We start from the raw sequence: 56012 nt of genomic DNA, 5'->3' as shown, positions 1-56012 counted from the left end.
GAGTGCCTTCATCACCGCGCCGCGCAGGCGGGCGCCGTCGATGTGCCCCATGTTGTTGACGACCTCGGGCGGGATGGTCGGCGCGTACTGCTTCGGCACGCCGGGAGCGGCCGTCTCCCTGAGGCTGAACCGCTCGTCCTCCAGCACCTTTTTGGCCAGCGGATAACTGCTCACCAGCCAGGCGCTGTCCCCGGTGAGCGTGCGTACCCGGGCCACCGGCTGCTGCTCGCGAAGCCAGGAACACTCTTCGGGAAGTACGTCGCCCCGCCGCGAGAGAGGAAAATCAAGCAGCTTGTCGGTCATCGTCCGCAGTCCTTCCGTAGGCTTCGGGTTTTTCGACGGCGTATGCCTGATCGCGCGCGGCGCGCAGACGCTTGAATTCCCTGGCGTCACTGTGGGCATGGCTGCCCTCGGAACAGATGACGCGGCATCGGGGGGTATAGGGCTGAAACGTGAATGCGTCAGTCGTGAGGTCCACTGAAGAACGCCCTTGGTGCCGCTAGTCCCGGGGAGCCCTGTGCTCCTGGTGTGGCGGCGACGCCATGAAGTTATCGCCCGGCGGCAGAGAGTGACGAAGTGGCCCCTGGTATTGGCCGGAACTGTGCACTCCGGGGCGGAAAATGCACTGTTCCCGCGCGGAAAAGGTTTTACGGAGAAGTACTTCCCTCCGGGCGCCTGCCGGGGCCGGTGGCCGGGCCGATAATCTGTGCGGGTTCTGATCAGTACCAGAAGGGGTGGATCCAGTGGCGGACATCGAGTCGGCGCGCAAGGCTTTCGAGCGGTACGACATCAACGGGGACGGGACGATCTCGGCGGTCGAGTACAAGAGCGTCATGGCGCAGCTCGGTGACCCCTACGTCACCGAGACGGTGGCCCAGGCCGTGATCAACTCCCACGACAGCAACGGTGACGGCAAGCTCACCTTCGACGAGTTCTGGGCGTCCCAGAACAAGGGCTGACCGCCGTACGGTACGGGCCCGGAATCCACTCAGGCCGTGGAATCCGGGCCCGTACGCGCATCCGTGCCGGTGCTCATGCCGGTGCCCATGTCCGCGAGCTCCGCCCGCGCCGCTTCGAGCCAGCCGACCCAGAAGTTCTCCAGGTCGATCCCCGCGCGCAGGACGAGATGCCGCAGCCGGTCGCCCTCGCTGTCCCTGTCGTCGCCGAAGTCCCGCTCCTCGATCGCGCGGTACTCCGCCAACTGCGCCCGGTGAAGCCCCAGATGGCGTCGCACCTCCGCCTCCAGGCCCTGCGTACCCACGACTCCTGCCGCGCGCAGGCGCAGCAGGAGTGCGTCACGGATGGGCTTCGGATCCTCGATCTTCGCCACCCATGCGGCCAGTTCGCCCCGGCCGGCCGGCAGGACCTCGTACTCCTTCTTCTGTCCCCGCGTCGGCTGCCGCGGCCCGGGCAGGGCCCGGATCGCGCCGGACTCCTCCAGCTTGCCCAGCTCGCGGTAGATCTGCTGGTGCGTGGCGGACCAGAAGTAGCCGATGGACTTGTCGAACCTGCGGGTCAGCTCCAGCCCGGACGACGGCTTTTCGAGCAGTGCGGTGAGGATGGCGTACGGGAGGGACATGAGCGCATCCTAGGCAGGTCCACGTCACAGGGTGGCCGCGAGTTCCGTTCCCTGCCGGATCGCGCGCTTGGCGTCCAGTTCGGCCGCGACGTCCGCGCCGCCGATGAGGTGAACGGGCAGTCCGGCGGCGAGCAGGGTGTCGTACAGCTCGCGGCGCGGCTCCTGTCCGGTGCACAGCACGACCGTGTCGACGGGTATGAGCCGCTGCTCGCCGTCGACCGTCAGGTGCAGTCCTTGGTCGTCGATGCGGTCGTACGTCGCGCCCGCGACCATCGTGACGCCGCGGTGCTTGAGCTCGGTGCGGTGGATCCAGCCGGTGGTCTTGCCGAGTCCGGCGCCGACCTTGGTGGCCTTGCGCTGGATGAGGTGGACGGTGCGGGTCTGCGGGGCGCGGACCGGGGCCTGGAGGCCGCCGCGTGAGCCGTACTCCATGTCGACGCCCCACTGGGCGAAGAAGACCTCGGGGCTGAGGCTCGCCGCGTCGTCCGCGTCCGTGGACGTGTCGGTGAGGAATTCGGCCACGTCGAAGCCGATGCCGCCCGCGCCGATGACCGCGACGCGGTCGCCCGCCTTCGCGTCGTCGCGCAGGAGGTCGAGGTAGCTGATGACGCTGGGGTGGTCGATGCCCTCGATCTGCGGGACGCGCGGGGTGACGCCGGTGGCGAGGACGATCTCGTCGAAGCCGGCGGCGGTGAGGGATTCGGCGGTGGCGCGGGTGCCGAGGCGGAGCTCGACGCCGAGCTCGTCGAGCCGGCTGCGGAAGTACCGCAGCGTCTCGTTGAACTCCTCCTTGCCAGGCACCTTGCGCGCGATGTTGAGCTGGCCGCCGATCACGTCGGAGGCGTCGTACAGCGTCACGGCGTGGCCGCGCTCGGCCGCCGTCACCGCGCAGGCGAGCCCGGCGGGCCCGGCGCCGACGACGGCGACGCGCTTGGCGCGGCGGGTGGGGGACAGGACCAGCTCGGTCTCGTGGCAGGCGCGGGGGTTGACCAGGCAGGAGGTGATGAGCCCGCTGAAGGTGTGGTCGAGGCAGGCCTGGTTGCAGCCGATGCAGGTGTTGATGGCGTCGGAGCGGCCGGCCTTGGCCTTGGCGACGAAGTCGGGGTCGGCGAGGAAGGGGCGGGCGAGCGACACCATGTCGGCGCAGCCGTCGGCGAGCAGCTCCTCGGCCTTCTCGGGGGTGTTGATGCGGTTGGTCGTCACCAGCGGGATCTTCACCGAGCCCATGACCCGCTTCGTCACCCAGGCGTACGCGCCGCGCGGCACGGAGGTCGCGATGGTGGGGATGCGGGCCTCGTGCCAGCCGATGCCGGTGTTGATGATGGTCGCGCCGGCCGCCTCGACCGCGCGGGCGAGCGTGATGACCTCGTCGAGGGAGGAACCGCCGGGGACGAGGTCGAGCATCGACAGCCGGTAGATGAGGATGAAGTCCGGGCCGACGTGCTCGCGCACCCGGCGGACGATCTCCACGGGGAAGCGCATGCGGTTCTCGTACGAGCCGCCCCACCGGTCGTCGCGGTGGTTGGTGTGCGCGGCGATGAACTCGTTGATCAGGTAGCCCTCGGACCCCATGATCTCCACGCCGTCGTAACCCGCCGCCTTGGCGAGGCCCGCCGCACGGACGAAGTCCTCGATGGTCTCCTCGACCTCGGCGTCGGTCAGGGCGTTCGGCGTGTACGGGCTGATGGGGGCCTGGATCGCGCTGGGGGCGACGAGGTCGGGGTGGTAGGCGTACCGCCCGAAGTGCAGGATCTGCATCGCGATCCTGCCGCCCTCGCGGTGCACGGCGTCCGTCACCTGCCGGTGCTGCGCCGCCTCCTCGGGCGTGGTCAGCTTGGCGCCGCCGGGATAGGGGCGGCCGCGGTCATTGGGGGCGATGCCACCGGTGACCATGAGGCCGACGCCGCCGCGGGCGCGGGTCGCGTAGAACTCGGCCATCCGCTCGAAGCCGCGCTCGGCCTCTTCGAGTCCGACGTGCATGGAACCCATCAGCACGCGGTTGGGCAGGGTCGTGAAGCCCAGGTCGAGGGGGCTCAGCAGGTGCGGGTACGCAGTCGTCGGACTCATGCCGCAATGTGTAGTCGACGCGGGGAGGGTTGTGCAACAAGTTGCATAAAGAATGCCCGTGTTAGTTCGACGACACTCGCGCGCTGCGTCACGTCACCCAGGAACGTACCGACTGGTCGGACTGGTGGGAAGGTGCCGCGCACGGCGAACCGGGCTGTCCGGGCCGGACGCGCCGGCGCGGACAGCCCCGAGGTGGCGTATCAGATGTTGACGCCGAAGTCCGTCGCGATACCGCGCAGGCCCGAGGCGTACCCCTGGCCGACGGCGCGGAACTTCCACTCCGCGCCGTTGCGGTACAGCTCGCCGAAGACCATGGCGGTCTCGGTCGAGGCGTCCTCGGAGAGGTCGTAACGGGCGAGCTCGTTGTTGTCCGCCTGGTTGACGACCCGGATGAAGGCGTTGCGGACCTGGCCGAAGCTCTGGCCGCGGCTCTCGCCCTCGTGGATCGACACCGGGAAGACGATCTTGTCGACCTCGGCGGGCACCGTGGAGAGGCCCACCTTGATCTGCTCGTCGTCGCCCTCGCCCTCACCGGTGAGGTTGTCACCGGTGTGCTCGACCGAGCCGTCGGGGCTCTTGAGGTTGTTGAAGAAGACGAAGTGCTGGTCCGACACGACCTTGTTGTTGACATCGAGCAGCAGGGCGCTGGCATCGAGGTCGAAGTCGGTCCCGGTCGTGCTGCGTACGTCCCAGCCCAGGCCCACCGTGACAGCGGTCAGGCCGGGGGCCTCCTTGGAGAGCGAGACATTGCCGCCCTTGGAGAGACTGACACCCATGAAGATCCCTGCTCAATCCGGCGCGGGCCGCGCCCTTTGACGATCTCTTTGCCCAACCCGCCAACGCTTGCGCGGCCCGCTCAGTTCCCGTCGATCGCCCTCAGTCCTCCGAATGGCGGTCTTCGCCGCGGTGTGCGGCGCGGTGCGGGCGGTCTCAGCTGACCGGAATGACGAACTCCGGGCGGTCCCACATCACCGCGGGCGGGTTGGCGGGCTCGGTTCCGGTCCGCTCGCCGCCCACGCTGAGGTAGAAACCCTCGGCGGGCGGGTGCGAGACCACCCGTACGCCGGAGATCCCCGCGGCGCGCGCCTCGCCGCGCATGTGCGCGACGAGCAGGCGGCCGATGCCCAGGCCCTGGGCGGAGTCGGCCACGAACATCAGGTCGAGCTCCGGCGGGTCCAGCACGAGAGCGTAGAAGCCGAGCAGTCGGTCGTCGTCCGGGCCGACGGCCACGAACACCCGGTGCGTCTCGATGTAGTCGGGCCCCACCCGGTATCCGGCCACCATCGCGGCGTACGGGCCCTCGTAGGCGCGGGAGGTCCGCACGAGCCGCGTGAGCCGCTTCGCGTCCCGTGGGGTCGCCCGTCGGACGCTTGTAATGCGTGAGGCCATACGGAGAGTATTACTCACCCCTCGCCTCGAAGGCGACAGCCGTCCGGCCCCGCACCCCGCTGTTCATGCGACGGATCCGGCGGCCAGTCCTCCTTGTCACCGGTACGACCGTCGCCGCCGCCATGCTCCTTGCGCGATCGGCCCCGAACCGGACGGAGAACGGCACCTCATGCGCCTCATGCGTCTCATGAACACCGCAGCCACAGCCACCGCCCCGACGCCCGCCAGCTCGTACGTCACCTCCATCGCGGACTCCGAGGACCAGATCCGGGCGGCGCAGCGGCTGCGGTACCGGGTCTTCGGCGAGGAGATGGGCGCGACCCTGGACTCGCCCCTGCCCGGGCACGACATCGACCCGTACGACGACCTCGTGGACCACCTGATCGTCACCGAGAGCACGACCGGCGAGGTGGTCGGCACCTACCGGCTCCTGCCGCCCGGACGGGCCGCACGGTCCTACTCCGACAGCGAGTTCGACCTGCGGGCCCTCGACGGCCTGCGCCCGGCCATGATCGAGGCGGGCCGCTCCTGCGTACATCCGGACCACCGCTCGGGCGCGGTGATCAACCTGATGTGGTCCGCGCTCGCCCGCTACGTCCTGCTCTCCGGCCACCGCTACCTGGCCGGCTGCGCCTCCGTACCCCTGTCGGACGGCGGCACGGCCGCGGCCGGCGCCTGGCTGCTCGGCACGGCGAAGCACTCCTCGCCGCCCGAACTGCGCGTCCACCCGCGCCGCCCCTGGAGGCCCGACGCACTGCCGGCCAAGCAGCCCGGTTACGCCGACCTTCCGCCGCTGCTGCGCGGCTACTTCAGGCTCGGCGCGTGGATGTGCGGGGCGCCCACCCACGACCCCGAGTTCGACGTCGCCGACTTCTTCGTCCTGCTGGACATGGACCGGCTCGGGGACCGCTACCGCCGCTACTTCCTGGGCGAAACCCCGTGAACCCGGTGAGCGGGAGCCCCTGGGCCGTGGACGCCGGGTGCGCTCCCGACTGCGCGGCCCATGCGGCCCCCCGGGTCCCGATGGCGGAGTCGGTACGCCGATGCGCTGCCCTGGCGTACGCGATCACCAGGGGCGCGGCCCGTGGTGATCGGCTCGCCGAACCGGGCACGCTGCGCGGCCAGGCCAGGAGCATCCTCGCAGCTCTGGGAATCCGCCTGGAGGCCGGCCGGGAACCGCTGACGGTGCCCGGCGGCGGTACGGGCACCCTGATTGTGGCCAACCACATCTCCTGGCTCGACGTCGTCGCCGTACTCGCCGTGGAGCCCGTGACCCTCCTCGCGAAGCGGGAGATCGGCCAGTGGCCGGTCATCGGCACCCTCGCCAGGCGCGTGGGCACACGCTTCATCGACCGGGAGGGACTGCGCGAACTCCCCTCCTCCGTTGCCGACTTGGCGTCCACGCTGCGCTCCGGACGTTCCGTACTGGCCTTCCCCCAGGCCACCACCTGGTGCTCCGCACCCGGCGGCCGGTTCCGGCGGGCGACGTTCCAGGCGGCGCTCGATGCGGGGGCGCCGGTCCGGCCGGTGACGATCGCGTACGAGCAACTGGGCGCCCCCAGCACGGTGGCCGCGTTCCTCGGCGACGAGGACTTCGTCACCTCACTGCGCCGGGTGGCCGGCGCGTCAGCTCTGACCGTACGGATCACCGCCCACCCACCGCTGCCGCTGACCGACCGGCGAGCCCTGGCCAACGAAGCCCGATCGGCCGTGGGCCGCGCGGACTCACCGCTGTACGCGGCCGCCCGCGTGTCCTCGGCCTGAGCCGGTCTGCCGCCCTGGGCCTCGGACCGAGGAGACGGCCGGGCCCCGCAGGGCCCGCCCGGCGCGGCGGGTGGGCCCTGCGGGGCTTGTCCCCTACTCGCTCTTTTCCGCAACTGGGGCGCTGCCCCGGACCCCGGTCCTCAATCGCCGGACGGGCTGGTTGTCCGAGCGGGGGCGGGTCCCGGACCGGGGCGTGTCCTGGGTCCGGGCAGCGCCCCGCCTGAGCCCGGCAGCACCCCCGGCAGGCGCTCGATGTGGGCGCGGCCCGTTGTACGACCCGGGCCGAACCCACCGGGATCACCCCGGCCGCCTCACCGCAGCCGTGCCCGCACCGCCTCTCGCGCCGTTTCGGTGTCGCGTTCCACGAGACGGACGACGAGCGTCTTGTGGCCGGTGCCGTACGCCGACGTCGCGAAACCGAACGACCAGTCGTCGACGCCTGTCGCCTGCCGCCACGCGGCCGGGTCCACGGGGGCGTTACGGTCGACGACCTGCCATTCGACCCGCGCGTCGGGCGTGACGCGGAAGGTCGTCCGTACGACCGCCGACGGCGTGCCGTCCCGTACCGCGCGGACGTACAGCACGTGCTCTCCGACGGCCAGCTTTCCGGCCGACGCCTGCCATATCCCGGCGGCCTCGTCGAGCTTCGCCGACAGCGGCGAGCCGAACGACTCGTCGTCGACCGACACCTGCACCCGCCGGGTTTCCGGCCGGCCGCCGACGCCGTCCGGGTCGTTCCCGAGGTCGGGGAAGGCGTACCGGCCGCCGGCGACGACCGTCTCGCCCGCCGCGACCGCTGAACCCTCCGAGGGCGCGGTGACCGTGACGCCGAACCCCAGTCCGGTCGGCGGCAGCGGCGCCGGTTCGACCGAGACCCTCGACGCGTGGCGGTCCTCGTAACCGAACTCGGTCAGCGCCGTGTTGTCCATCAGCAGCTGCACGGCCAGCTGCTCGCCCGTGAACGCGGGCCGCGCGGTCGTGAAGTCGATCGTGAACTTCACCCAGCACGGCGAGCCCGAGGCGCCGCACAGCACACTTCCCACCACCGGCTGGGTCGCGGCTTTTCCACGGCCGATCTCCCGGTCCGTAGCCATGAGCACCGCCGTGGGCGTCACCACGGCCGGCGCGCGGGTCCGCAGATACAGTTCGGCGCGCACCCGTGATCCGCTCGCCAACGGCTCGCCGAGTTCGTCCGTGGCCGGGTACGCCGACACGGGGAGGTACGGCGCCGCCGACGAAAGGGTGTCCCCGGCCGGGCAGCCGTCCGGGTCGCCCGCGCTGTCGGCGGCGTCCATGGTCCGCTCGCCGCCGCAGTCCGGCCGCTGGTGCAGGTAGTAGTGGAGTGCGTCGGCGGACAGCGGGCCGTCCGTCACTCGCGTTCCGCCGCTGCCCCGCTCGGCCAGCACCGTACGCAGCACTCCGAGCGAGCCGTCGAGCGTCGCCACGTCATCGAGCCCCACCGACACACCGGACGGCAGCGACGCAGGATCCGCTGTGCCGTCGCCGTCCCGGTCGTAACCGCCCCAGACGCTGTCCCGGATCGCCCGGTCGGCGGCGAAGAAGTCGTCCTCCACCGGCCGTTCCGGAAGAAGCGCACGGCCGAGCAGGACGTCCACCGCCCGGCGCCCGCTCTCGGGTGTCGCCGCGCCGTACCCCTCGAAGAGCACGTTCGCGGGCGTGTACGGCGCCCCCGCCGGCCAGGACGGCGACGGCAGATCGTCCTTGCCCAGCGGGAAGGCGTTCTTCAGCACGGCCTCGCGCAGCTCGCCGCGCGTGAGCCTGCCGTCGTCGAGGTAGACGCTGCCTTCCAACGCCGCGCCCTCGGCCACGACCTGGCCGGGCTTCTGGCCCGGTCTCGCGTCCCCAATGGCCTCACGTACCCGCTGAAGGGTCGTACCGAAGACGCCCGCCGTGTACGGCGTCGCCGCCGACGTCCCGCTGAACTGGTCCTGGCAGTACACCGCCGTATGACAGGCGGACGGCAGGCTGCCGATGCCCCACGACGACAGGTGTACGGGGATCCCGTCGCCGACGACCGCGCGCTGGTCGTTGCGGCGCAGCGCGCCGACGGTGATGTTCCAGTCCGGTCCGGTCTGGTCGGAGTGCCAGGTGCTGACCGGTACGTCGAAGGCGTTCCCGACGCCGTTTCCGGCGGCGAAGAGCACCGTCTGGCCCCGCTCGGCGGCCTTCTTCGTGGCCTCCTCGCCGCTCAGGACCGGGCCGACGGGCGCGCCACCGACGTAACCGAACGAGTGCGAAGTGATGTCGATCCACGGGTACTTCACCGCGACCGTCTCGTCCAGCCCCTCCACCATGACGAGCAGGCAGGACGGGCAGTAGCCGTACCGGTTGCCGGCCGAGACCGACGCCGAGCCCGTACCGTGCCCGTGGTCGTCGAGGACCGGGTGGGCGCCGTCCATGCTCGACGAGTACGCGCCGATGATCTTCGTGCCGGGGATCCAGTGGAGCGTGCCGCCCGTCGTCCGCTCGGGCGTCCAGAGGTCCTTGTCCTCCTCGGGCAGGTAGCCCTTGCCGAGGGTGACGGGGATCGCCGGTGCGGCGGCCGGATAGCCGGGGACGTACTCCGACGGGTGGCGGGTGAAGTTCTTCGTCAGGGCGAGGACGTCGGGGTCCGGGTACGTCCGCGCGGAGAACTCCAGGTGGTACGGGTTGATCCCGGTGTCGGCGATCCCGATCACCGTGACGGGCGGTCCGGCGGCGAGCCGGTCCGCCGTACCCACGAGCACCGAGGTCGTCTCCCGCCGCTCCAGGCCGTGGGCGTTGGTCGCCTTGAGCGTGACCAGGTGCCGGCCCTCGGGGAGCGAAGGCGTGACGGCAGTACCGTCACCGTCGTCGAACCGCCCGTCGCCGTCCAGGTCCCAGGCCGCCTGTACGGGGTCGGCGCCCCCCGAGACCGAGCCGCTGAGCCGCTGCTCAGCTCCCGACTCGAACTCGAACGGACCACCCGCCTTCACGACCGGCCGCGGATCGGCCGGCCGCGTACGCGCCACCACCTCGGCCGTCACCTCGTCCGTCACCGTGGCCCACTTGACCGCGACGACCTTCCAGGTCCCGGCCACCGGCGAGGAGACCGACGTACGCTCCGGATGCTCACCCGACTCCGACTGCGCCACGACCTCGCCGGACGGATCGGCCACCCGCAGGTCGTAGTCCTGGGCCGTCGTCTTCCACGACAGGGTGACGTCGAAGGACTTCACCCCGGCCGGTACGGCGAAGGGGAACTCCACGGCCGTCCCGGCGGGGAAGACGCCCGGTGTCGGGTCGGTCTTTGTCTCCTGGAGCAGCCGGTCCGAAGTCTCCTCGACCACGACGACCTTGACGTCGTCGCTCACCGTGGTGCCGCGCGCGTCGGTGACGGCCAGCCGCAGCTCGTACGTCGCCGGGGCGAGGCTGGCGGTGTCGAACTCGGCGCTCGCCGAGTCCGCGCCGACGACCTTGCCCCGCACCGCCGACCAGGCCCAGGTGTACGGCGCCGTACCGCCGTGCGCCGCGCCGAGCAGCACGGCCTTGTCGCCGGAGGCGACGAAGGCGCTGTCACCGGCGTCGGCCACCAGCGGCGCGGGCTCGGCCGGTGGCTCACCGGGCGCGCCCGGTCTCGCCGTACCGGTGGCCGTCACATCGCCGCTGAGCGCCTTCGGCACCTTGCCGTCGACGACTTCCTGGCCGCCGACGGTGCTGATCGCGACGTCGGCGGTACTTGTCGTGGCCGAGCTGGGGCTCGCCGAGAGGGGAGCGAGGAGAAGAAGCGAGACGACGACGGATGCGAGCCGTGCGGTCCGTGCGGTCCGTGCCGTCCGTACGCGGGCGGCCGTCATCCGGTCGTCCACTTCTGCGCGCAGAGGCCGAGGTCCGCCTTGACCTGCTGGTTCCGGTCCACGACCACCGGCAGCTGCTGGAGGACCCTGCCGTTCTTCTCGCAGGACAGCGTCCAGTTCTCGATGAGGCCTCCCGCCGTCCGCTCCGTGGCGTCGAACAGCGCGGCGGTCATCGTCCATGAGGGCGCGACCGACGCCCAGTTCTCCACCCGCAGTACGTACGTCCCCTGTTCCGGGTTCTCCAGGAACACCCGCTCCTTCACTCCGACACTGCCGGCCGAGCTGCCGGCCTCGGTGAGCGTCCCGTCGGCGTTCTTGCGGAACACGCGCAGGTCGAGGTCGTCGGGCGTCGGCCAGTCCAGCTTCACCTCGAAGACGTCGGCCGCCCGGTCGACGGTGAACTCCTTGTCCGTCGGCATGGCCGGCAGCGTCGTACCGGTGAACGTCTCCCGCTTCAGCGGCTCGGAGGAAATCACCTTGATCTGCTTGGCCTTGACCACCGGGCGGGTCGACGGGTTCACGTGCCAGCTGTACTTGCCGCCCGCCCCGACCAGCATCGTGGTGTCGAGCGTGTCCTTGATCGCACCCGACCACGTCGGCGTCGCGAAGGTCTTCTTCATCCGCAGCGTGGCGCCGGCGGGCGCCTTGCCCGCGATGACGGAGTGCGTACGCGCGTCGACCGCGTGCTCCAGCGCGATGAGGTACGCCTCCCGGTTGCCCTTCCCCGCGAACTCACCGGCGCCGAGGTACTCGTCGATCACATTCGGGAACGGCGGGTGGAACTCGTCGGGGCCGATCTCGAAGGTGTAGCCGAAGCCGCCGGTCGCGTTGTACGACCAGTCCTCGGTCGACCCGGTGGTGTCGTACAGCTGCCAACTGTGCTGGCTGGTATAGCCGTTCTGCGCCGCCATCCGGTCGCCGAGGTCCTTCAGGGCCGCCTCGTCGGGCGGATCGCCGATGGGCTGCCCGTCGGGTCCGATGGTGTCGGGGGCGACGCCGTTCGGGCGCAGCACCAGGTTGGAGAAGGTGTGGTTGGTGATGAGCGCGGTCACCTGCCGCGTGCTCACCAGCTCGCGGATGTTCTGCGTCTCCGGCTCGGAGAACGGCCCGGCGCCCCGGTAGGTGGCCTGGACCGGCTCCGCGGCCGCGCCCGGACCGCCCCAGAAGCCGCCGTAGTTGCGGTTGGGGTCTACGCCCGCCCCGAAGCCGCCCGGACTGGACACCAGCGCGCACTCGCCCGCCACCGGTGCCTGGCCGTCGACGATGCGGCAGTTCTTGCGCTTGTACGCGTTGCCGGGCGTGGCCAGGATCGACGCCGTACCGCCGTCGTCGACCGACCGCAGATCGATCAACTGCCCGTCGTTGACCGACTTCTCGAAGCCGTCGACGTTGACCACGGGCACTACCACGACGCGGGCCTTCTTCAGCAGACCGGTGATCCTGTCATCGCTGCCGTAGTTCTTGACCAGGTCGTAGGCGAACTCGATGGCGTGCTCACCGGACGGCCATTCGCGGGCGTGGTGCAGACCCATCATGAGGAAGACGGGCCGGCCGTCCTCGGCGGCCCGCACGTTGTGCCCGATCTCCACGCCGTGGACCGTCTTGCCCTCAAGGCTCTTGTGGCTGAGGGCGAACTTCTTCACGAGGTCGGGCCGGATCGCGGCCAGCCGGCCGAGGTCGTCGTTGTAGTCGGCGAGTTTGCGGTACGTGTCCCGGCCTGACGGCAGCGGTGACTCCTGGGTGGCGGCGGCGTACGCCCGGTTCGCCGTGTTGATCTCGGACTCGCGCTCGGCCAGGTCGGGTATGCGTACGTTCCAGGTGAGGCCGGCGGCCCGCAGGGCTTCGGCGTCGGCGGCCCGGTGCAGTACCACCTCGACGTAGTCGTGGCCCGCGTGCTCGGTCATGTCGAGGCCGAGTCCGCTCAGCAGGGCCTTCGCGGCGCGGTTCGGCGTATCGACGGTCACGAGCTGGACCCGGAAGCCCTCGGCTGCTCCGGCGGCTCCGGCGGGCGGGGCGATGACGGTGGGAAGCAGGCCGAACGCGACGGCGGTGGCCGCGGCGGCGGTGAGCGTGGTGCGTCTGCGGGGAGGTCGGAACGAAGCGGTCACATGAACTCCTGCTAAGTGAAGCCCTGCCCCGGCGGCCTCGCGTCTCGTGGACGGCGGAGGAACCGAGCGCTGTCCGATCGGACAAGTAACGGGGACCGTAATCACGGGGTATGGCATGCACAAGACATGTAGCGGAATCTCCGCGTCCTGTCTCGCCGGCACGTTTGACCGACGCGTTTGCGGTGAGACGCAACAGCGTCCGATTCGTTCGACCGGCAGGACGTGAGTGCTGTGGCTGGGAAGAAGGGCGAGAAGCCCAAGGCGAAGACCGAGCAGGTCAAGGGCAAGGTCAAGGAAGCCACCGGACGGGCAGTGGGCGACGAGTCCATGGAAACCGAGGGCCGGGTGGAACAGGCCAAGGGTGACGCACGCCAGGCGAAGGAAAAGATCAAGGACACTTTCAAGCACTGAGGTGCGGGAAGAGCGGGATGCGTCCGGCCCGGTCAGGTGACGCCTGCCCGGGCCGGACGTCGAGGCACGACGGCTTTCCGGACGCATGACGCCTCTAGCGCGCCCTACCGCCCGTAGGCGTCCGTGTGACGCAGGGGGCCGACGTCGGCGTGCCGACCGGTGCGCAGGGCGGCGTGGCGCCGGCCGGGTCCGGGGCCGCTGCGGGCGGCGAGTGCGTCGGCGACGGCGACGGTGGCGAAGCCGTAGACGCTCTTGTGCAGCAGGTCCACCACCAGTTCGGTGCGGGGCCAGGTCAGGGGCGGGGCGCCGACGCCCGTGGCGTTCTCCAGGATCTGGTCGTTGGTGAGACGGATGACGGTGAACTGCGCCGAGGCCACCGGTCCGCGCAGGCCCGCGTGGGCCATCACCGAGCGCAGGACGCCGAGGAGGGCGGCCTGGCCGAAGTGCATGGCCCAGTTGACCGGCAGCGGCTGCTTGCCGGGGCGCTCGCGCATGCCGGTCAGGCGTTCCAGAACGCGTCCGGGAACGTGGGAGTCGGGTCGGCCGGTGATCGCTTGCTCGATTTTCTCGCCGAGCGTCATCACCACGCCTCCGGCGGCGCCTGCCACAAGGCCCTGCCACAATGCGCGCTTGATCATGTCCTGCCGCGTACCCCCTGCCGCTGCGTCCACCCACTCCACGCCCCGCGGTGCACCCCGTTGCCACCCCCGGCTCACCCGGACGCGCGCACCGGCAGGCTTGCGGCGGCTACTCACCCCGAACGCCCGCCGCGCGTTGTCACTCCAGACGTAGTACTCTGCTCGTAGTGGTTACCTCTGGTTGGAGTGGTGCAATGGTGCGCAAGAACATTGAGCGCAGGGCGGCCCTCGTGGATGCCGCTATTGAAGTGCTGGCCAGGGAAGGCGCCCGCGGCCTGACGTTCCGGTCGGTGGACGTCGAGGCCGCCGTGCCTCCGGGGACGGCGTCCAATTACTTCGCCAACCGCGACGACCTGCTCACCCAGGCGGGCTCCCGAGTCTACGAGCGGCTCCAGCCGGACGACGCGACGATCGCCCGGCACCGGGCGAGCGCACCGGACCGCGACACCTACGTGGTGCTGATGCGCGAACTCATCGCCCGTATCGGCGCGTTCCGGGCCGGCTATCTCGCCCTGCTCGAACTCCGGCTGGAAGCTACCCGCCGCCCCGAGCTGCGCGCGGTGCTGACCGAGAGAGTCCGTTCGGACATCGACGCCAACGTGGCCTACCACTTGGCCTCCGGCCTGCCCGGCGACGCGACCGCCGTTCGCCTGCTCTACCTGGCCTTCAACTGGCTCATCGTGGAACAGCTCACCCTGCCGGACGTCTTCTCCGAGGCCGAACGCGACGAAGTCGTCGCAGCCGCGGTCGAGCGCATCGTCACGCCGTAATACGCAGGACGGGCCGGCTCCTCAGCACTCGATGATGTTGACCGCCAGACCGCCGCGCGCCGTCTCCTTGTACTTCACCTTCATATCCGAGGTCGCGGATCTCGTCGAGCAGGCGCTTGACCGGCACGCCGGGGTCGTCGGCGCGGCGCCGACGTGGTCGCGGTAGGCGTCGACCTGGCAGGCGCGGTCTTGGGGCGGGCGGCGCAATCGGTTGGGCTCGGGAGCGCGTGCGCGTGCGTACCATCTGACGCCTGGACCGGGTCCTATGTCGTGACGTGTCGTCGGCCTCGGTAGGGGGAGGGCGCGTGGAGTGGGATTGCCCGGACAGGTTGTGGGAGATCGCGGAGCCGCTGATCCCGTGCTACCCGTCAGGGACTGATCAAAGCCGTCCTGCAGCGCGGTCAACCGCTTCGGTGCCTACCTGAGGCCTCATCGAGCCCTTCACCTCCCAGGCACACCACGCTCTGGCGCAGAATCCAGGACCTCGGGACGGGCTGCAACATCCACTGATGGGCCAGTCGGCTGACGCCCGGCGGAAAGACGGATCCCCCTTCGAACCTGTAGCCGCCGCGGAACAATCCACGCGAGGACTGCGATTGGCGGCCACAGTGCCCACTTCCGGGTGACCCCCCGGTCCGGCTTCGCCGGCACCGCGTCGTGCGTGCTTGAGCATCACCAGCAGGTCCGGTCTCGTCCTGGCCGTGAAGCCGACGGTCACCGGGAGCCTGCCGATGCACATCTTGCTCGTCGCGAGCGCGTTCAACAGCCTGACGCAACGGGCTCACGCGGAACTGCGTGACCACGGGCACAGCGTGACCGTGGAGCTGGCCCTCGAGGGCGTACCCCTGTGGGACGCCGTCTCCCGTCACCGGCCCGATCTCGTCGTGGCGCCCATGTTGAAGAGTGCCATCCCGCCAAAGGTATGGGAGGCGTACACGTGCCTCATCGTTCACCCGGGCCCCGTCGGTGACCGCGGACCGTCCTCCCTCGATTGGGCGATCCACGAGAAGGTGAGCCGGTGGGGAGTGACCGTCCTGCAGGCCAACGCCGAAATGGACGCAGGGGACGTCTGGGCGTCGGTCGCCTGCCCGGTGCCGCCCGTGGGCAAGAGCGACCTGTACCGCAACGAGGTCTCCGACGCCGCGCTGGCCGCGATCCTCCTGGCCGTCGAGCGCTTCGCCTCGGGTACGTTCTCTCCTCAGCCTCAGCCTCAGCCTCAAACCGGCGGAGGCGAAGAGGGCGTCGCGCGCAGTCGGGCCTACTTCGATCAGGGGCTGCGCCGCATCCGCTGGGAGTCGGACGCGACCGAGACCGTGGTCCGCAAACTGCGCGCGGCCGACTCGTTCCCCGGCGTGCTGGACGAACTGCTGGGCGGGGAGTGGTACCTGCACGGCGGTCACCCGGAGGACGGCCTTCGCGGCCGCCCGGGGGAGCTGCTGGCCACCAGGTCAGGGGCGATCTGCCGGGCGACCGCCGATGGCGCCGTGTGGATCCCGGAGCTGCGGCCGCGGCGCGTACCCGGCGGACCGGCCACGTTCAAGCTCCCCGCCGTTCTGGCTCTGGGCGACAGCCTGCCCAGGCTGCGCGAACACCCCGCACCGCCGGACGCCCGGGCCTCCCTCCGAACCTGGGCCGACATCCGCTACCGGGAGGACGGCCCTGTCGGCTTCCTCTCCTTCTCCTTCCCGAGCGGCGCCATGAGCACCTCGCACTGCCGCCGTCTGCTGCGCGCCTACAGGATGGCCACCTCTCGCCCCACGTCCGTGCTGGTGCTCGGGGGTGGCCGGGACTTCTTCTCCAACGGGATCCACCTGAACGTGATCGAGGCGGCCGAGGACCCCGGCGCGGAGTCCTGGGCCAACATCAACGCCATGGACGACCTGGTGGAGGCCGTTCTGACGACCACCGACCGACTGGTGGTGTCCGCCGTGGGCGGCAATGCGGCCGCGGGCGGGGTGATGCTGGCCCTAACCGCGGACGAGGTGTGGTGCAGGACGGGCGCGGTGCTGAACCCGCACTACCGCCTGATGGGCCTGTACGGCTCCGAGTACTGGACTTACACGCTGCCCGGACGGGTGGGCCCCGCGGTGGCCGACAGGCTCATGCGGGAAGCCCTCCCGGTGAGCGCCGCAGCCGGACTGGAGCTCGGCCTGGTGGATCGTACGGTCGAATGCGGGCCACAGGACTTCGTCGCCGAGACCGGTCGCCTGGCCGCGCGGCTCGCGTCCTCATCAGCGACGCAGGCGCGGATCGCGGCCAAGAAGGCCGAACGGGAGCGGCGCGAGGCGGCCAAGCCGCTGGCCTCCTACCGGGAGGAGGAACTGGCCCACATGCTCCGTACCTTCTCGGACCCGGAGGCCCCCTACCACGCGCTGCGCAAGGCCTTCGTGCGCAAGCACCCCGCGGCCCGGACACCACCACACATCGGGGTGGCCCTCCCCGGGAGGAGGGTGGCGCCCCAGGCGTCCTCACGCTGAGGCGGCGCCGGATCCGCCCCCTGTGCTGTCGCGGGGTGACCGGCTGCCTGCTATCAAGAAATGCGAAGGGAATATGAACCGCTTCGTCGTATTCCTCCCCTAGGAGGCTTGGTCCATGGATGCAGCAACGCCGACCCCGGCCCCGTCCGAGACCGTCCCCGGCACACCCGAGGCGGACGAGTCCCCGATCCACATCCTCTGGATCAACGCGGGGCTGAGTTGCGATGGCGATTCGGTAGCCCTGACGGCCGCGATGCAGCCGAGCATCGAGGAGATCGTGCTCGGCGTGCTGCCCGGCCTGCCGAAGATCGCGGTCCACTGGCCTCTGATCGACTTCGAGTGCGGACCGGTGGGTGGGGCGGACACGTTCATCGAGTGGTTCTTCAAAGGCGAGCGCGGTGAGATCGACCCGTTCGTGCTGGTCGTCGAGGGATCCATTCCCAATGAGTCGATCAAGCGGGAGGGGTACTGGTGCGGGTTCGGGGACAACCCGGAGACCGGCCAGCCGATCACGACCAGTGAGTGGATCGACCGCCTGGCGCCCAAGGCGTTGGCGGTCGTCGCCATCGGAACGTGTGCCACGTACGGCGGCATCCACGCGATGGCCGGCAACCCGACCGGTGCCATGGGAGTACCCGACTACCTGGGCTGGGACTGGAAGTCGAAGGCCGGCATCCCGATCGTGTGCGTACCGGGCTGCCCGATCCAGCCCGACAACTTCTCCGAGACCCTCACTTACCTGCTCTACCAGGCCGCGGGATCCGCCCCGATGATTCCGCTGGACGACAAGCTGCGTCCGACGTGGCTGTTCGGGGCCACGGTGCACGAAGGGTGCGACCGGGCCGGCTACTACGAGCAGGGCCAGTTCGCCACCACGTACGACTCGCCCAAGTGCCTCGTCAAGCTCGGCTGTTGGGGGCCCGTCGTCAAGTGCAACGTGCCTAAGCGCGGGTGGATGAACGGCATCGGCGGCTGCCCGAACGTCGGCGGTATCTGCATCGCCTGCACCATGCCGGGTTTCCCCGACAAGTTCATGCCGTTCATGGACGAGCCGCCCGGCGGCAAGGTTTCCAGCGCGGCCAGCGGTGCGTACGGGGCCGTCGTCCGCAAACTCCGCTCCATCACGGCCAAGACCGTGGACAAGGAGCCGAAGTGGCGTCACACGGGAGACGAGCTGACGACCGGCTACCGGCCGCCCTGGTGACCGGCCCCCGGACGCGCGAAGCGCACAGCACCACCCCGGCCGCCACCTCGGCCGCGGACCCGGCCGGCCCCCGGCTGATCGTCCCGTCCTGATCCGACCCCCCCCATCCGTGACGAAGTCTTGAAGAAGGGCGCTGCGCAGAAGATGGCACCGACGACGAAGGCCGGCGACGACGGCAGTGGCCTGGTGGAGATGGCTTGGGATCCGATCACCCGGATCGTGGGCAGTCTCGGCATCCACACGAAGATCGACTTCAAGCAGAAGCGGGTGGCGGAGTGCTACAGCACCTCGTCGGTCTTCCGCGGATACAGCGTCTTCATGCGCGGCAAGGACCCCCGTGACGCGCACTTCATCACCAGTCGCATCTGCGGCATCTGCGGCGACAACCACGCCACCTGCTCGGTGTACGCGCAGAACATGGCCTACGGCGTCAAGCCGCCGCACCTCGCCGAGTGGATCATCAACCTCGGCGAGTCCGCCGAGTACATGTTCGACCACAACATCTTCCAGGAGAACCTGGTCGGGGTCGACTACTGCGAGAAGATGGTCCGCGAGACCAACCCCGGGGTCCTGGAGCTGGCCGAGCGCACCGAGGCCCCGCACGCCGGCGACCACGGCTACAAGACCATCGCCGACATCATGCGCTCCCTCAACCCCATCGAGGGCGAGTTCTACCGCGAAGCGCTGCAAGTCAGCCGGTACACGCGGGAGATGTTCTGCCTGATGGAGGGCCGCCACGTGCATCCCTCCACCCTCTACCCGGGCGGCGTGGGCACCATCGCGTCCGTCCAGCTCTTCACTGACTACCTCAGCCGCCTCATGCGTTACGTCGAGTTCATGAAGCGCGTCGTTCCGCTCCACGACGACCTCTTCGACTTCTTCTACGAAGCCCTTCCCGGGTACGAGGAGGTCGGCCGCCGGCGCGTGATGCTCGGCTGCTGGGGCGCCCTCAACGACCCCGAGTACTGCGACTTCACGTACGCCAACATGACTGACTGGGGACGGAAGATGTTCGTCACCCCGGGCATCGTCGTGGACGGCAAGCTGGTCACCAGCGACCTCACCGAGATCAACCTCGGCATCCGCATCCTCCTGGGCAGCTCCTACTACGAGGACTGGGCCGGGAAGGAGCAGTTCGTCACGCACGACCCGCTCGGGAACCCCGTCGACCCGCGCCACCCGTGGAACCAGCACACGATCCCGGCCCCCCAGAAGCGGGACTTCAACGGCAACTACAGCTGGGTGATGTCGCCACGCTGGTTCGACGGCAAGGACTACCTCGCGCTCGACACCGGAGGCGGCCCCATCGCCCGCCTGTGGTCGACCGCCCTGTCCGGCCTCGTCGACGTCGGCTACGTCAAGGCCACCGGCCACAGCGTCGTCATCACCCTTCCCCGCACCATGACCAAGCCCGAGACCCGCTTCGAGTGGAAGATCCCGAAGTGGAGCAACGCGCTGGAACGCAACCGCGCCCGCACCTACTTCCAGGCCTACGCCGCGGCCATCGCGCTGCACTGCGCGGAGCAGGGTCTGGCGGAGGTGCGCGCGGGACGCACCCAGACCTGGGAGAAGTTCGAGGTACCGGACGAGGGCCTGGGCGTCGGCTTCACCGAGGCGGTACGCGGTGTCCTCTCGCACCACATGGTGATCCGCGACGGCAAGATCGCCAACTACCACCCCTACCCGCCGACTCCGTGGAACGCCAGCACCCGCGACACCTACGGAACCCCCGGGCCCTACGAGGACGCCGTGCAGAACACGCCCATCTTCGAGGAGAATCCCCCCGAGAACTTCAAGGGAATCGACATCATGCGCACCGTCCGCAGCTTCGACCCCTGCCTGCCCTGCGGCGTCCACATGTACGTGGGCGGCGGCAAGACCGTGCAGAAGATGCACATGCCGACCGGCCTGAGCGGCCTGGCCGGATGAGCGCGCCCGAGGCTCCGCGGTCCCCGAACGCGGAGGAGGCCGGGCGGCGCGTCGAAGAGATCCTCGACCGGCTGTCCGCCGCCGGGGACACCGCGGCGGCTGCGGCGGCCGAGGAACTGGTCCGGGTCCTGATGGACTTCTACGGTGCGGGTCTCGCCCGGATCATGACGCTGCTGCAAGCCCCCGCGGCGCGCACGGCGCCGAGCGGCCCGCTGAGCGGGCTGCTCGGCGACGAACTGGTCTCCAGTCTGCTGGTCCTGCACGACGTCCACCCCGAGAACACCTCGGCACGGATCTCCCGCGCCCTGGAGAGCGTCCGGGAGCACAAAGTGGAGCTCGTCGGATTCGACGATGCCACCGGCACGCTGCGGCTGCGCTCGACCGCCCCATCCGGCGGCGGCTCAGGCTGCGGCTGCCCCGGCACGGGCTCGTCTGCCCGGCAGGCCGTGGAGGATGCCCTGGCCTGCTTCGCCCCGGAGGTGAGCCACGTGGAACTGGAAGAGGCCCCGTCCTCCCCCGAGCCGGCCCTGCTCCAGATCGGCACGCGTCCGCCCACCGGCGCGGCGGGCCGGCCGGCTCCGGCGACGGCGCCGTGAGCGCGCCGCAGGTCCGGCCACAGCACCCGGCACCCGGCGCGCGGACGCAGGGTCTGCGCCGGTTCGCGGGACCGCGTGCGCCGCAGCAGGAACGGTGCGACCTGTGCGGAGTGGGGGTCCCGGACGACAGCCACCGCCACCTCGTGGACACCGAGAGGCGCTCCCTGGCCTGTGCCTGTACCCCGTGCTCCCTGCTCTTCGCACAGCCCGGCGCCGGCGGCGGCCGCTACCGCACGGTCCCGGACCGCTATCTGGCCGACCCGGGCCACGCCTTCGACGCCGCCGCCTGGGACCTCCTGCAGATCCCGGTCGGCGTCGCCTTCTTCTTCCGCAACGCCGCACTGGACCGGCTGGTCGCGCTCTACCCCAGCCCGGCCGGTGCCACGGAGAGCGAACTCGACCCGGCGACCTGGCAGACCGTACTCGGCACCAGCCGGCTGGCCGGCATGCTCGAACCGGATGTGGAGGCGCTGCTGCTGCGCCGCGAGGAAGGCCGCACGGAGTGCTACCTGGTGCCGATCGACATCTGCTACGAACTGGTGGGCCGAATGCGCCTGCTGTGGCAGGGGTTCGACGGCGGAGCCGAGGCACGGGCCGCTCTGCAGGCGTTCTTCACGCACGTCGGGCAGCGGGCCCGGGCGCTCACGGAGGGAAGCAGGCCATGACCGAGCTCTCCTTCACCTGCACCGGAGTCCGCGCCGACCCCTACGCCGCCGGCCCCACCCTGGTCTTCCGGCTGCGCGTCACCGCGTCGGACGAGACCCGGGTGCACGCCCTCGCGCTCCGCTGCCAGATCCGCATCGAACCGGCCCGCCGCGGTTACCAGGAGCAGGAGGCGGGCAAGCTGGCCGACCTCTTCGGCGAGCGCTCACGCTGGGGCACCACACTCCAGCCGGTGCAGTTCGCGCAGGTCTCCCTCATGGTTCCCAGCTTCACCGGGGAGACGGAAATCGACCTCGTCGTGCCCTGCACCTACGACATGGACGTCGCCGCGACCCGGTACGCCGAGGCCCTCTCGGGCGGCGAGGTGCCGCTGCTCATGCTCTTCTCGGGAACGGCCTTCACCGGCGCCGGCGGATTCCGCGTCGAGCCGGTGCCCTGGGACCGGGAAGCGTCCTACCGGATGCCCGTGGAGGTATGGCGGGAGATGCTCGAACAGCACTTTCCCGGCTGCGGCTGGATCCGTCTGCCCCGCGACACCATGGACGCCCTTCTCGCGTTCCGCTCGCGCCGGGCGCTGCCCTCGTGGGAGGCCACCCTTCGGGCACTCCTGGAGGAGGCCGCCCCGGCGGCTCCCCGGACACCGGCCCGTAGCCTGCCCCGTTCCGGTGCCGTACCGCCGCGCGTCACCGAGAGGACGGCGACATGACCACGACGGCCGGGTTCAGCCCGGAGTTGGAGTCCCGTTTCGCCACCGCGCGGCAGGTGGCCGACGCGGTCCTCTTCGAGGGCTACGTGCTCTATCCCTACCGGGCCTCGGCGGCCAAGAACCGGCTGCGCTGGCAGTTCGGGGTGCTCGTACCGCCCGCCTGGGGCGCCGACCGCGAGGAACCCGCCTTCCAGCGCACCGAGTGCCTGATGGAACCCACAGCGGGCGCCACGCTGGCGGCCGAGGTGCGGTTCCTGCGCGCCCAGCGGCGCACCGTCCAGGAGGCCCGGCCGGACGGCACGTTCGAAACGGTGCCGGAACTGCATCTCCATGACCGCGTCCTGGTCCCCTGGGGCGAAGGCATCGAAGAACGCGTCGAGATCGTCGCGACCGTGGCCGAGCTGACCGGAGAGGGGATCGTCGTCCCCTTCACCCGGCCCGCCGGTGAAGAGACCGAACCGGTTCACGACACGGACGGCACGCTGGTGGGCCGGTTGGTGCGCCGGTACGACGAGGCCGTCGGCGTCGTACGGCTGTCCGTGAGCGAACTCGACGGCCCGTACCGGGTGATGCGGCTGACGGCCGTGGTGGAGAACACCAGCACGTGGGCCCCGGCCGACGGGGGCGGCGACCGCGAGGCCGCACTGGCCCACTCGCTCGTCTCCACGCACCTCATGCTCTGCCTCACCACCGGCTCGTTCGTCTCGATGACGGACCCGCCGGAGTGGGCCAAAGGCGCGGTGGCGTCCTGCCGGAACCGGAACACCTGGCCGGTGCTGGCCGGCGAATCCGGCCGCGCCGACCTGGTGCTGTCCTCCCCGATCATTTTGGAGGACCACCCCGCCATCGCCCCGGAGAGCCCGGGGGCGCTCTACGACGCCACCGAGATCGACGAGATCCTCGCCCTGCGCACCGCGGCCCTGACCGATCAGGAGAAGCGCGAGGCCCGCGGGACCGACGCGAAGGCCGCCGCCGTGATCGACCTGGCCGACTCCATGCCGCCCGAGGTCCTGGAGCGACTCCACGGAGCGGTACGGGCCCTGCGCGAGATCACCGAACCAGGCCCGTCCGGCCTCTCCGGTGCGGGCTCGCCCATCCCGCCCGACCCGTTCGACGCACCCGGTGTCTCCCGTCCGGCCACGCCCTGGTGGGATCCGGCGGGCGACGCCGGTCTCGACCCGGCCACCGACCAGGTCCTGGTCGACGGCCGCCCGGTCGCCGCGGGCAGCCGCGTGCTGCTGCGTCCCGGCCTGCGCCGCACCGACGCGCAGGACCTGTTCCTGCACGGGCGCAGCGCCCTGGTCGAGGCCGTACTCCACGACGTGGACGGGGGAGTGCACCTCGCCGTGACCGTCGAAGGCGATCCCGGCGCGGACATCCGCCGCGAACAGGGACGGTTCCTGTACTTCCAGCCCGACGAGGTAGCCCTCCCGGAGGACGCGTGAACCCCGCCCCGCCCGGCAGCGGCCGGACCCTGGTCGCCGGAGTCGGCAACATCTTCCTCGGTGACGACGGCTTCGGCGTGGAGACGGTGCGCGCGCTGGCCGGGCACCAACTGCCCGAGCACGTCGAGGTCGTGGACATCGGTGTACGGGGCGTGCACCTCGCGTACCAACTGCTCGACGGATACGACACGCTCATCCTCGTCGACGCCACGGCACGCGGCGGCGACCCCGGGACCGTGTACCTCATCGAAGCCGGAACACCGGGCGGCATCGAGCCCGGGGGGGCCGTTCTCGACGGGCACCACATGTCGCCCGACGCGGTCCTGGCCCTGCTGGACACCCTGTGTGCCGGAACCGGTGCGACGCCTCCGCGGCGCACGCTGGTGGTGGGATGCGAACCCGCGTCCGTCGAGGAGGGCATCGGCCTCAGCCCCGAGGTGGCCGCCGCCGTACCCGAGGCCGTTCGATGCGTCCTGGACCTCGTACGCCAGAACACTCACGAAGCGCCCGCACACAGCGTCGCTGCCCCACCGGCCGGGAAATGAGGAGCACACCATGAAGAAGTCCATGATCGGCAGCGCCGTCGCCGCCACCGTCCTCCTGGCCCTGGTCAGGCAGGTCCTGCCCGACATCAGGCGCTACCTGCACATCCGCAGGATGTGACGCGGCCGCTGCACCGAACGGGGGCACGCGGGGCGCAGCATCGGCGAGCCACGGAGCCCGCCCCCGCAGGCCGCCGTGTAATGGTGCCCAGCGGACCGGCCACACCCTTACCGGCCTCCGCCAGGACGGAGACCGATGCACGAGATGTCCATCGCGATGGCCGTCGTCGGCCAGGTGCAGGAGGCGGCCGCAAAATCCGGCGGCGTCACCGCCGTCACCTCCGTGCGGCTCCAGGTAGGTGAGCTGGCCGGGGTCGTCCCCGACGCACTGGCCTTCTGCTTCGAGCTCGCCTGCGCGGGGACCGCCCTGGAGGGCGCCGAACTGATCGCCGAATCGGTGCCCGGCCGCGCCCGCTGTGCGACCTGCGTGGACGAATGGGCGGTCGGCACGCCTCCGCAACTGTGCTGCCCGGCGTGCGGTCAGGCGACCGCCGAACTTCTCTCCGGCCGCGAGCTGCAGATCACCAGTGTGCGGTGGGAAGACGGTCCGGCCCGTGACCGCACCCGAGAACCCGTCTCCGAGGAGCGCTGAACCATGTGCCGAGTCGTCGACCTGCAACAGGCGGTCCTCGCCAAGAACGAGGCCGCCGCCCACGCGCTGCGCACCGGGCTGGCAGCCCGGGGCGCCACCGTGATCAACCTGCTGTCCAGCCCCGGGAGCGGGAAGACGGCCCTGCTGGAGCGCGAACTCCTCCTCGCACGTGAGCGGGGAGTGCCGGTCGCCGCGCTGACCGCCGATCTCGCCACGGAGAACGACGCCAGGCGCCTGGCCCGCTCCGGCGTGCCGGTCAAGCAGGTCCTCACCGACGGGCTGTGCCATCTCGAGGCGGACATGCTGGGCCGGCATCTCCAGGGATGGCTGCCGGAAACCACCCGGCTGGTGTTCGTGGAGAACGTCGGAAACCTGGTCTGCCCCGCCTCCTACGACCTCGGTGAGGCCTTGCGGGTCGTACTCGCCTCGGTCACCGAAGGCGAGGACAAGCCGCTGAAGTACCCCACCGCCTTCGGCCTCGCCCATCTCGTGGTGGTCACCAAGACCGACATCGCCGATGCCGTCGGGTTCGACGAGCCGGCGTTCCGCGCCCACGTCGAGCAGGTCAACCCCGGAGTGGAGGTGGTCCTGACCTCCGCCCGCCGGGGCGAAGGGGTCGGCGTGCTGCTCGAACGGGCGATGGCGGTGGCGGACGGAGCGCCGGCACACGAACCGGTCATGGGCCGCCGGCATGGCGGTCACCACCACCACGCGGACGGCGCCCCGCAGATGAACGGCTCCCACACCCATCCCCACCCCCACGACTGTGCGGATGGTCGCGGGCAGTCCGCGTACGCGGCATCCGCCGGCCCCGCCGCCCAGCCCCGCGCGTGAGCGCTCCGCACCCGGGAACTGTCGGCGTCCCCGCATCGCAGCGCCGCCGGGTCATGGTCCGGGGGGTCGTCCAAGGCGTGGGCTTCCGGCCGTTCCTGTACAGCCTGGCCACGGCCATGGAGCTGTCCGGCCACGTGAGCAACACGGAGGAAGGCGTGGTGGCGGAGGTCGAGGGGGCGCCGTCCGCCGTGGCACTGTTCTGCGACCGGATCGCCGCGGAAGCACCCCCGCTGGCCGTGGTGGAGTCCGTCGACCACCAGGACGTTCCCGCCTCCGGCGGTGCGGGGTTCACCATCATCGCCTCCCGGTCCGGGGGGCCCGCGCGCACGCTGGTCTCGCCGGACGTAGCCACCTGTGCCGCATGCCTCGCCGAGCTGGCCGATCCGTCCGACCGGCGCCACCGCCACCCGTTCATCACGTGCACCCACTGCGGCCCGCGCTTCACCATCGTCACCGGCCTGCCGTACGACCGGGCCCACACCACCATGGCCGGCTTCCCGATGTGCCCCGACTGCGCCCGCGAGTACGCCGATCCGGCCGACCGCCGGTTCCACGCACAGCCGGTCGCCTGCCCCCACTGCGGGCCCCGCCTGCGTCTGCTGCGTACCGCCGAGGGCGGCACCCCCATTGAGGTGCCCGCCGCGGACCCCGTCGCGGAGGCCCGCAAGCTCCTGGCCGACGGCGCCATCCTCGCCGTCAAGGGCCTCGGCGGCTACCACCTCGCATGCGACGCCTCCCAGGACGAATCCGTAACCCTGCTGCGCCGCCGTAAGGCCCGCGGCGACAAGCCCTTCGCCCTCATGGCCCGCGACAGCGCCGACGTCGAGCACCTCGTTCACATCGGCCCCGAGGAGCACGCCCTGCTGACCGGAGGGGTGCGGCCCATCGTCCTCCTGCGCCGCCGGGCGACGCCGCCACCGAGGCTCGGGGCCCCAGGCGTGTCGGACGCGGTAGCGCCCGGCAGTCCGGACCTGGGTGTCATGCTCCCGTACACACCCCTGCACCACCTGCTGCTCGGCCTGCCCGCAGACCCCACCGGGCCGCTCCTGCTCGTCATGACCAGCGGGAACACGGCCGGCGAACCCATCGTCACCGACGACGCCGAGGCGTTGGAGCGGCTGGCTCACCTGGCCGATGCCTGGCTCACGCACGACCGCCCGATCCAGGTGCCGTGCGACGACTCCGTGGCGCGGGTGTGCGACGGAGAACGGATGATCCTGCGCCGGTCACGTGGCTACGCCCCCCTGCCGATCACCCTGCCGGTGCCCGTCAGGCCGACCCTCGCGGTCGGGGGAGACCTGAAGAACGCGTTCGGCCTGGCCGACGGGCGCCGGGCCTGGCTGTCCGCCCACATCGGGGACATGGACGACCTCGCCACGCAGTACGCCTTCGAGCGCGCCGAGCGGCAGCTGGAGTCGATCACGGGGGTGGAGCCCCTGGCGCTGGCCGCCGACCGGCACCCCGGCTACCGCTCCGGCCAGTGGGCCGAGCGGCACGCGGCCGGCCGGCCCCTCGTGCGCGTGCAGCACCATCACGCCCACGTCGCGGCGGTGATGGCCGAGCACGGGCTGGACGGTACCCACCGGGTGATCGGCGTCGCCTTCGACGGCACCGGATACGGCGACGACGGGGCGGTGTGGGGCGGGGAGTTCCTGCTCGCCGACTACGACCGCTTCACCCGGTTCGCCCACCTCGCCCATGTCCCGCTGCCCGGCGGCGACGCCGCCGTGCACCGGCCCTACCGCATGGCACTGGCCCACCTGCGCGCGGCCGGCATCGCCTGGACGGACGACCTGCCCTGCGTAGCGGTCTGCCCGCCCGACGAACGGCGGGTGCTGGAAGTCCAGATGAAGCGGAACCTGAACTGCACACCCACCTCCAGCATGGGCCGCCTCTTCGACGCCGTGTCCTCGCTCGCGGGGGTGTGCCACCGGGCCGGATACGAGGCGCAGGCCGCCATCGAACTGGAGGCCGCGGCGCTCACCGCCGACAGCGCCGAGACCGCCGCGGACGGTCGTACCGGCTACGCGTTCGCCCTCCGACCCCCTCAGCGAGCCGTCGGGGCCGCGTGGACCGCCGACCCCGCGCCCGTCCTGGCGGCGATCGCGGACGACGTACGCGGCGGTGTCCCACCGGCACTCGTCGCGGCACGCTTCCACGGCGCGCTCGCCGCCCTCGTCCACCGCACCTGCGTCGCAGCACGCGAGCGGCACGGGCTGGACACCGTCGCCCTGACCGGCGGCGTGTTCGCCAACGCGCTGCTCTCCTCGGCCTGCGCCGAGGCATTGCGGAAGGACGGTTTCACGGTGCTGCGCCACCACCAGGTGCCCCCGAACGACGGGGGACTGGCGCTCGGCCAACTGGTGATCGCCGGACACAGAACCGCCGACTGACGCCCCACCCGCAAAGAGGGGGCACGGACCACCACAGCGAGGAGAACCCCATGTGCCTGGCGGTACCCGGGAAAGTGATGGACATCGAGGTTCGTGACGGCACTCGTATGGCCACCGTCGACTTCGGCGGCGTCGTGAAGGAGGTGTGCCTGGAATACCTGCCGGACCTCCAGGTCGGCGAGTACGCCATCGTGCACGTCGGATTCGCCCTCCAGCGCCTGGACGAGCAGTCGGCAAGGCAGACGCTCGACCTCTTCGCGACTCTCGGCATTCTCCAGGAGGAGTTCGCGGACCCGTGGGAACTGGCCGCGGAGGCGGGCGGAGCCCCGTGGCCCGATGGAAGTGAAGCACCGCAGGAGGCCCAGAAGTGAAGTACATCGACGAATTCCAGAACCCCGACCTGGCCCGGCGCCTGCTCGACGACATCCATTCCACGGTGACCAGACCATGGGCCCTCATGGAGGTGTGTGGGGGACAGACGCACACGATCATCCGGCACGGCATCGACCAGCTTCTCCCCGATCTGGTGGAGTTGATCCACGGGCCGGGCTGCCCTGTGTGTGTCACGCCGCTGGAGGTCATCGACAAGGCGCTGGAGATCGCCTCCCGCCCCGAGGTGATCTTCTGTTCGTTCGGGGACATGCTCCGCGTCCCCGGCACCGGCCGCGACCTGTTCCAGGTCCGCGGTGAGGGCGGCGACGTACGGGTGGTGTACTCCCCGCTCGACGCATTGCGGATCGCCCGGGAGAACCCGGATCGCGAGGTGGTGTTCTTCGGTATCGGCTTCGAAACCACCGCGCCGCCCAACGCCATGACGGTCCACCAGGCACGTCGGCTGGGCATCCGGAACTTCAGCCTGCTGGTGTCCCACGTGCGGGTCCCCCCGGCGATCGAGGCGATCATGCAGTCCCCGGACTGCCGGGTCCAGGCCTTCCTCGCGGCCGGACACGTCTGCAGCGTCATGGGCGTCGGTGAGTATCCCGCGCTGGCCGACCGGTACCGCGTCCCGATCGTGGTCACCGGATTCGAGCCGCTGGACATCCTGGAAGGCGTACGCCGGACCGTACGGCAGCTGGAGCGCGGCGAGCACACGGTCGAGAACGCCTACTCGCGTGCGGTCCGGCCCGAAGGAAACCCCTCCGCACTGGCCATGCTGGAGGACGTGTTCGAGGTCACCGACCGGGCCTGGCGCGGCATCGGAGTGATCCCCGACAGCGGCTGGCGGCTGTCCCCCCGCTACCGGGACTACGACGCCGAGTACCGCTTCTCGGTGACCGGCATCCACACCCGGGAGCCGGCCGAGTGCCGGAGCGGCGAGGTGCTGCAAGGCCTGCTGAAGCCGAACGAGTGCGAGGCGTTCGGGACCGCCTGCACTCCCCGCAGTCCGCTCGGGGCCACCATGGTCTCCAGCGAGGGGGCGTGTGCCGCGTACTACCTCTACCGGCGCCTCGACACCACCACTGCCCCCCTGGAGGCGAGCCCCGTTGCCTGACGTCACCCAGTTCCGCGCACCGGACCTCACCGCCTGGACCTGTCCGGCCCCGCTGCGCGACCATCCCCGGGTGGTGATGGGCCACGGAGGCGGCGGCGCACTCTCCGCCGAACTGGTCCAGCACATCTTCGCGCCTGCCTTCGGCGGAGAGGTCCTGGCCCAACTGGGCGACTCCGCCGCCGTATCGCTCGGCGGGGCGCGACTGGCCTTCTCCACCGACTCCTTCGTGGTGCGGCCGCTGTTCTTTCCCGGCGGAAGCATCGGTGACCTCGCCGTCAACGGCACCGTCAACGACCTGGCCATGAGCGGCGCCCGGGCCGCATACCTGTCCTGCGGATTCATCCTGGAGGAGGGCGTCGAGGTCGCCGTGGTGGCACGCGTGGCCGAGGCCATGGGGGCGGCCGCGCGGGCAGCGGGGGTGGAAGTCGCCACCGGCGACACCAAGGTCGTGGAAGCCGGTCACGGGGACGGCATCTACATCAACACCTCCGGAATCGGTCTCATCCCGGCAGGGGTCGACCTGAGGCCGCAGCGCGTCGTCCCCGGCGACGTGGTGATCGTCAGCGGTGACATCGGCGTCCACGGCGTGACGATCATGAGTGTGCGCGAGGGCCTGGAGTTCGGCGTCGAGATCGAGAGTGACTGCGCGGCTCTCGGCGGACTCGTCGAGGCCATGCTGGCGGTCACCCCCGACCTGCATGTCCTGCGGGATCCCACCCGCGGCGGCCTGGCCGCCGCGCTCAACGAGATCGCTGCCGCTTCCGGCACCGGTGTGGTCATCCAGGAACGCGGCGTTCCTGTCCCGCCGACCGTGGCCAATGCCTGCGCCATCCTGGGCCTGGATCCGCTGTACGTGGCCAACGAGGGCAAGCTGGTCGCGTTCGTCCCTCGCGAGCACGCGGACGCGGTTCTGGACGCGATGCGCGCGCACCCCCTGGGCGCGGCGGCGACGGTGATCGGTGAGGCCGTGGAGGCGCACCCCGGCATGGTGGTGGCCCGCACGGGCCTCGGGGGCACACGCGTGATCGACCTGCCGATCGGGGAACAGCTGCCCCGGATCTGCTGACCGCCCACCCGACTCGCGCCGCCGCGGGGGCGCGGCGGCGCGAGCCGGGCTGTTCTAACCCCGCTTGTGCTTGTCGGGCGGGTCCTGCGGGTCCACGCCCGTGAAGGCGGAGGCGTCCTTGCTGCCGCTGGGGCGCCGGGAGCGGCCCTTGCGTCCCCGGTCGTGCATGCCTTCCTCGTCGTTCGCCCGGGCGTGGTCCTCTCCCCGGTCGCTGAGGCTCCTGGCCGTGTCCCCCGGCACTGGCGTCTTCTCCTCTCGGGAGACCTTCCGGCCCGGGCCCTTCCCGGGGGCGTACTCGTCCGGATGGAACGAACGGTGCGCGCTCGGGTTGTCCTGCTGGCGCGTCTCGTCCACATCCGGTGCCCAGCCGTGCTGATGCTTGCCCTGGTGCCTGCTCGGCCCCTCGCCGTGTGACGGCTGGGACGACTCCGGCTTCTTCGCCATGACCTGGCCTGCCTGTCCTGTGACGGTGATGGGCGGTGGGTACGCGCGCCATCCCACAAATAGGTTGATTATCCTATTTATACCGGAATGAGCCAGAGGTGAAGGAGTCGACGGTCAGTTCGGCCACCAGCGGTGGACTCCGAGTCCGGATCTGTGAGGAACCCCGCGGCGGGCGATCACAGGCTTCACGCTCATCGCCCAGACCATTCGGCGGTACTTGTCGTGGTCGTCCGTCGTGGAGTAGGTGCCACGAACCCCCAGGCCAGACGGCCATCCCGTGGGATTTCCCAGGGACTTTTCAGGGACTTTCAGGGACTTTCAGGTCTGTCCGAGGGATTTTCCAGGGACTTTCCGCTGTGCAGACAGGGAAGGCCCTGACAGCGCCGAAAGAACGAAACGCGCTGGTCAGGGCCGAGAACCTCAGCACTCGATGATGTTCACCGCGAGCCCGCCCCGCGCGGTCTCCTTGTACTTCACCGACATGTCCGCGCCGGTCTCCTTCATGGTCTTGATGACCTTGTCCAGCGACACCTTGTGGTTCCCGTCGCCGCGCATCGCCATCTTCGCCGCCGTGACGGCCTTGACCGCCGCCATGCCGTTGCGCTCGATGCACGGGATCTGGACCAGGCCGCCGACCGGGTCGCAGGTCAGGCCCAGGTTGTGCTCCATGCCGATCTCGGCCGCGTTCTCGACCTGCTCGGGGGTGCCGCCGAGGACCTCGGCGAGCGCGCCCGCCGCCATCGAGCAGGCGGAGCCGACCTCGCCCTGGCAGCCGACCTCGGCGCCGGAGATCGAGGCGTTCTCCTTGAAGAGCATGCCGATGGCGCCCGCGGAGAGCAGGAAGCGGACCACGCCCTCCTCGTCCGCGCCCGGCACGAAGTTCATGTAGTAGTGCAGGACTGCCGGGATGATGCCGGCGGCGCCGTTCGTGGGGGCGGTGACGACGCGGCCGCCCGCCGCGTTCTCCTCGTTGACCGCCATCGCGTAGAGCGTGATCCACTCCATCGACAGGGCCAGCGGGTCGCCCTCGGAGCGCAGCTTGCGCGCGGTGTTCGCGGCGCGCCTGCGCACCTTCAGACCGCCCGGCAGGATGCCCTCCCGGGACATGCCGCGGGCGACGCAGTCCTGCATCGCCCGCCAGATCTCAAGGAGGCCCTCGCGGATCTCCGTCTCACTGCGCCACGCCTTCTCGTTCTCCAGCATCAGGGCGGAGATCGACAGGCCGGTCTCCTTCGCCAGGCGCAGCAGCTCGTCACCGGTGCGGAAGGGGTACTTCAGTACGGTGTCGTCGAGCTTGATCCGGTCCTCGCCCACCGCGTCCTCGTCGACGACGAAGCCGCCGCCCACCGAGTAGTACGTCTTCTCCAGGAGGGGGGTGCCTTCGGCGTCGTACGCCCACAGGGTCATGCCGTTGGCGTGGTACGGCAGGGCCTTGCGGCGGTGCAGGATCAGGTCCTCGTCGAAGTCGAAGCCGATCTCGTGCACGCCGAGCAGGTTGATCCGCCTGTCCGCCTTGATCCGCTCGAACTCCTCGTCGGCGGTCTCGACGTCGACCGTGCGCGGGGAGTTGCCCGCCAGACCGAGCAGGACGGCCTTGGGGGTGCCGTGGCCGTGGCCGGTCGCGCCCAGCGAGCCGAACAGCTCGGCGCGTATCGAGGCGGTGTGGGCCATCAGGCCGTCGTTCTTGAGGCGGCCCACGAAGAGGCGGGCGGCGCGCATCGGGCCGACCGTGTGGGAGCTGGACGGGCCGATGCCGATCGAGAACAGGTCGAAGACCGAGATGGCCACGGGGTGACTCCTAAGGGTGGGTAGACGCCGCTGTCTGCCTGCGGGAGTGGTGCAGATGATCTAGGGCGGGGCAACACGGTGCGGGGCACCGCACTCACTGTTCAGTGTGCGCGGTGCCCCGTTATTCAGTCTGTGTCGTACGTAACTACTTCAGACCAGGGTAAAGCGGGTGCTTGCCGGCCAGGGCCGTGACCCGGGCGGACAGGGCCTCGGCGTCGTACGACGGCTTCAGCGCCTCGGCGATGATGTCCGCGACCTCGGCGAAGTCCTCGGCCTGGAAACCGCGGGTGGCCAGGGCCGGCGTACCGATCCGCAGACCCGAGGTGACCATCGGCGGGCGCGGGTCGTTCGGGATGGCGTTGCGGTTGACCGTGATGCCGAGCCCGTGGAGACGGTCCTCGGCCTGCTGGCCGTCGAGCTCGGAGTTCCGCAGGTCGACGAGGACCAGGTGGACGTCCGTGCCGCCGGTGAGGACGGAGACGCCGTGCTCGGTGACGTCGGCCTGCACCAGGCGCTCGGCCAGGATGCGGGCGCCGTCCAGGGTGCGCTGCTGGCGCTCCTTGAACTCCTCGCTCGCGGCCACCTTGAAGGAGACGGCCTTCGCGGCGATGACGTGCTCCAGCGGGCCGCCCTGCTGACCGGGGAAGACCGCCGAGTTGATCTTCTTGGCGAGCTCGGCGGTGGAGAGGATCACTCCGCCGCGCGGGCCGCCGAGGGTCTTGTGCGTGGTCGTCGTCACGACGTGGGCGTGCGGCACCGGGTTGGGGTGCAGGCCCGCGGCGACCAGACCGGCGAAGTGCGCCATGTCGACCATGAGGTACGCGCCGACCTCGTCCGCGATGCGGCGGAAGGCGGCGAAGTCCAGCTGACGCGGGTACGCCGACCAGCCGGCCACGATCAGCTTCGGCTTCGACTCCTTGGCGAGCCGCTCGACCTCGGCCATGTCGACCTCACCGGTGGCGTCGTCCACGTGGTACGCGACCACGTTGTAGAGCTTGCCGGAGAAGTTGATCTTCATGCCGTGGGTCAGGTGACCGCCGTGGGCCAGGTTCAGACCCATGATCGTGTCGCCGGGCTTGAGCAGCGCGAACATCGCGGCGGCGTTGGCCTGGGCGCCCGAGTGGGGCTGTACGTTCGCGTGCTCGGCGCCGAAGAGCGCCTTGATGCGGTCGATCGCGATCTGCTCGACGACATCGACGTGCTCGCAGCCGCCGTAGTAACGGCGGCCGGGGTAGCCCTCGGCGTACTTGTTGGTGAGTACGGAGCCCTGGGCCTCCATGACGGCGACCGGAGCGAAGTTCTCCGAGGCGATCATTTCGAGGGTGGACTGCTGGCGGAGCAGCTCGGCGTCGACGGCGGCGGCGACGTCCGGGTCGAGCTCATGCAGGGGAGTGTTGAGAAGCGTCATCACGGTCCCGTTCGAGGTCTTAGTTGCCGGAGGAGAAGGCGTCGTACTCGTCGGCGGAGAGCAGGTCGTCCGGCTCGTCCGTGACGCGCACCTTGAAGAGCCAGCCGCCCTCGAACGGGGCGGAGTTCACCAGCGACGGGTCGTCGACGACGTTCTGGTTGGACTCGACGACCTCACCGCTCACGGGGGAGTAGAGGTCGCTGACCGACTTGGTCGACTCCAGCTCGCCGCAGGTCTCGCCCGCGCTCACCGTGTCGCCGACCGCCGGGAGCTGGGCGTACACGACGTCACCGAGCGCGTTGGCCGCGAACTCCGTGATGCCGACCGTCGCGACGCCGTCCTCGGCGGTCGACAGCCACTCGTGCTCCTTGCTGTAACGCAGCTGCTGGGGGTTGCTCATGACCTGAATTCTCCTGTACGCGGGGGAGTGGTGGTGAACGGGGAGGTTGTGCGGGGGGTCACTTCTGGCGCTTGTAGAACGGCAGCGCGACGACCTCGTACGGCTCATGCGTACCGCGGATGTCGACGCCGACGCCGGAGGTGCCGGGCGCCGCGTGCGCGGCGTCGACGTACGCCATGGCGATCGGCCTGCCCAGCGTCGGGGACGGGGCGCCGGAGGTGACCTCGCCGATGACCTTGCCGTCGGCGACGACGGGGAAACCGGCGCGCGGGACACGCCGGCCCTTCGCGATGAGGCCGACGAGCTTGCGCGGCGGGGCGGTCTCGGCGCGCTCGGCGGCGGCCTGAAGAGCGGCGCGGCCGACGAAGTCGCCCTCCTTCTCGAACTTCACGACCCGGCCCAGGCCCGCGTCGAACGGGGTCAGCGCGGTGGTCAGCTCGTGTCCGTACAGCGGCATGCCCGCTTCCAGACGGAGGGTGTCGCGGCACGAGAGGCCGGCCGGGACGAGACCCGCGTCCTTGCCCGCGTCGGTCAGTGCCTGCCACAGCTTCTCGGCGTCGGCCGGGGCGACGAACAGCTCGAAACCGTCCTCGCCGGTGTAGCCGGTACGGGCGATGAGCGCGGGGACGCCGGCGACGGTGCCGGGCAGGCCGGCGTAGTACTTCAGCCCGTCGAGGTCCGCGTCGGTGACGGACTTCAGGATGCCGGGGGACTCGGGGCCCTGGACGGCGATCAGGGCGTACGCGTCACGGTCGTCCCGTACGACGGCGTCGAAACCGGCCGCGCGCTCGGTGATCGCGTCGAGGACGATCTGGGCGTTTCCGGCATTGGCGACGACCAGATATTCGGGGGCCTCGGTTTCGGCCAGGCGGTAGACGATCAGGTCGTCGAGGATCCCGCCGTCCTCCTGGCAGATCATCGTGTAGCGGGCGCGGCCGAGGCCGATCGTGCCGATGTTGCCGACGAGTGCGTAGTCGAGGGCGTTCACGGCCTGGGGGCCGGTGACGGTGATCTCGCCCATGTGGGAGAGGTCGAAGAGGCCGGCGCGGGTGCGTACGGCGTTGTGCTCGTCGCGCTCGCTGGCGTACCGCAGCGGCATGTCCCAGCCCGCGAAGTCGGTCATGGTCGCGCCCAGCGCACGATGCAGCGCGTCGAGGGCGGTGTGACGGGGGACATTGCTCATGTGTGGGGCTCCCAGGGCATGACAGGCGAGGACAATCCTCCCCATCTGTCATCGGAACCTGAGAGGTTCACCGAGAGCGTGACGGTCTCGGCTTGCACCTTGGGTGGAGCCGCGACGAAGCGGCCCGCTTTTCAGATCTGCCTCGCCCGCGCGGTACGGGGCCTGAGAGATTCAAGGGAGGAACTTGCTCCTTCGGCGTCCTCGGCACACAGTGCTTCGGACTCTCCCGCGCGGATTCAAACGGCCGGTATGCAGTTGGCGCGCACATCATTGCACGTGGGCGGCGCCCGGGCAGCACCTGGACAGCACCTGGACAGATCCGGAAATGGACTTGTGGCGCATTACCTTTTCTTTACACTTCTTGGGGAAGGGTGGGGGACACCCGACAGGGGGAAGACGATGACGTTCCAGCAGTCAGGTGCGTACGCGACGACCGCGGGCACCGCGCACCGTGCGGTGCCCGCGCAGCAGGGTGCGCCGGTCAGGGCCGCCGCCCGCCGGCCCGCGCCCACCGTGCGTGATCTGCGCGAGCGCGAGGGGCGCAGCCCGCGGGTACTCGCCTTCGCGGCCGGTGACACGGTGGTCGTGTCCGGCCTGCCCGGCAGCGGCAAGAGCACCCTGATCCGGCGTACGGCGAGCGCGGCGGCGCACCGTATCGACTCGCAGGACGCGCGCGAGCGCTGGGACGCGCGGATGCCCCGGCTGCTGCCGTACGCGCTCTACCGGCCCCTGGTGCGTGCGGCGCACTACGCCGGGCTGTGGCGGGCGCTGCGCTCGGGCGAGGGCGTCGTGGTGCACGACTGCGGTACGCAGGCGTGGGTACGGCGCTGGCTGGCGCGCGACGCCCGCCGCCGGGGGGTCGCGCTGCACCTGGTCCTCCTCGACGTGACGGCCGATGTGGCGCGGGCCGGGCAGCAGGAGCGGGGCCGCGGAGTCTCTGGATACGCCTTCGCCCGGCACCGGCGGGCGGTGGGCCGGCTGGTGCGGGACGCGGAGGCGGGCCGGCTGCCGGTGGGCTGTGCGTCGGCGGTGCTGCTCGACCGGGATGCGGCGGGCACGCTGACGATGATCGACTTCCCTCCCCTGCCCGGCACATCCAGCCCCTCCGGCGTGTGAGGAGCGGGGTCCGGGACAGAGCTCCGGGGCACGCCGCGCGCCGCGTTAAAGTCGTGCCGTGGACTTCCCCGACTTCCCGATACCCGCCCACCCGCACGGCGGCAGCGGCTGGCCCGGCAACGAGCTCGAAGAGGTGCTGGGCGCCTCACTCGGCAACCCCGGCGCGGGCGGCCGCATCGTCGAGGTGCTGGGGCGCAGCCAGGTGTGGGTGCCGCTGCCCTCCGGCGGCGGGCCCGACTCCCCGAACCTCGACCTGCCCACCGTGCTGATCCACGGCGAGGCGTACGTCCCCGTGTACAGCTCCGAGGAACAGCTGCGCCAGTGCGCCGGGCCCCACATGTCCTTCACCGTGGCGCCCGCCCGCGAGTTCGCCCGCGGCCTGCCGCCGCAGCTCGGCATCGCGGTGAATCCGGACGGCGCGGTCGGCGTGCCACTGCCGCCGCCCGCCGTCGCCGAGCTCTGCCGGGCCGGCCGTACGCCGCTGGACGGACCGGCCAGTGGGGGCAGGGTGCGGCTCTTCGAGCCGGACTGGCAGGAGGAGCCGATCGATTTCCTCTCCGCAGCGGCCGGGGAGTTCGAGGAGAGCGGTGTGGTGCTGACCGCCCGTCGGGCGCTCGCGAGCATCGAAGGCGAGTCCCCTGCGCTGTTCGTCGGCGTACAGCTGTCCACCTGGGAGGGCGCCGACCCCAACGCCCCGATGGACGCCCTCGGCCGGGCGCTCGGCCGCGTCCAGGTGCCCTGGGAGGTCAACCTGGTCCTGCTGGACGTGGCGCAGGACCCGGTCGCCGGCTGGATGCTGGAGAAGGTGCGACCCTTCTACACGCGCGCCTGACTCGTACCCGACTCGTGCCCGACTCGTGCTCTGTGTCAGTACTGCCGCTTAAGCTTGGTCGACAACCGACACGGTGGATCGAAGAGGGGCGGGACCCAGGGTGAGCGCGTCAGGCACTGCGGCGGCCGGGCAGGTCGAGCACATGCTGCGCCAGGTGACACCCGGGCGGTACGACGCGTACGAGGCGCTGCTGCGCGCCCTCGCGGACCCGGCGGGCGGCCAGGTCTGGATGCTGCTCTGGCACGGCCAGGCGGGATCCCCCGACGCGCAGTACGGAAACATGGACGTCGACGGCCTCGGCTACGCGCCGTGCGTCACCTCCGCCCAGGAGCTCGCCGCGAGCGGCTGGAGCCGGGCGTACGAAGTGGTGCCGGCGCGCGACGTCGCGCGCGCCCTCTTCCCGGACCGCTGGGGCATCTGGCTCAATCCGCACGCCCCCGGTGGCGGCGTCGGCATCCCCTGGCTCGATCTGCGGCGTATCGCGACCGGACTCGACCGGATGCCCGCCGGACCGCTGCGGCTTTCCGAACCGGCCATCGAGATGCCCCAGTTCTACGCCCTGCTCACGCAGAACGCCCACCGTACGCCCGCGGTCCGCTCGCTGCGCCGCGCGTGGGTGCAGCCGGCGCTCGGGGCGCCGTATCTGGCCATCGGTCTCGATCTCTACGACACGAGCCAGCCGTCCGTCGAGGCGGTGCGCGCGATGATGCAGCAGTCGGTCGGCGTGGTTCCCGACGGCCTGCCCGTGTCCACCGTCGCGATGTCCGACGAGTACGACCCCGTCTCCATGTGGCTGCGCGCCAACGCCCGCCCGTTCTACGCCCGCGAGGCGCACGCGCCCGCCGCCCCCTCCTCCGCCGCCCCACAGGGTGGCTACGGCTACCCGGCCCCGCGCGCCTACTGAGCCGACCTCCCGGCCTCCCGACCCGCGCCTCCCGACCCGGCGCCACGGCACCCATAGCCCAATTCCACGGCCCATAACGGCCGTTGGGCGGCATGTCCGGTCTGGTGCAATAGGCCGCTTCTGATCCGCTCAGCCGATCACGGCGTCCGGATAACGGAAGACCACAGGCCACATCACGGTTACGCATCCATTGCCCGTCAGGGCTGGCGGGTGATCGCGCGCTCATTGAAGACTCCCGCAACAAGGAACGTCGGTCCTGTGTACGACCCGCTTTCCCCGTCTCAACTGCGTTTGTCCGAGCACCTTCTGAGCACCTTCCGCACGTTTCCGCACCACTTGCACCTGCGATGCGAACAAGCCGCTACAGCGGCAGGCGCGGGCCGACCACCCGTCGGCCGAGCCGAGAGGGGTCCCCACCACGATGACGGCACCACTGCACGACACGAGCGCGGCGGAGACCGCGGCCGTTGACGTCGCGGCCGATGTTCCGGCGAAAGCCATCGAAGGCCGCTCGCCCTGGAAGATCGCATGGGTGCGTCTGAAGCGCGACAAGGTCGCGCTGGCCGGCGGCGTCGTCGTGTTGTTCCTGATCCTGGTCGCGGTGTTCGCGCCCTTGATTGTGAGCGCGCTCGGCCACCCGCCGAACGACTTCCACGAGGACAAGATCGACCCGCTGTTCGGCACGCCGATCGGCAGCTGGGGCGGCATGAGCTCCGACTTCCTGCTGGGAGTCGAACCCGTCAACGGCCGCGACGTGTTCAGCCGCCTCGTCTACGGCGCCCGGATCTCGCTGCTGGTCGCCTTCCTCGCGGCCCTCTTCGCCGTCGCGCTCGGCACGGTCTTCGGGATCATCGCCGGTTACTTCGGCGGCTGGGTCGACGCGGCGATCAGCCGGGTGATGGACGTCCTGCTGGCCTTCCCGCAGCTCCTGTTCATCATCGCGCTGGTCTCGGTACTGCCCAACTCCCTCTGGGGGTTCAGTGGTTCGGGTGTGCGTATCGGTGCGCTCATCGTCGTCATCGGCTTCTTCGGGTGGCCGTACGTGGGCCGGATCGTCCGTGGCCAGACGCTCTCCCTCAGGGAGCGCGAGTACGTCGAGGCGGCACGCAGCCTCGGCGCGGGCCGCGCGTACATCCTCTTCAAGGAGCTGCTGCCCAACCTGGTGGCCCCCATCACCGTCTACACGACGCTGATGATCCCGACCAACGTGCTCAGCGAGGCCGCGCTCAGCTTCCTGGGCGCCGGGGTCAAGCCGCCCACCGCTTCCTGGGGCCAGATGCTCTCCAAGGCCAAGGAGTACTACGAGGCGGACCCGATGTTCATGATCGCGCCCGGCGTGGCCATCTTCATCACGGTCCTGGCTTTCAACCTCTTCGGCGACGGCGTGCGTGACGCGCTGGACCCGAAGGGCTCCCGCTGACCGTTCCTCCCGTACCACCGCACCGTTCCCACCGCGCCGCCCCTGCCGATGTGTCAGGAGGCCACCACAACCGTCGGTCCCGCAAAGGACCGGCACTCTCACGGAGGTTGCTGATCGTGACAGCCAACAGTTCTTCCAGGCGACGGCTCGCCGCAGGCGCGGCGCTCGTTGTCGCCGCGCTCGTCGGAACCGCGGCCTGCGGTGGCGGCGGCAAGGACGAGTCCGACGGCAAGGGCAAGGCCCCTGGTTTCAACGCGGCCGTCGGTAAGATCGCGAACCCTTCGGACAAGAAGGGCGGCACGATCAAGTTCATCGGTACGCAGGACTCCGACTCCTGGGACCCGCAGCGCGGTTACTACGGCTTCATGTGGGACTTCGCCCGCTACTACACGCGCCAGCTGATCACCTTCAAGCCGGTCCCGGGCACCGAGTCCACCGAGCTCGTCGCCGACATGGCGACCGACACCGGTCAGGTCTCCGCGGACAAGAAGACCTACACCTTCAAGCTGAAGGACGGGCTCGCCTGGGAGGACGGCAAGCCCATCACCTCCAAGGACATCAAGTACGGCATCGAGCGCATCTGGGCCCAGGACAAGATCTCCGGCGGCCCGATCTACCTTCAGCAGGTCCTGGACCCGAAGAAGGAGTACAAGGGCCCGTACAAGGACAAGTCGGCCGACAAGCTGGGCCTGAAGGCCATCGAGACGCCGGACGACAAGACCATCGTCTTCAAGCTCCCGAAGCCCAACGGTGACTTCCTCCAGATGCTGGCCATGCCGGCCGCCACGCCGGTCCGCCAGGACAAGGACACGGTCGAGAAGTACGGCCTGAAGCCCTTCTCCAACGGCCCGTACAAGATCGACTCCTACACCCCCAACAAGGGCATGGAGCTGAGCCGCAACCCCCACTGGAAGAAGGAGACCGACACCGTCCGCAAGGCGCTGCCGGACAAGGTCTCGCTCAAGCTCATCACCAACGCCGACGACATGGACAACCGCCTGATCGAGGGCGACTACGACGTCGACATCAACGCCACCGGCATCAGCCCGGCCGGCCGTACCAAGGCGCTGCGCGACCACAAGGCGAACGTCGACAACCCGCAGACCGGCTTCATCCGGTACGCGGTGTTCCCGCAGACGGTCAAGCCGATGGACAACGTCCACTGCCGCAAGGCGGTCATCTACGGCTCCGACCACCAGTCGCTGCAGACGGCGCGCGGCGGCCCGATGGCGGGCGGCGACATCGCCACCAACATGCTGCCGCCGAGCATCAAGGGCGCGGACGCCAAGTACGACCCGTACAACGTCCTGAAGGACACCAAGGGCAACATCGCCAAGGCCAAGGAAGAGCTCAAGGCCTGCGGCAAGCCGAACGGCTTCAAGACCACCATCGCGGTCCGTAACAACAAGCCGCAGGAGATCGCCACCGCCGAGTCGATGCAGGCGTCGCTGGAGAAGATCGGCATCCAGGTGCAGATCGACCAGTACGACGGTGCGCAGACCTCGGGCATCATCGGCGCTCCCAAGAACGTCGACAAGAAGAACTACGGCATCATCATCATGGGCTGGGGTGCCGACTTCCCGACCGGCCAGGGCTTCCTGCAGCCGCTGGTCGACAGCCGCTTCATCCTCGACAGCGGCAACAACAACTTCTCGATGACGAAGGACAAGTCGATCGACGGCCTGTTCGACAAGGCGCTCCTCGAGACGGACCCCGACAAGGCCGCCGAGTACTACAAGCAGATCAACCAGAAGGTCTCCGAGAACGCGGTCTACCTGCCCTTCACCTTCGAGAAGAACGTGATCTGGCGCAGCTCGCGGCTGACCAACGTCTACACGGCCGACTCCTACAACGGCCGCTACGACTACGCCTCCCTCGGCGTCAAGTGACCGTCCGTTCGCTCCGCCGGCACACCCGCCGCTAAGCCCGAAGGGCAGGTGATGGCCGCGTGCGGCGGCCCGGGAGTCCCTCACCGGACTCCCGGGCCGCCGCCGGGCCGACCGTAGTGCTCGCATACCTCATCAGGCGGCTGACCGCCGTCGTCGTGATGCTGCTCGTGGTCACCCTCGTGACCTTCGGCATCTTCTACGTGATCCCGAAACTGACCGGCAGCGACCCCGCCGCGATGTTCATCGGCAAGCAGGCGGACCCAGGCGCGATCGAAGGTGTCCGGGAGAAGCTCGGCCTCGGCGACCCCATCCTGGTGCAGTTCTGGAACTTCATCAGCGGAATCTTCGTCGGCCGTGACTACACCGGCGGCGGCTCGTCGTTCCACTGCGACGCGCCGTGCTTCGGCTACTCCTTCCGTACGGAGCAGGAGATCTGGCCCGTACTCACCGAGCGGCTCCCCGTGACGCTGTCGCTGGCGGCCGGCGCGTGCGTGCTGTGGGTCATCGTCGGTGTCACCACCGGCATCATCTCCGCACTCAAGCGGGGTACGGCGATCGACCGTACGGCGATGACCATCGCCCTCGCCGGTGTCTCGCTGCCGATCTACTTCACCGCGCTGCTCTCCCTGGCGATCTTCCGCACCCAACTGGGCTGGTTCGACGCCGAGTACGTGGACATCGCGCAGGACCCGCTCGGCTGGTTCAGCGGCCTGGTGCTCCCGTGGGTGACCCTCGCCTTCCTGTACGCCGCGATGTACGCCCGGCTCACCCGCGCCACCATGCTGGAGGTCCTGGGCGAGGACTACATCCGTACCGCCCGCGCCAAGGGCCTGAGCGAACCGGTCGTCGTCGGCAAGCACGCCCTGCGCTCCACGATGACGCCGATCCTCACCATCCTCGGCATGGACCTCGGCGCCCTGGTCGGCGGCGCGATCCTGACCGAGACCGCCTTCAGCCTCCCGGGCCTCGGCCAGGCGGCGGTCAAGGCGATCGGTGACTTCGACCTTCCGCTGATCCTCGGTGTCACGCTCATCGCCGCCGCCGCCGTGGTGCTCGCGAACCTCGTCGTGGACATCCTGTACTCCGTGATCGACCCCCGAGTGAGGCTCTCGTGACCACTGTGCCTGTCCCGGGGGAGGCCCCCGGAGCCCCCTTGACGAAGACCGGTGCGGTCGGGGAGCCCGTACGCTCCGGCTCCCCGCAGCCGGATGCCTTCCTCGACGTCCGCGACCTCAAGGTGCACTTCCCCACCGACGACGGTCTCGTCAAGTCGGTGGACGGTCTCTCCTTCCAGCTGGAGAAGGGCAAGACCCTCGGCATCGTGGGCGAGTCCGGCTCCGGCAAGTCGGTGACCTCGCTCGGCATCATGGGCCTGCACACCGTCGGCCAGTACGGCCGGCGCAAGGCCCGGATCTCCGGCGAGATCTGGCTGGACGGCAAGGAGCTGCTGTCCGCCGACCCCGACGACGTACGCAAGCTGCGCGGCCGCGAGATCTCGATGATCTTCCAGGACCCGCTGTCCGCGCTGCACCCGTACTACACGATCGGCCACCAGATCGTGGAGGCGTACCGCATCCACAACAAGGTCGACAAGAAGGCCGCCAAGCGGCGCGCGATCGAACTGCTCGACCGGGTCGGCATCCCGCAGCCCGACAAGCGGTTCGACGGCTACCCGCACGAGTTCTCGGGCGGCATGCGCCAGCGCGCGATGATCGCGATGGCGCTCGTCAACAACCCCGAGCTGCTCATCGCGGACGAGCCGACCACCGCCCTGGACGTCACCGTCCAGGCGCAGATCCTGGACCTGATCCGGGATCTGCAGAAGGAGTTCGGCTCGGCCGTCATCGTCATCACGCATGACCTGGGCGTCGTCGCCGAGCTGGCCGACGACATCCTCGTGATGTACGGCGGCCGGTGCATCGAGCGCGGTCCGGCCGACAAGGTCTTCTACGAGCCCCAGCACCCGTACACCTGGGGCCTGCTCGGCTCGATGCCGCGCATCGACCGCGACCAGACCGAGCGCCTCATCCCGGTCAAGGGCTCGCCGCCCAGCCTGATCAACATCCCGAGCGGCTGCGCGTTCCACCCGCGCTGCCCGTACGCGGACGTGCCCAAGGGCGGGATCACCCGCACCGAGCGGCCGGAACTCAAGGTGCTGCCCGGGAAGGAATCCGAACGGCACTACTCCGCCTGCCACATGGCGGCCGAGGACCGGACGCGGATCTGGACCGAAGAGATTGCGCCGAAGCTGTGAGCGAGACGAAGGATCCTGAAGTGACGATCCCGGAGCAGGCATCCTCTTCGCCTTCCCCTTCCTCCCCGTCGCCCGAGCCCCTGCTCAGGGTCAGCGGCCTGGTGAAGCACTTCCCCATCAAGAAGGGCGTCCTCCAGCGCCAGGCCGACGCGGTCCAGGCCGTCGACGGCCTCGACTTCGACGTACGCCCGGGGGAGACTCTCGGCGTGGTGGGCGAGTCGGGCTGCGGCAAGTCGACGATGGGCCGGCTGATCACGCGGCTGCTGGAACCGACCAAGGGGAAGATCGAGTTCGAGGGCCGGGACATCACCCACCTCGGCACCGGGCAGATGCGTCCGCTGCGCCGCGACGTACAGATGATCTTCCAGGACCCGTACTCCTCGCTGAACCCGCGCCACACGGTCGGCACGATCATCAGCGCCCCCTTCAAGCTGCAGAACATCACGCCCGAGGGCGGGGTGAAGCGGGAGGTCCAGCGGCTGCTAGAGCTGGTGGGTCTCAACCCGGAGCACTACAACCGCTATCCGCACGAGTTCTCGGGCGGGCAGCGCCAGCGCATCGGCATCGCGCGGGCGCTCGCGCTCAAGCCGAAGCTGGTCGTCGCCGACGAGCCGGTATCGGCCCTGGACGTGTCGATCCAGGCGCAGGTGGTGAACCTGCTGGACGACCTCCAGGACGAGCTCGGTCTCACGTACGTGATCATCGCGCACGACCTCTCGGTCATCCGGCACGTCTCGGACCGCATCGCCGTGATGTACCTCGGCAAGATCGTCGAGCTGGCGGACCGCAAGGCGCTGTACGAGTCGCCCATGCACCCGTACTCCAAGGCGCTGCTGTCGGCCGTCCCGGTGCCCGACCCGCGCAGCAAGCACAAGCGCGAGCGCATCCTGCTCAAGGGCGACGTGCCCTCGCCGATCTCGCCGCCCTCGGGGTGCCGCTTCCACACGCGGTGCTGGAAGGCGACGGAGATCTGCAAGACGCGGGAGCCGGTGCTGACGGCGCTGAAGACCGGCCACCAGGTGGCCTGCCACCACCCGGAGAACGCACCCGACCAGGCGCCGGAATCGTCGGCGGTGCTGGAGACGGCGCGCGAGGCGATCGCGATCGTCGACGTCACGCCGCCGGCGGCGGTGGCGAAGGCGGAGGCCGCCGACGATGCTCAAGCCGACGACGGTGAAACCGCGCCCGCGAGCACGGAGGACAGCGGCAAGGAATAGAACCGGCACAATTGCCCGGTGTTCCAGGAACTCTTCACGCCCTCCGTCCAGCATTCGCTCGACCTCGCCGGGATCTTCGTCTTCGCGATCTCCGGCGCCCTGCTCGCCGTGCGCAAGAACTTCGACGTCTTCGGCATCGCGGTGCTCGCAGAGGTCACCGCGCTGGGCGGAGGGTTGTTCCGCGATCTCATCATCGGCGCGGTGCCGCCGGCCGCCTTCACCGACCTCGGGTACTTCACCACCCCGCTGATCGCGGCCGCCCTGGTCTTCTTCCTGCACCCGGAGGTCGAGCGCATCCAGGGCGCGGTCAACGCCTTCGACGCCGCCGGGCTCGGGCTCTTCTGCGTCACGGGCACCACCAAGGCGTACGACTACGGGCTCGGCCTGACCGCTTCGGCCGCCCTGGGCCTGGCGACCGCGGTCGGCGGCGGCGTCCTGCGGGACGTCCTCGCCAACGAGGTGCCCTCGCTGCTGCGCTGGGACCGCGATCTGTACGCCGTCCCCGCGATCGTCGGGGCCGCGATGGTCGCCCTGTGCATCCGCTTCGACGCGCTGAACGCGCTGACCAGCGGCGTCGCCGTCGTCACCGCCTTTGTGCTGCGGCTGCTCGCCATGCACTTCCACTGGCGGGCGCCGCGCGCCTGGCACCGGAGCTCGGCGAAGGCCGAAGAACAATCCGAGGCCACCACTTAGCTACCGCTTAGTAATGTGCCGGTGTACGGTGCATGCCATGGCACAGGCATCCATCGGGGACAGCGAGTTCGACCGCGACACCGCGATCTCCCCGCGTGAATCGGGCAAACCTGGTGGACTCGGCGTCTACGACGCGGAACTCTCCGCAGGCTGGACGATCATCCACGCCGTCAACGGCGGCTACCTCCTCGCCCTGCTCGGCCGGGCACTCGGCGACGCCCTGCCGCACCCCGACCCGTTCACCGTCTCGGCGCACTACCTGACGCCGTCCGTACCCGGCAAGGCGGTCGTCCGTACGCAGACCGTCCGCAGCGGACGCACCCTCTCCACCGGCCAGGCATCCCTCTTCCAGTACGCCGACGACGGCACCGAGGTCGAGCGGATCCGGGTCATCGCCTCCTACGGCGACCTGGACGCCCTGCCCGACGACGTACGCACGACGGCGAAGCCGCCTGTCATGCCGCCGTACGAGCACTGCCTGGGCACCGACGCCGGACCCGCCGTCATCCCCGGCAGCTCGGCCATCACCGAGCGCCTCAACATCCGGCTCGACCCCGCCACCGTCGGCTGGGCCGTCGGCGCGCCCTCGGGCAAGGGGGAGATGCGCGGCTGGTTCGGCCTCGCCGACGGTCGTGACGCCGACCCGCTCTCGCTGCTGCTCACGGTCGACGCCCTGCCGCCGACCTCGTTCGAGCTGGGCCTCAAGGGCTGGACGCCGACCGTCGAACTCACCACCCACATACGCTGCCGGCCCGCCCCCGGCCCGCTGCGCGTCTCCATCACCACCCGCAACCTCGCGGGCGGCTTCCTGGAGGAGGACGCCGAGGTCTGGGACAGCGCGGACCGGCTCGTCGCCCAGTCCCGGCAGCTGGCGCGGGCACCGCGCGGCTGAGTCCCCGTCGGGTGGCCCGGCCGGCCCCCGATGTCAGTCCAGCCAGTGGCGGCGGCCGAGGCTGACCAGGCGCAGCTGGCGGCGGGCGAGGGAGGCGGCGGCCCCGACGCGCTCTGCGCCGTACGGCTCGGCCTCCAGGAACGCGGACGCGGTCATCACCATGTGGTCGACGTAGACGTGCGCGAGCATCCGCCGGTCGTCCTCGCACCAGGCCGCGCAGTCCGGCTGGGTGGCGAGCCAGGCCGCCACCTCGTCGGCGAACAGGCTCAGTTGCTCGCCTATCGCGGTGCGTACCCGCTCCACGCCGCCGTGGCGTTCGCGGGTGATGAAGCGGACGTGGGCGGGGTACGCGTGGACGTGGCGGGCGATGAGGCCGACCGTGCTGTCGATGCGCTCGGCGCTGTCGCCGGTCGCGGCGAGGGTCGCGCGGATCACCGCGTGCAGGCCGCCGAGCGCCTCGTCGACGAGTGCGACGCCGAGATCGGCCGTGTCGCGGAAGTGCCGGTAGAAGGCGGTCGGGGCGACGCCGACGGCGCGGGTGACCTCGCGCAGACCGAGGCTGCTCAGGCTCTGGTGCTCCAGGAGGACGAGGGCCGCGTCCATCAGGGCCTTGCGGGTCTTCTGTTTCTGGGCCTCGCGGACGCCGACGGTGTGACTCATGACATTCAGTAAACAACTGTTCTCTGTTGCGGGGAACCGTGGGGTGAGTCCTAGACTGGGTAGTCAGTGAACAGTCGTACTCTCAGGAGGGGTTCACGTGTTGGTCCTCGTAGCAGCACTGATGTTGCTGGGGGTGCTCATGGGCTCGGTGGCGCATGTTCCGGTCCCGGTGTCCCTGGTCGCCGCCGCGCTCATCGGCGTCTGGCTGCTCGTCTTCGCCGCCCGTGAGCGTCACTCGCGACGGTCCACCCGAAGGAGCTGAACGCGCCATGGAGTTCACCGCATCCGCACGCGCCCGCACCGGCACGCGGGACGCCGACGGCATGGCCGTCGCCTCGTTCGTGCTCGGCCTCGTCGGACTGCTCGTCTTCAACATCTTCCTCGGCCCCATCGCCGTCGTCCTGGCCTCCATGGCCCTGTGGCGGGGCACCGCACGCCGGGGCAGGGCGATGCTCGGCCTCGGCCTGGGTGTGGCCGACCTGGTGGTGCTCGCCGTCCTCGCCTCGGCCGACCACACCGTGTCCTGGACCTTCGGCGGCTGACCGGTCGCGGCCGGATGCCGACGGCGGAGCGAGGGCGGGACCGGGGAGAGCCCGGGGACTCGTAGAATCGACTGCACCATGGCTTACCTCGACCACGCCGCGACCACCCCGATGCTTCCGGAAGCGGTCGGGGCGATGACCGCCCAGCTCGCCGTCACCGGCAACGCGTCGTCCCTGCACGCCGCCGGCCGACGGGCGCGGCGTACCGTCGAGGAGGCCCGCGAGATGCTCGCCGAGTCCCTCGGCGCCCGGCCGAGCGAGGTGGTCTTCACCGCCGGCGGCACCGAGGCCGACAACCTCGCCGTGAAGGGCCTGTACTGGGCGCGGCGCGACGCCGACCCGCGCAGAACCCGCGTCCTGGCCAGCCCCGTCGAGCACCACGCCGTGCTGGACGCCGTCCACTGGCTGGGCGAACACGAGGGCGCGACCGTGGAGTACCTGCCGGTCGACTCGTACGGCAGGGTGCACCCGGCGGCGCTGCGCGAGGCCATCGAGCGCGATCCGTCCGATGTCGCCATGGCCACCGTGATGTGGGCGAACAACGAGATCGGCACCGTCATGCCGGTCCGCGAACTGGCCGACGTGGCAGCCGGGTTCGGCGTACCGCTGCACGCCGACGCGGTACAGGCCTTCGGCCAGCTGGAGGTCGACTTCGCCGCCTCCGGGCTGGCCGCGATGACCGTCTCGGGGCACAAGATCGGCGGCCCCTACGGCATCGGCGCGCTGCTGCTCGGCCGCGAGTACACCCCCGTCCCCGTGCTGCACGGCGGCGGCCAGGAGCGGCACGTGCGCTCCGGCACCCTCGACGCCCCGGCCATAGCCGCCTTCGCGGTGGCGGGCCGGATCGCGGCCGAGCGGCGCGAGTGGTTCGCGCGCGAGATCGGCGGCCTGCGCGACGACCTGGTCGCGGCCGTACGCACCGCTGTTCCCGAGGCGGTCCTCGGCGGCGACCCGTCCCCGGCGGGACGGCTGCCCGCCAACGCCCACTTCACCTTCCCCGGCTGCGAGGGCGACTCCCTGCTCCTCCTCCTCGACGCGCAGGGCATCGAATGCTCCACCGGATCCGCCTGTACGGCCGGAGTCGCGCAGCCCAGCCATGTCGTGCTGGCCACCGGAACCGACCCGGACCTCGCGCGCGGCACGCTCCGCTTCTCGCTCGGGCACAGCTCCACGGCCGACGACGTGGCGGCGGTGGCGGAGGCGATCGGCCCGGCGGTGGAACGGGCACGTACGGCCGGACTGGTCTGACCCGCTGAACGACTACGCCTTGGCGGGCGGCCCGCCGGCCAGCTCCTTCTGCACGAGCCGGAGGTAGCGGGCCCAGTTCCAGTGCGGGCCGGGGTCCGTGTGGTCGGTGCCCGGGATCTCGACGTGGCCGATGATGTGCTCCCGGTCGGCGGGTATCTCGTACCGCCGGCAGACCCCCGCGGCGAGGCGCGCCGACGACGCGTACATGACGTCGGTGAAGTCCTCCGGCCGGTCGACGAAACCCTCGTGTTCGATGCCGACGGAGCGTTCGTTGTACGAGCGGTTCCCGGCGTGGTAGGCCACGTCGAGCTCCCGCGCCATCTGCGCGATGTGGCCGTCCTTCGCGCGCACTATGTAGTGCGCGGCGGCCGCGTGCAGCGGGCTCTTGAAGACGCGCACGGCCGACGCGAAGCTGCCCTGCGTCACGTGGATCACGATGCGGTCGATGGTGTAGTCGGCGGGCCGGTCGGCGGTCCGCAGATTCGCTGCCGACGCGGCCACCCACTGGGCCCCCTTGTGATCCACCTCTCCCTCCACCCGCTGCTTGTCGATGCCCGGCACGAGCCACCACAGCCGGGACAACTCCTCCCCGAACACGGCCGCCGTACCGCCCACGACGGCCGCGCCGCCCCCGATGAACAGAGCGCGTCTGCTCACCCTTGCCGCCTTCTTCTGCTCCATGAGCCCTTTAACGCTTTCGGCCCTGTCGGTGGTTCCGTCTACCCTGGTGGAGCTATGACTGAGACCCCGCGCCGCCTCTGTGTCCTCGCCGCCATGTCCGGCGGGGTCGACTCCGCCGTTGCCGCCGCCCGCGCCGCCGAGGCCGGGCACGACGTGACCGGCGTACACCTCGCCCTGTCCGCGAACCCGCAGTCGTTCCGTACGGGCGCGCGCGGCTGCTGCACGATCGAGGACTCGCGCGACGCGCGCCGCGCCGCCGACGTCATCGGCATCCCGTTCTACGTCTGGGACCTCGCCGAGCGCTTCCGTGAGGACGTGGTCGAGGACTTCGTCGCGGAGTACGAGGCCGGGCGCACCCCGAACCCGTGCCTGCGCTGCAACGAGAAGATCAAGTTCGCGGCGCTGCTCGACAAGGCGCTGGCGCTGGGCTTCGACGCGGTGGCTACCGGCCACTACGCGACGGTCGTGGTGAACGAGGACGGCAGCCGCGAGCTCCACCGGGCGTCCGACATGGCCAAGGACCAGTCGTACGTCCTCGGGGTCCTCGACGAGCGGCAGCTCGCGCACGCGATGTTCCCGCTCGGCGACACCGTCACCACGAAGGACGAGATCCGCGCGGAGGCCGAGCGCCGGGGCCTCGCGGTCGCGAAGAAGCCCGACAGCCACGACATCTGCTTCATCGCGGACGGCGACACGCAGGGCTTCCTGGCGAACCGTCTCGGCGGCAGGGCCGAGGGCGACATCCTCGACGAGTCGGGCACCAAGCTCGGCACCCACGACGGCGCGTTCGGCTTCACCATCGGCCAGCGCAAGGGCCTGCGCATCGGCCACCCGGCGCCCGACGGCAAGCCGCGCTACGTCCTGGACATCTCCCCGGTGAACAACACGGTGACGGTGGGCCCGGCAGAGGCCCTGGACGTCACCTCCCTGACCGCCATCAAGCCCCGCTGGTGCGGCACGGCCCCGGCGGGCAGCGGCACGTACACGGCCCAGCTGCGCGCGCACGGCGACGAGACACCCGTGACGGCGGAGCTGGTCGACGGCTCGGAGCTCCGGGTGACCTTCGCGGAGCCGGTACGCGGCGTCGCCCCCGGCCAGGCGATCGTCCTGTACGACGGCACCCGCGTGGTCGGCTCGGCAACCATCGCGACGACGAGCCGGGCGACGGCCCTGGCCTAACCCCTGGGCGGGCCGACCCCTGGGCTGGCGTCGGTCCCGTACGCCTGTCGGGGGCGGCCTGCGGTCCCGTGCCCGTGGTTCCCTGGCGGTGCGGTGTACCCGCTGATCAAGGCCGGGGAAGCTCGATGTCCCCGGCCCTCACCCCGAGCAGAAGTGCCCGAAGAGCAGCCGGGCTCGTTGAGAGGACGATGGCTGGGCTGTCGCTCTCGCGGAGAGCCGCCCCGTTCTCGGTTGCTGCGACCTCGATGCAGTTGTTGCCGCCGTCGCCGGAGAACGAGGACTTAAGCCAATGCAACGTGGAAGCCTGCGACACCGCTTACAGCTCCTTGACGATGGTGTGGATGAACTCCCTGGACCTGTCTGGAGTCAACGCCACCTCTTCGGACAAGTCCAGTCGGGTACGGAAGTTGGCCAACTGGGTCGGGGAGTCGATGAAGACGGCACCTGTTGGTGAGTCGAGTTGCACTGTGTCCAGGTGGCGGTTCTGGGCCTCTGCGTACAGGACCGACGAGTCCAAGAGTGGGAAGCCTCCGGCGGTGAACGGGATCACCAGCAGTGTGACGTTGGGGCGTTCGCTCTCCTTCAAGAGGTGCTGAAGCTGAGCGCGGGCAATGCTGCGACTGCCGAGCTGCATCCGCAGGGCAGCCTCGTGGATGGCCCCGACGTAGGGGACGGGTTCCGGTCCGGTGATTACGGACTGCCTGGTCAGTCGGTGTTCCACCCGTAGTTCGACTTCGAGCCGTCGAAGTGGTGGCACGGGGAGCTCGAACGTGGCACGTGCGTAATCTTCGGTCTGGAACAAGCCGGGTAGAAGCGCGGTCTGGATCGTCCGCAGACGCGCCGCGTCATGCTCAAGCTCTGAGACGTCAAGGAAACCGGGCGGAATCCTGCCCCTGTACTCGTCCCACCAGCCACCCTTGCGGCCACCCGTCATCAGGGCCAAGGCGTCGATCAGTGCCTCGTCTCCGCATTCGTAGATGCTTGCCAGGCGTCGCAGCCGGTCCTCGCTGATGCCGAAGCGGCCGGCCTCGATGTTCGAGATCGCCGTCCGGTCTGCGCCCAGCAGGTTTGCCGCGGTGGGTGCCGACATGCCTGCGGCTTCGCGGAGTCGTCGTAGCTCTGTGCCGAACCGTCGCTGACGGATCGTCGGTGCCTGCCTTGGGGCCATGTTCCCTCTCCTGTTCGCGGACAGTGTGCCGATACTGCCGTCCCCAGTCCACCGGCCCGATGAATTGAACTCGTATCAGTGAAAGTGGTCGCACTGGTTATAAATGTGCCGCTACGGTGTGACCCGTACCACTCGCGTAGTCGTCGTCGACGGAAGCGCACCGGTTCACCCTGCCCGCCCGGGACGGCAGGTTCCGCGACCGGCATTGCCACTGCTCTGGCCTCAACGCCTCCTGGTACGCACCCACTTATTCACCACTCACACGCACCACAGGATGTGTCTCGTGAGGACAGAACCCACCCTCCACACTCACCCCACCCCCATTCCGTTCGACCAACCGTGGCAGTACGAGCTGAACTTCCCCTGCGATCCGCGCAGTCCCCGGATCGCCCGCACCACCCTGCGTGCGATCCTCACCGCCCACGAACTCGACGAACTGAGCTACCGCGCCGAGCTATTGACCACCGAGCTCGCCACCAACTCCGTACGCCACACCAAGGGGCCCGCCGCCGTCCGCCTGCACTGGCTGCACCCCGTACTGCGCGTCAGCGTCTGGGACATGAGCCCCGACCTGCCGAAGCCTCAGCGCGACGGAGTGTCCGTCTATGACGAGGACGGGCGCGGGCTCGCGATTCTTGAACTCGTCGCCGACCGATGGGGCGGATGCGCCATAGGGGAGGGGCCGTACGGACCCGGCGGCAAGACCATCTGGTTCGAACTCGCCATCGCCACTGGGCCGCCCCCGCCCGGCCCGGCGCTGCCGCCCGCGTCGCTCGCCGCCTGACCGCCCCCGCCTCACCCACCTCACCCGCCCCGGCCGGTCTCACGCCGTGAAGAACTCCCGCAGTACAGGGGCCAGTACATGCGGTGCCACGTCGTGGATCTGACCCGTCAGGGTGCGGTGGCGGCCGCGGCGTACCGCTTCCGCGACCCGGCGGGCAGCGTCCCGCATCGCGGGCGGGCTCGCGCCGCCGTCCACGACGAGGACCGGCGGTCTGACGGCCGCCAGCCGCTCCGCCGGGACCGTGCCGTCGCCCATCACCGCGTCGTCGTACGCCAGGGTGGGCGCCAGCGCCTCCAGCTCGGGCCACATCGGCGCTTCGCGTACCTGCGCGACGACCTCGGGCGGCATGCCCACCGCCGAGAGGAAGAGTTCGGCGGCGCCGCCTCGGTCGGCGGCCGAGAGGAGTTCGGTCAGGCGCGTCGTGTACCGCGCCTTGGCGATCGTGTCGCCCGGTTCGACCACCGTGAAGGGGGGTTCGTACACCGCGATTCTCTCGAACGGCACGCCGCTCGCCGCCGCCTCCAGGACCAGTGCCCCGCCCGACGACATGCCGTACACCGACACGGGGCCGCGCTCCTCCTCGGCCAGGGCCGCCAGGTCCTCGACCTCGCGGGCGACCGCGTAGGGCGCGGTGTCACCGCTGTCGCCCCTGCCACGCCTGTCGTACGTGACGACGCGGAAGTGAGGTGTGAGCAACGCCGCCAGTGGCGCTTCGGCGGCGCCCGTGCTGAAGGCGCCGCCCACCAGGATCAACGGCACCCCCTCGCCCCGCCGTTCACAGGCGATGGGCGTGCCGTCCCTCGAAATCACTTTGGCCATGAGGTGCTGACCGCGCCGCGCGCGACAACTCATCGCTTCCCGCGAAAGAAATATCAGGACGTACCCAGAACCTCCGTGTCGTAGAAGCAGTAGTGGCCCTTCACCGCGGCCACTTCCGGCTTCGGGTCCAGGTAGGACCACACCAGGTCCGGCGCCTCCGGCAGCGACCAGTACGAAGCGTCGCCCTTGAAGGGGCAGTGGGTGCGCTTGTCCGAAGGCGTCAGCAGGTCGGTCCTGACGTCCTCGGGCGGCAGGTAGTAACGCACCGGCAGACCCGTCTCGAAGAGCAGCACCGGGCGGCGGCTCTCCGCCAGTACCTGCCCCCCGTGTGTGACGCGCACATGCTCGGTGCCCTGCTCGACGGTGATGCGGTGTCCTGCGGTCACGGGCGACCCTCTCCTCGGTTCGTCGGTTTCGTCGGTCCTTGTGGTGCGGCAGCCGTCTCACACTCCAGCATGCGCCCGGCGTAGGTTCTTCCCATGGCACTGAACATCTGCGTCTTCCTCTCCGCCGCCGACCTCGACGAGCGCTACACCCGCCCGGCCCGCGAATTCGCCGAACTGATCGGCAAGGGCGGCCACACCCTGGTGTGGGGCGGCTCGGAAGCCGGCCTGATGAAGGTCGTCGCGGACGGCGTGCAGGAGGCCGGCGGGCGGCTCGTCGGCGTTTCGGTGGAGTTCCTGCACACCGTGGCGCGCGAGAACGCCGACGAGATGGTGATCGCCAAGGACCTCGCCGAACGCAAGGCGCTGCTGCTCGCCAAGTCCGACGCGGTCGTCATCATGGTCGGCGGCACCGGCACGCTGGACGAGGCCACCGAGATACTGGAGCTGAAGAAGCACGGTCTGCACACCAAGCCGGTGGTGCTGCTCAACACGGCCGGTTTCTACGACGGCCTGAAGCTGCAGTTCCAGCGGATGGAGGCGGAGGGCTTCCTGCCCGTCCCCCTCGCCGACCTGGTCTTCTTCGCGGAGGACGGCGTCGCGGCACTCGCCTACCTTGAGGAGTCTGTGGGCGTGCGGTGATGCGAGCATGGGGCCTATGGCTACACATGTGATCACCGGAGCGGGCTCGGGCATCGGCGCGGCCGTCGCCCGCCGCCTGCACGAGCGCGGCGACGACGTCGTCCTGATGGCCCGCGACGCGGGCCGCGCCAAGCAGCTCGCGGAAGCTCTCCCCGGCGCCCGTACGCTCGTCGGCGACCTCGCGAACCCGGACAGGCTCTCCTGGGCGTTCTCGCACCAGCCGATGCCGGAGCGGGTGGACTCGCTGCTGCACATCGCGGGCGTCGTCGACCTCGGCCGGATCGCCGACCTCGGTACGAAGACCTGGCACAGCCAGCTGAACGTGAACCTGGTGTCCCCGGCCGAGCTGACCCGGCTCTTCCTGCCCCAACTCCGGCAGGACAAGGGGCACGTGGTCTTCGTCAACTCGGGTGCCGGTCTCGCCGCGCACGCCGAATGGGGCCCGTACGCCGCCAGCAAGCACGGCCTGAAGGCCCTCGCCGACGCGCTCCGCGAGGAGGAGCACGCCAACGGTGTGCGCGTCACCTCCGTCTATCCGGGGCGTACCGCCAGCGCCATGCAGGAGAAGGTGCACCAGCAGGAGGGCAAGAAGTACGACCCGTCGCGCTGGATCGACCCGGAGTCGGTCGCGACGACGATCCTCATGGCCCTCGACCTCCCGCGCGACGCCGAGGTCAACGACCTGTCCGTAAGGCCGGGCCGATGAGCGGGACCACCGAGCACACAGACGCGTTCGCGTGGGGCCCGGCAACCGGCGTCGGGTCCATGCCCGGTGGAGACGCCCGGGAGACCGCCAAGGCCGTCACCGGCAGCTTCGAGGACTTCCCGCACCTGGCGGAGCTGCCCGCGCGCGGCCCCGGCGCCGACATGATCGGGCGCACCGCCGGAATGCTCGTCGAGATGTA

The 56012-nt window shown here is 70.3% G+C and carries 58 protein-coding genes and 1 riboswitch (2 of these 59 cut by a window edge); of the genes, 39 read left to right on the top strand and 19 right to left on the bottom strand.

What is annotated here, in order from left to right; translation table 11 throughout:
• Positions 1–303, bottom strand: partial view of a cytochrome P450 gene (locus tag J7E91_RS01860; protein WP_214898507.1) — the 5' portion only. It extends 888 nt beyond the left edge of the window; 303 of the gene's 1191 nt are visible here — the first part of the coding sequence; the start codon lies at positions 301–303; the stop codon falls past the left edge of the window.
• Between the two features lie 440 nt (positions 304–743).
• Here J7E91_RS01860 and J7E91_RS01855 point away from each other — a divergent pair, with 440 nt between their 5' ends.
• Positions 744–959 carry an EF-hand domain-containing protein gene (locus tag J7E91_RS01855; protein WP_028813826.1) on the top strand — a complete coding sequence of 72 codons (216 nt, stop codon included), beginning with the start codon at positions 744–746 and terminating at the stop codon, positions 957–959.
• Positions 960–988: 29 nt separating this feature from the next.
• Here J7E91_RS01855 and J7E91_RS01850 read toward each other — a convergent pair whose 3' ends face one another.
• The 4 genes from J7E91_RS01850 to J7E91_RS01835 form a co-directional block, all read right to left on the bottom strand.
• The gene (locus tag J7E91_RS01850) at positions 989–1579 is read right to left on the bottom strand and encodes a PadR family transcriptional regulator (protein ID WP_214898504.1); all 591 of its coding nucleotides are present in this window, start codon (positions 1577–1579) and stop codon (positions 989–991) included.
• Between the two features lie 24 nt (positions 1580–1603).
• On the bottom strand, positions 1604–3646 hold the full coding sequence (locus tag J7E91_RS01845; RefSeq protein WP_214898502.1) for an NADPH-dependent 2,4-dienoyl-CoA reductase: 2043 nt from the start codon (positions 3644–3646) through the stop codon (positions 1604–1606).
• A gap of 200 nt (positions 3647–3846) precedes the next feature.
• Positions 3847–4422, bottom strand: a complete 576-nt coding sequence (locus J7E91_RS01840) for a TerD family protein (RefSeq protein ID WP_214898500.1) — start codon at positions 4420–4422, stop codon at positions 3847–3849.
• A 154-nt stretch (positions 4423–4576) separates the two neighbouring features.
• A complete protein-coding gene (locus J7E91_RS01835) occupies positions 4577–5035 on the bottom strand; it encodes a GNAT family N-acetyltransferase (protein WP_214898498.1) in 459 nt (152 codons plus the stop codon).
• Between the two features lie 187 nt (positions 5036–5222).
• Here J7E91_RS01835 and J7E91_RS01830 point away from each other — a divergent pair, with 187 nt between their 5' ends.
• Together J7E91_RS01830 and J7E91_RS01825 are read left to right on the top strand one after the other, a co-directional pair.
• Entirely contained in the window at positions 5223–5978 is a 756-nt protein-coding gene (locus J7E91_RS01830) for a GNAT family N-acetyltransferase (protein ID WP_214898496.1), read from the top strand.
• Between the two features lie 5 nt (positions 5979–5983).
• Positions 5984–6799 (top strand): lysophospholipid acyltransferase family protein, encoded by an 816-nt coding sequence (locus tag J7E91_RS01825; RefSeq protein WP_308375923.1) that lies wholly within the window; start codon positions 5984–5986, stop codon positions 6797–6799.
• A gap of 311 nt (positions 6800–7110) precedes the next feature.
• On the opposite strand, the gene J7E91_RS01820 is transcribed toward J7E91_RS01825, so the two are convergent.
• Both J7E91_RS01820 and J7E91_RS01815 read right to left on the bottom strand, forming a co-directional pair.
• Positions 7111–10635 carry a S8/S53 family peptidase gene (locus J7E91_RS01820; protein WP_214898494.1) on the bottom strand — a complete coding sequence of 1175 codons (3525 nt, stop codon included), beginning with the start codon at positions 10633–10635 and terminating at the stop codon, positions 7111–7113.
• Positions 10632–12743 carry a M14 family zinc carboxypeptidase gene (locus J7E91_RS01815; protein ID WP_308375922.1) on the bottom strand — a complete coding sequence of 704 codons (2112 nt, stop codon included), beginning with the start codon at positions 12741–12743 and terminating at the stop codon, positions 10632–10634. Before J7E91_RS01815 ends, J7E91_RS01820 begins: the two co-directional genes overlap by 4 nt.
• A gap of 222 nt (positions 12744–12965) precedes the next feature.
• Here J7E91_RS01815 and J7E91_RS01810 point away from each other — a divergent pair, with 222 nt between their 5' ends.
• Positions 12966–13154, top strand: a complete 189-nt coding sequence (locus J7E91_RS01810; protein ID WP_374224600.1) for a CsbD family protein — start codon at positions 12966–12968, stop codon at positions 13152–13154.
• A 104-nt stretch (positions 13155–13258) separates the two neighbouring features.
• On the opposite strand, the gene J7E91_RS01805 is transcribed toward J7E91_RS01810, so the two are convergent.
• Positions 13259–13792: a hypothetical protein gene (locus tag J7E91_RS01805; RefSeq protein WP_214898490.1), complete on the bottom strand. Its 534-nt coding sequence runs from the start codon at positions 13790–13792 to the stop codon at positions 13259–13261.
• 194 nt (positions 13793–13986) lie between these two features.
• On the opposite strand from J7E91_RS01805, the gene J7E91_RS01800 reads away from it, so the two are divergent.
• The 17 genes from J7E91_RS01800 to hypE all read left to right on the top strand — a co-directional run bounded on the left by J7E91_RS01800 (position 13987) and on the right by hypE (position 30561).
• On the top strand, positions 13987–14562 hold the full coding sequence (locus J7E91_RS01800) for a TetR/AcrR family transcriptional regulator (protein ID WP_214898488.1): 576 nt from the start codon (positions 13987–13989) through the stop codon (positions 14560–14562).
• 34 nt (positions 14563–14596) lie between these two features.
• Positions 14597–14728, top strand: coding sequence for a hypothetical protein (locus J7E91_RS36650; protein ID WP_285439017.1), 132 nt, complete (start codon positions 14597–14599; stop codon positions 14726–14728).
• 565 nt (positions 14729–15293) lie between these two features.
• On the top strand, positions 15294–17039 hold the full coding sequence (locus tag J7E91_RS01795) for a hydrogenase maturation protein (RefSeq protein WP_214898559.1): 1746 nt from the start codon (positions 15294–15296) through the stop codon (positions 17037–17039).
• Between the two features lie 115 nt (positions 17040–17154).
• Positions 17155–18243, top strand: a complete 1089-nt coding sequence (locus J7E91_RS01790) for a hydrogenase expression protein HypE (RefSeq protein ID WP_214898487.1) — start codon at positions 17155–17157, stop codon at positions 18241–18243.
• 144 nt (positions 18244–18387) lie between these two features.
• The gene (locus J7E91_RS01785; RefSeq protein ID WP_214898486.1) at positions 18388–20172 is read left to right on the top strand and encodes a nickel-dependent hydrogenase large subunit; all 1785 of its coding nucleotides are present in this window, start codon (positions 18388–18390) and stop codon (positions 20170–20172) included.
• The gene (locus J7E91_RS01780; RefSeq protein WP_214898485.1) at positions 20169–20768 is read left to right on the top strand and encodes a hypothetical protein; all 600 of its coding nucleotides are present in this window, start codon (positions 20169–20171) and stop codon (positions 20766–20768) included. The genes J7E91_RS01785 and J7E91_RS01780 overlap by 4 nt, the downstream gene beginning before the upstream one ends.
• Positions 20765–21433: a DUF5947 family protein gene (locus tag J7E91_RS01775; RefSeq protein WP_374224599.1), complete on the top strand. Its 669-nt coding sequence runs from the start codon at positions 20765–20767 to the stop codon at positions 21431–21433. Before J7E91_RS01780 ends, J7E91_RS01775 begins: the two co-directional genes overlap by 4 nt.
• Complete coding sequence (locus J7E91_RS01770) at positions 21430–22137, top strand: DUF6084 family protein (RefSeq protein ID WP_214898484.1); 708 nt, start codon at positions 21430–21432, stop codon at positions 22135–22137. Before J7E91_RS01775 ends, J7E91_RS01770 begins: the two co-directional genes overlap by 4 nt.
• Positions 22134–23582 carry a hypothetical protein gene (locus J7E91_RS01765; RefSeq protein WP_214898483.1) on the top strand — a complete coding sequence of 483 codons (1449 nt, stop codon included), beginning with the start codon at positions 22134–22136 and terminating at the stop codon, positions 23580–23582. The genes J7E91_RS01770 and J7E91_RS01765 overlap by 4 nt, the downstream gene beginning before the upstream one ends.
• Entirely contained in the window at positions 23579–24127 is a 549-nt protein-coding gene (locus J7E91_RS01760; RefSeq protein WP_214898481.1) for a hydrogenase maturation protease, read from the top strand. The genes J7E91_RS01765 and J7E91_RS01760 overlap by 4 nt, the downstream gene beginning before the upstream one ends.
• 10 nt (positions 24128–24137) lie before the next feature.
• Positions 24138–24245, top strand: a complete 108-nt coding sequence (locus tag J7E91_RS37205) for a DUF6893 family small protein (RefSeq protein WP_374196635.1) — start codon at positions 24138–24140, stop codon at positions 24243–24245.
• A 135-nt stretch (positions 24246–24380) separates the two neighbouring features.
• Positions 24381–24776 carry a hydrogenase maturation nickel metallochaperone HypA gene (gene hypA, locus J7E91_RS01755; RefSeq protein WP_214898479.1) on the top strand — a complete coding sequence of 132 codons (396 nt, stop codon included), beginning with the start codon at positions 24381–24383 and terminating at the stop codon, positions 24774–24776.
• Positions 24777–24779: 3 nt separating this feature from the next.
• On the top strand, positions 24780–25610 hold the full coding sequence (hypB, locus tag J7E91_RS01750) for a hydrogenase nickel incorporation protein HypB (protein ID WP_214898477.1): 831 nt from the start codon (positions 24780–24782) through the stop codon (positions 25608–25610).
• A 53-nt stretch (positions 25611–25663) separates the two neighbouring features.
• Positions 25664–28003, top strand: coding sequence for a carbamoyltransferase HypF (gene hypF, locus J7E91_RS01745; protein WP_214898557.1), 2340 nt, complete (start codon positions 25664–25666; stop codon positions 28001–28003).
• A gap of 50 nt (positions 28004–28053) precedes the next feature.
• Positions 28054–28374, top strand: a complete 321-nt coding sequence (locus tag J7E91_RS01740; RefSeq protein WP_214898476.1) for a HypC/HybG/HupF family hydrogenase formation chaperone — start codon at positions 28054–28056, stop codon at positions 28372–28374.
• Positions 28371–29495, top strand: a complete 1125-nt coding sequence (gene hypD, locus J7E91_RS01735) for a hydrogenase formation protein HypD (protein ID WP_214898475.1) — start codon at positions 28371–28373, stop codon at positions 29493–29495. The genes J7E91_RS01740 and hypD overlap by 4 nt, the downstream gene beginning before the upstream one ends.
• Positions 29488–30561 (top strand): hydrogenase expression/formation protein HypE, encoded by a 1074-nt coding sequence (gene hypE, locus J7E91_RS01730; protein ID WP_285439016.1) that lies wholly within the window; start codon positions 29488–29490, stop codon positions 30559–30561. Before hypD ends, hypE begins: the two co-directional genes overlap by 8 nt.
• 54 nt (positions 30562–30615) lie before the next feature.
• Here hypE and J7E91_RS01725 read toward each other — a convergent pair whose 3' ends face one another.
• The 5 genes from J7E91_RS01725 to gcvT form a co-directional block, all read right to left on the bottom strand.
• A complete protein-coding gene (locus tag J7E91_RS01725) occupies positions 30616–31005 on the bottom strand; it encodes a hypothetical protein (RefSeq protein WP_214898474.1) in 390 nt (129 codons plus the stop codon).
• Positions 31006–31425: 420 nt separating this feature from the next.
• The gene (locus J7E91_RS01720) at positions 31426–32793 is read right to left on the bottom strand and encodes an L-serine ammonia-lyase (protein ID WP_214898473.1); all 1368 of its coding nucleotides are present in this window, start codon (positions 32791–32793) and stop codon (positions 31426–31428) included.
• 145 nt (positions 32794–32938) lie between these two features.
• On the bottom strand, positions 32939–34201 hold the full coding sequence (gene glyA / locus J7E91_RS01715) for a serine hydroxymethyltransferase (RefSeq protein WP_214898472.1): 1263 nt from the start codon (positions 34199–34201) through the stop codon (positions 32939–32941).
• Positions 34202–34220: 19 nt separating this feature from the next.
• Positions 34221–34601, bottom strand: coding sequence for a glycine cleavage system protein GcvH (gene gcvH, locus J7E91_RS01710; RefSeq protein ID WP_214898470.1), 381 nt, complete (start codon positions 34599–34601; stop codon positions 34221–34223).
• A 58-nt stretch (positions 34602–34659) separates the two neighbouring features.
• Entirely contained in the window at positions 34660–35784 is a 1125-nt protein-coding gene (gene gcvT / locus J7E91_RS01705) for a glycine cleavage system aminomethyltransferase GcvT (protein ID WP_214898468.1), read from the bottom strand.
• A gap of 141 nt (positions 35785–35925) precedes the next feature.
• Positions 35926–36023: riboswitch (glycine riboswitch) on the bottom strand.
• Positions 36024–36183: 160 nt separating this feature from the next.
• On the opposite strand from gcvT, the gene J7E91_RS01700 reads away from it, so the two are divergent.
• The 10 genes from J7E91_RS01700 to J7E91_RS01655 all read left to right on the top strand — a co-directional run bounded on the left by J7E91_RS01700 (position 36184) and on the right by J7E91_RS01655 (position 47001).
• Positions 36184–36900 carry an AAA family ATPase gene (locus J7E91_RS01700; protein ID WP_214898466.1) on the top strand — a complete coding sequence of 239 codons (717 nt, stop codon included), beginning with the start codon at positions 36184–36186 and terminating at the stop codon, positions 36898–36900.
• Positions 36901–36958: 58 nt separating this feature from the next.
• On the top strand, positions 36959–37732 hold the full coding sequence (locus tag J7E91_RS01695) for an enhanced serine sensitivity protein SseB (RefSeq protein ID WP_308375917.1): 774 nt from the start codon (positions 36959–36961) through the stop codon (positions 37730–37732).
• A gap of 100 nt (positions 37733–37832) precedes the next feature.
• Complete coding sequence (locus tag J7E91_RS01690; RefSeq protein WP_214898465.1) at positions 37833–38636, top strand: enhanced serine sensitivity protein SseB C-terminal domain-containing protein; 804 nt, start codon at positions 37833–37835, stop codon at positions 38634–38636.
• A 421-nt stretch (positions 38637–39057) separates the two neighbouring features.
• Positions 39058–40056, top strand: coding sequence for an ABC transporter permease (locus J7E91_RS01685; protein WP_214898464.1), 999 nt, complete (start codon positions 39058–39060; stop codon positions 40054–40056).
• A gap of 113 nt (positions 40057–40169) precedes the next feature.
• Entirely contained in the window at positions 40170–41945 is a 1776-nt protein-coding gene (locus tag J7E91_RS01680; RefSeq protein WP_214898554.1) for an ABC transporter substrate-binding protein, read from the top strand.
• 116 nt (positions 41946–42061) lie between these two features.
• Positions 42062–43060, top strand: a complete 999-nt coding sequence (locus tag J7E91_RS01675) for an ABC transporter permease (RefSeq protein WP_138908526.1) — start codon at positions 42062–42064, stop codon at positions 43058–43060.
• Positions 43061–43098: 38 nt separating this feature from the next.
• A complete protein-coding gene (locus tag J7E91_RS01670; protein WP_214898463.1) occupies positions 43099–44199 on the top strand; it encodes an ABC transporter ATP-binding protein in 1101 nt (366 codons plus the stop codon).
• A gap of 20 nt (positions 44200–44219) precedes the next feature.
• Positions 44220–45416 carry a dipeptide ABC transporter ATP-binding protein gene (locus J7E91_RS01665; protein ID WP_308375916.1) on the top strand — a complete coding sequence of 399 codons (1197 nt, stop codon included), beginning with the start codon at positions 44220–44222 and terminating at the stop codon, positions 45414–45416.
• A gap of 18 nt (positions 45417–45434) precedes the next feature.
• A complete protein-coding gene (locus J7E91_RS01660; protein WP_214898461.1) occupies positions 45435–46109 on the top strand; it encodes a trimeric intracellular cation channel family protein in 675 nt (224 codons plus the stop codon).
• A gap of 37 nt (positions 46110–46146) precedes the next feature.
• On the top strand, positions 46147–47001 hold the full coding sequence (locus J7E91_RS01655; RefSeq protein WP_214898460.1) for a thioesterase family protein: 855 nt from the start codon (positions 46147–46149) through the stop codon (positions 46999–47001).
• Between the two features lie 33 nt (positions 47002–47034).
• Here the strand turns inward: J7E91_RS01655 and J7E91_RS01650 are convergent, their stop codons facing one another.
• Positions 47035–47661 (bottom strand): TetR family transcriptional regulator, encoded by a 627-nt coding sequence (locus J7E91_RS01650; protein ID WP_214898458.1) that lies wholly within the window; start codon positions 47659–47661, stop codon positions 47035–47037.
• Positions 47662–47758: 97 nt separating this feature from the next.
• Between J7E91_RS01650 and J7E91_RS01645 the strand changes: the two genes are divergently transcribed.
• The 3 genes from J7E91_RS01645 to J7E91_RS01635 all read left to right on the top strand — a co-directional run bounded on the left by J7E91_RS01645 (position 47759) and on the right by J7E91_RS01635 (position 49451).
• Positions 47759–47923: a hypothetical protein gene (locus J7E91_RS01645; protein WP_214898456.1), complete on the top strand. Its 165-nt coding sequence runs from the start codon at positions 47759–47761 to the stop codon at positions 47921–47923.
• Positions 47924–47930: 7 nt separating this feature from the next.
• Positions 47931–48203: a DUF4190 domain-containing protein gene (locus tag J7E91_RS01640; protein WP_214898454.1), complete on the top strand. Its 273-nt coding sequence runs from the start codon at positions 47931–47933 to the stop codon at positions 48201–48203.
• 78 nt (positions 48204–48281) lie between these two features.
• Entirely contained in the window at positions 48282–49451 is a 1170-nt protein-coding gene (locus J7E91_RS01635) for a cysteine desulfurase family protein (RefSeq protein WP_214898453.1), read from the top strand.
• A gap of 12 nt (positions 49452–49463) precedes the next feature.
• Here the strand turns inward: J7E91_RS01635 and J7E91_RS01630 are convergent, their stop codons facing one another.
• Positions 49464–50132, bottom strand: coding sequence for an N-acetylmuramoyl-L-alanine amidase (locus tag J7E91_RS01630; RefSeq protein WP_214898452.1), 669 nt, complete (start codon positions 50130–50132; stop codon positions 49464–49466).
• 54 nt (positions 50133–50186) lie between these two features.
• On the opposite strand from J7E91_RS01630, the gene mnmA reads away from it, so the two are divergent.
• Positions 50187–51311: a tRNA 2-thiouridine(34) synthase MnmA gene (gene mnmA, locus J7E91_RS01625; RefSeq protein ID WP_214898451.1), complete on the top strand. Its 1125-nt coding sequence runs from the start codon at positions 50187–50189 to the stop codon at positions 51309–51311.
• Positions 51312–51417: 106 nt separating this feature from the next.
• On the opposite strand, the gene J7E91_RS01620 is transcribed toward mnmA, so the two are convergent.
• Both J7E91_RS01620 and J7E91_RS01615 read right to left on the bottom strand, forming a co-directional pair.
• Positions 51418–51624, bottom strand: a complete 207-nt coding sequence (locus J7E91_RS01620) for a DUF397 domain-containing protein (protein ID WP_214898450.1) — start codon at positions 51622–51624, stop codon at positions 51418–51420.
• A gap of 3 nt (positions 51625–51627) precedes the next feature.
• Positions 51628–52479, bottom strand: coding sequence for a helix-turn-helix transcriptional regulator (locus J7E91_RS01615; RefSeq protein WP_214898449.1), 852 nt, complete (start codon positions 52477–52479; stop codon positions 51628–51630).
• A 274-nt stretch (positions 52480–52753) separates the two neighbouring features.
• Between J7E91_RS01615 and J7E91_RS01610 the strand changes: the two genes are divergently transcribed.
• Positions 52754–53263, top strand: coding sequence for an ATP-binding protein (locus J7E91_RS01610; protein ID WP_214898447.1), 510 nt, complete (start codon positions 52754–52756; stop codon positions 53261–53263).
• A gap of 39 nt (positions 53264–53302) precedes the next feature.
• On the opposite strand, the gene J7E91_RS01605 is transcribed toward J7E91_RS01610, so the two are convergent.
• Complete coding sequence (locus J7E91_RS01605) at positions 53303–54082, bottom strand: alpha/beta fold hydrolase (protein ID WP_214898445.1); 780 nt, start codon at positions 54080–54082, stop codon at positions 53303–53305.
• A gap of 53 nt (positions 54083–54135) precedes the next feature.
• Complete coding sequence (locus J7E91_RS01600) at positions 54136–54468, bottom strand: DUF427 domain-containing protein (protein WP_214898443.1); 333 nt, start codon at positions 54466–54468, stop codon at positions 54136–54138.
• A gap of 99 nt (positions 54469–54567) precedes the next feature.
• Here J7E91_RS01600 and J7E91_RS01595 point away from each other — a divergent pair, with 99 nt between their 5' ends.
• The 3 genes in view from J7E91_RS01595 to J7E91_RS01585 are tightly spaced (at most 16 nt apart) and all read left to right on the top strand, a layout consistent with a single transcriptional unit that may run on beyond the window.
• Positions 54568–55107 (top strand): TIGR00730 family Rossman fold protein, encoded by a 540-nt coding sequence (locus J7E91_RS01595; protein ID WP_214898553.1) that lies wholly within the window; start codon positions 54568–54570, stop codon positions 55105–55107.
• A 16-nt stretch (positions 55108–55123) separates the two neighbouring features.
• A complete protein-coding gene (locus J7E91_RS01590; RefSeq protein ID WP_214898441.1) occupies positions 55124–55813 on the top strand; it encodes an SDR family oxidoreductase in 690 nt (229 codons plus the stop codon).
• Positions 55810–56012: the start of a methionine synthase gene (locus J7E91_RS01585; protein WP_214898439.1), read on the top strand. 814 nt of this gene lie beyond the right edge of the window; the window shows 203 of its 1017 coding nt (coding positions 1–203); its start codon is at positions 55810–55812; its stop codon lies off the right edge, out of view. The genes J7E91_RS01590 and J7E91_RS01585 overlap by 4 nt, the downstream gene beginning before the upstream one ends.

It is taken from the genome of Streptomyces sp. ISL-99, from assembly GCF_018614005.1.
GTDB lineage: Bacteria > Actinomycetota > Actinomycetes > Streptomycetales > Streptomycetaceae > Streptomyces > Streptomyces flavidovirens.
This window is presented reverse-complemented; position numbering and strand designations above follow the sequence as displayed.

Coding starts and splice junctions, on each gene's coding strand:
- J7E91_RS01850 (WP_214898504.1), bottom strand. CDS start 1,579: ATGTCCCTCCCGTACGCCATCCTCACCGCACTGCTCGAAAAGCCGTCG.
- J7E91_RS01845 (WP_214898502.1), bottom strand. CDS start 3,646: ATGAGTCCGACGACTGCGTACCCGCACCTGCTGAGCCCCCTCGACCTG.
- J7E91_RS01840 (WP_214898500.1), bottom strand. CDS start 4,422: ATGGGTGTCAGTCTCTCCAAGGGCGGCAATGTCTCGCTCTCCAAGGAG.
- J7E91_RS01835 (WP_214898498.1), bottom strand. CDS start 5,035: ATGGCCTCACGCATTACAAGCGTCCGACGGGCGACCCCACGGGACGCG.
- J7E91_RS01830 (WP_214898496.1), top strand. CDS start 5,223: ATGAACACCGCAGCCACAGCCACCGCCCCGACGCCCGCCAGCTCGTAC.
- J7E91_RS01820 (WP_214898494.1), bottom strand. CDS start 10,635: ATGACGGCCGCCCGCGTACGGACGGCACGGACCGCACGGACCGCACGG.
- J7E91_RS01805 (WP_214898490.1), bottom strand. CDS start 13,792: ATGATCAAGCGCGCATTGTGGCAGGGCCTTGTGGCAGGCGCCGCCGGA.
- J7E91_RS01800 (WP_214898488.1), top strand. CDS start 13,987: ATGGTGCGCAAGAACATTGAGCGCAGGGCGGCCCTCGTGGATGCCGCT.
- J7E91_RS36650 (WP_285439017.1), top strand. CDS start 14,597: ATGTTGACCGCCAGACCGCCGCGCGCCGTCTCCTTGTACTTCACCTTC.
- J7E91_RS01795 (WP_214898559.1), top strand. CDS start 15,294: ATGCACATCTTGCTCGTCGCGAGCGCGTTCAACAGCCTGACGCAACGG.
- J7E91_RS01790 (WP_214898487.1), top strand. CDS start 17,155: ATGGATGCAGCAACGCCGACCCCGGCCCCGTCCGAGACCGTCCCCGGC.
- J7E91_RS01785 (WP_214898486.1), top strand. CDS start 18,388: ATGGCACCGACGACGAAGGCCGGCGACGACGGCAGTGGCCTGGTGGAG.
- J7E91_RS01780 (WP_214898485.1), top strand. CDS start 20,169: ATGAGCGCGCCCGAGGCTCCGCGGTCCCCGAACGCGGAGGAGGCCGGG.
- J7E91_RS01770 (WP_214898484.1), top strand. CDS start 21,430: ATGACCGAGCTCTCCTTCACCTGCACCGGAGTCCGCGCCGACCCCTAC.
- J7E91_RS01765 (WP_214898483.1), top strand. CDS start 22,134: ATGACCACGACGGCCGGGTTCAGCCCGGAGTTGGAGTCCCGTTTCGCC.
- J7E91_RS37205 (WP_374196635.1), top strand. CDS start 24,138: ATGAAGAAGTCCATGATCGGCAGCGCCGTCGCCGCCACCGTCCTCCTG.
- hypA (WP_214898479.1), top strand. CDS start 24,381: ATGCACGAGATGTCCATCGCGATGGCCGTCGTCGGCCAGGTGCAGGAG.
- hypB (WP_214898477.1), top strand. CDS start 24,780: ATGTGCCGAGTCGTCGACCTGCAACAGGCGGTCCTCGCCAAGAACGAG.
- hypF (WP_214898557.1), top strand. CDS start 25,664: ATGGTCCGGGGGGTCGTCCAAGGCGTGGGCTTCCGGCCGTTCCTGTAC.
- J7E91_RS01740 (WP_214898476.1), top strand. CDS start 28,054: ATGTGCCTGGCGGTACCCGGGAAAGTGATGGACATCGAGGTTCGTGAC.
- J7E91_RS01725 (WP_214898474.1), bottom strand. CDS start 31,005: ATGGCGAAGAAGCCGGAGTCGTCCCAGCCGTCACACGGCGAGGGGCCG.
- glyA (WP_214898472.1), bottom strand. CDS start 34,201: ATGACGCTTCTCAACACTCCCCTGCATGAGCTCGACCCGGACGTCGCC.
- gcvH (WP_214898470.1), bottom strand. CDS start 34,601: ATGAGCAACCCCCAGCAGCTGCGTTACAGCAAGGAGCACGAGTGGCTG.
- gcvT (WP_214898468.1), bottom strand. CDS start 35,784: ATGAGCAATGTCCCCCGTCACACCGCCCTCGACGCGCTGCATCGTGCG.
- J7E91_RS01700 (WP_214898466.1), top strand. CDS start 36,184: ATGACGTTCCAGCAGTCAGGTGCGTACGCGACGACCGCGGGCACCGCG.
- J7E91_RS01685 (WP_214898464.1), top strand. CDS start 39,058: ATGACGGCACCACTGCACGACACGAGCGCGGCGGAGACCGCGGCCGTT.
- J7E91_RS01655 (WP_214898460.1), top strand. CDS start 46,147: ATGGCACAGGCATCCATCGGGGACAGCGAGTTCGACCGCGACACCGCG.
- J7E91_RS01650 (WP_214898458.1), bottom strand. CDS start 47,661: ATGAGTCACACCGTCGGCGTCCGCGAGGCCCAGAAACAGAAGACCCGC.
- J7E91_RS01640 (WP_214898454.1), top strand. CDS start 47,931: ATGGAGTTCACCGCATCCGCACGCGCCCGCACCGGCACGCGGGACGCC.
- J7E91_RS01635 (WP_214898453.1), top strand. CDS start 48,282: ATGGCTTACCTCGACCACGCCGCGACCACCCCGATGCTTCCGGAAGCG.
- J7E91_RS01630 (WP_214898452.1), bottom strand. CDS start 50,132: ATGGAGCAGAAGAAGGCGGCAAGGGTGAGCAGACGCGCTCTGTTCATC.
- mnmA (WP_214898451.1), top strand. CDS start 50,187: ATGACTGAGACCCCGCGCCGCCTCTGTGTCCTCGCCGCCATGTCCGGC.
- J7E91_RS01615 (WP_214898449.1), bottom strand. CDS start 52,479: ATGGCCCCAAGGCAGGCACCGACGATCCGTCAGCGACGGTTCGGCACA.
- J7E91_RS01610 (WP_214898447.1), top strand. CDS start 52,754: ATGTGTCTCGTGAGGACAGAACCCACCCTCCACACTCACCCCACCCCC.
- J7E91_RS01605 (WP_214898445.1), bottom strand. CDS start 54,082: ATGGCCAAAGTGATTTCGAGGGACGGCACGCCCATCGCCTGTGAACGG.
- J7E91_RS01590 (WP_214898441.1), top strand. CDS start 55,124: ATGGCTACACATGTGATCACCGGAGCGGGCTCGGGCATCGGCGCGGCC.